This window comes from Streptomyces sp. MP131-18 (assembly GCF_001984575.1).
Lineage (GTDB): Bacteria > Actinomycetota > Actinomycetes > Streptomycetales > Streptomycetaceae > Streptomyces > Streptomyces johnsoniae.
The window spans coordinates 411,452-469,122 of sequence record NZ_LZNS01000001.1; the positions used below are offsets into that span (position 1 = coordinate 411,452).

Below are 57,671 nucleotides of genomic sequence, written 5' to 3' on the forward strand. Positions count from 1 at the left end.
GGAAGCCGGAAGCCGCGGCGCATGAGCTTATTAGTCTCTTCTGCGGGGCCGCGTGAACGATAGCGGCCCTCCGCCGGACGTTGCCGCGGCGCGCTGGAAAACCTTCGCCACGGAGCGCACGGTCCTGGCGGTGGCCCGGACGGTGACATCGACCACCCGCCTGCTCGAAGTCCTCCCCGACGTCTTCCGGGGTGACCCACGCGTCGAGGTGATCTTCGGCCATGATCGGTCGTCGGCGTTCAACGGCGGCGTCCGAGGGCTCCTGCGCGCGAGCGGTGTGCGCGTCGTTCCGTGGGAAAACGCTACGGACGTGGCCTGCCACCTCGTCATCTCCGCCAGCGAGAACGCCCGCTTCGACCGCCTCAAGGCCCCCGTCCTCGTCCTGCCGCACGGCGTCGGATTCCAGAAGTTCGTTCCTGACGCCCGCAGTTCCGAGCGGCGGCTCTCCGGGGTCGTGCCGCCTTCGTTGCTGAGCCCCGAACGCTCGTGGTACGCGGTCTCGCATCCTTCGCAGGCCGCCCAGCTCGGCGCCACACGACCGGAGTTGGCCAACCGGACGCTGCTGGTCGGCGATCCCTGCCACGACCGGCTGCTCGCCAGCCGGTCGCTGCGGGACCGGTACCGGCAGGCCCTGGGCCTTCCGGAGGGGCCCGTTCCGCGGCTGGTCCTGCTGACCTCGACGTGGGGCGGGCAGTCGCTGATCGGGAGCGCCCCCCAGTTGCCCCGCCGCCTGCTGGCCGAACTGCCGCTGGACGAGTACCGAGTGGCGGCGGTCCTGCATCCGAACGTGTGGTTCGGTCACAGCCCTTGGCAGCTTCGTACGATCCAGCGGGACGCCCTGGACGCGGGGCTCCTCCTCATCCCGCCCTTCGCCGGGTGGCAGGCCGCATTGACGGCCGCGGACGTGGTGGTCGGGGACCACGGCTCGCTGTCCCTCTACGCGGCGGCGGCCGGAAAGCCGTTGCTGCTGGCCGCCTTCGGCGAGGAGTCGGTGCCCGGCACGGCGATGACCGCGCTCGGGCAGGCCGCGCCCACGCTCGACCACGGCAAAGGGCTGCGCGAGCAGGTCGAGGAAGCGATCGAGCGGCACCGGCCGGAGCGTTACCAGGGCGTCGCCGAGCGGGCGTTCCACGGGCCGGGGAAGGCGCTGCCCCGGCTGCGTTCGGCCGTCTACGACCTCATGAAGCTGGCCGAGCCACCCCTCCCGGTCGCGTCCCCGCGCCCGTTCGCGCTGCCGGTGCCCGAGCAGGCGGAGAGTTCCGCGGAAGTGGTCATCACCCGCATGGCGCGGGAGAAGAGCGCCTGGTCCGTCGAGCTGCGCCGCTATCCCGCGGCGGCCGAGCCCGAACGGCCCGAGTCGGCACAGTGCTTCAGCCACCTGTCGAGCGAGGTGACGGGTCCGGAACGGTCCTGGGCGGAAAGCGCCTCCGTGGTCACCGACACGACGGTGCACGACTCGCCCGGGGAGGCCGAGCGGCGGATCGAGGACGTACTGCGGCACCATCCGGGCTGCCGTATCGCGGCCGTGGCACTGGGCGACGGCGTCCTGCTGGGCTGGCGCGACGGGCGGCGGGCCCAGGCCCACGCCGCAGGCGAACTGGGGACGGCCCGGCTGGTGTCGGCGGTCGGATACGCCTGCTTCCGAGCGGGCATCCCGCCGGAAGGCGTCTTTCTGCTGCGGGTCGGGAAACGCTCGGCCGACGTGACCCTGCGGCCCTGGCCGACGCCGTAACGGGACCGGGTCCGACCGGTTCGGACCCGGTCGGGTCGAACGGTGTTCAGTCCGGGGCGCCGAGAGCGTCGATGCGCTCGCGCAGGCCCTGTGCTCCAGGGCTGCGCCCGCCCTCCAGGATCTCCAGGGCGCGGCCGAGGTGAACGCGGACCGCCGCCGTGTCGCCCTCCGCCTCGGCGATCTCGGCGAGGCACTCGCGCGCGGGCAGCTCGTAGTGGGCCGCCTCCTCCGCCCTGAGGTCGTCGGCGCCGTCGGCAAGGGCGGCCTTCGCCTCCGCCGTCCGCCCCATGGCGCGGTGCGCCATGCCCATGGCCACCCGCACCCGGCCGGCCATCCGACGCCGATCGACGGCGCCGGTCTCCTCCTCGGTGAACAGGCGCAGCGCCGAGGCCAGGGTCGACAGCGCGCGTTCCGGCCGGCCGTCGGCGGTCTCCGCACAGCCGGTGAAGAAGTGGGCGAGCGCCACGCCGCGCCGGGAGCCCGCCGCCGCGCTCAGCTCCGCGGCCTGCTGGAAGAGCGCGATGGCCCGCGGCGGGTCATCGGCCTCCCACGCCCGGCCCTGGAACTCCCGCGCCGACGCCCGCAGCAGCAGATTGTCCGTGGTGTCGGCCTCCGCCACGGCGGTCTCCAACTCGGCCCGGGCACGACTCACTTCGCCCAGATCCAGCAGCGGACGCGACAGCAGGCACCGCAGCCGCGCCCGAGCCGCCGCGTTGCCCAGGTCCCCGTCGCGCGAAGCGGCCATGATGCCCAGCTCGGCGGACTCGATCCAGTCGCGGACCTCGCGGTGGTGAAGGTAGAGCGCGCTGAGGGCCTCGGCCATCTGCCATGCCTCGGCGAAAAATCCCCGCGCCACCGCGCCGCGCAGCACCGCCAGCGCGTTGGTGCGCTCGGCGCTCAGCCACGCCAGGGCCCGTCGTTTCCCGTCCTGGCCGCTGAACGGGTCATCGGCGCCCGTCGGTACGTGCTCGTGCGAGGAGATCCGCAACCGCACACCCATCAGGGCACGGTCCGCGCAGGCGATCCACCGCACGTAACGGTGCGTCACACGCCGCGCCAGGGCCGTCTGATCCGCCGTCGGCTCCTGGGCCGCGAGGCCGACCGCATGCAGCCGCACCAACTCGTGGAACCGGTAGCGGCCGTGAGCGTCCTCGGCGGCGGTGAGCATGCTGCCGTCGTAGAGGCTGTGCAGGAGCCGCCGCGCGGTGGCCGCGGGGATCTCCGCGATGACGCCCGCCAGTTCGGCGTCGAAGACGTCGCCGGGAAAGAGCGCGAGCCCCCGGTAGAGCCGTTGGCACTCCGGCGGTAAATTCTGGTAGGCCAGCGTCAGGGCAGCGGACATGGTCCGAGTCTCCCCCGCGGAGAAGCCCTCAAGCCGGCCGCGTTCGTCTGCCAGCTCACTCACCAGATCCGCCAGTGACTGGTCGGGGTGGAGCACGAGCTGGCCGGCGATGACGCCGAGTGCCAGGGGCAGCCCGCCACACCACGAGACCAGCAACTCGGCCGCCGCGCGCTCCTCGGCGATGAGCCGCTCGCCGCAGCGGGCCGTCAGCAGGCTGATCGCGTCGGGGGCGCGCAGCGGGTCCACCGGCATCGGCCGCGCGCCATGGATGATCAGCTCGGCCAGTCTCCCGTTGCTGACCGCCACGACCACACTGCCCGAAGCCTTGGGGATGAACGGCTCGACCTGCGCCGGCTCGGTCACCTCGTCCACGACCACGAGAACGCGGTCCCCGGCGGTGAGGGAGCGGAAGTCATTGGTCAGGTCCGGCAGGGCGGTCGGCAGGAAGGGCTCGCCGACACCGAGGGAACGCAGACACCCCCGCAGGGCGCCCGAGACGTCCACCCGTCCGGCTTCGTCCCGCCAGTCGGCCAGGTTCACATAAATCTGGCCCCCGGGGAACCGCCCCCGCGCCTCCTCCGCCATGCGGTACGCGAGCGCGCTCTTCCCCACCCCGTGCATCCCACTGAGCACAGCCACGGAAGGCGAGAGCTGTGCCGTTTCATCGAGCAGCCGACGCCAGTCGGCCAGCGTCCGGGACCGGTCGACCCACCACCGGGTGCTGGGCGGTACCTGAGCGGGCGGCCCGAGCGGCGAGCGAACCGCACCCGTGATGATGTCGCCGTGCACGACGCCGGCCTGGACGAGCGCTCCCGCATGGACACCCGACACTTCGTTACGGACGCCAGACGACCGCGGCTCGTCGATGCCGTCGCTCGGCTCGCTGCCCATCGCTACCCCCGTCGCCCACCGCGCCAGCCCGGGCCCGTGACCGTGCCCGTCCTGGTTCAACGTCCGCTTCCCCCTTCAGGTTATGCCCTCTCACCTCCCGTGTCCCCGGGGCCCGGAGCCGGCCGCGGCGAGGTCCTGGCGCTCTTCCAGGGCGACCGTGGCCCGCCTCCGTCCCCGCAGCGTTCCGGCCGTCGTCGCCGCGTTCAGCCGGCCGGGCGCGGGGCCGCCGCGCGCAGAGCCGCGTCCTCGGCGCGGATGCGCACGGTGAGGAGCGCCGTGTTGCACAGGGTGAACACCGTGGCGGTCACCCAGGCGCCGTGGACGAGGGGCAGTGCGATGCCTTCCGCCGCCACGGCGACGTAGTTGGGGTGGGGCAGCCAGCGGTAGGGGCCGGCCGCGACCAGCGGCAGGCCGGGGACCACGACGATGCGGGTGTTCCAGCGTGGGCCCAGCGTGTGGATGCACCACCAGCGCAGCGCCTGGGCGGCCAGCACGACGGCCAGCATGGGCCACCCGAGGGCGGGGACGAAGGGCCGGTCCGCGGCCCACGTCTCGACCAGGCAGCCGACGAGCAGCCCGGTGTGCGCGATCACCAGCAGCGGATAGTGCCGCCGTCCCGCCTCCACGCCGCCGCGTTCCCGGCTCCAGGCGGTGTTGCGGCGCGCGACGCGCAACTCCGCCAGCCGCTCCGCCCCGACCGCGGCTATCAGCAGCGAGTACCAGAACACCGCTCGCCTCCTCTCACCAGCGCAGCAGGACCAGTTCCGCCGAGAAGCCGGGGCCGAGCGCCGTCAGCAGGCCCCAGGTGCCGGCCGGGGGGCGGCGGTCCATGGTGTCCCGCAGCACGTGCAGCACCGAGGCGGAGGAGATGTTGCCGACCTCGTCGAGAGAGCGCCAGGTGACGTCCAGGGCGCCGTCCGGCAGGCCGAGGGTGTCCGCCATGACCTCCAGGACCTTGGGGCCGCCGGGGTGGCACACCCACGTGCCGATGTCGCTCCGCGTCAGCCCGTGGCCGGCGAGGAAGGAGTCGACATCCGCGGCGAGGTGGGTGCGCACGATGTCGGGGATTCCGGGGTCGAGCACGATGCGGAAGCCCTCGTCGGCGATGTCCCAGCCCATCGCGCGTTCGGTGTGCGGGTAGAGGCGGCTGCGGGTCGCCACGACCTCCGGGCCCTCGCCGGGGGCGGGCCGGCGTTCGCTGCCCCGTGCCACGACGGCGGCGGCGCCGTCGCCGAAGAGTGCGGTGCCCACCAGGTTGGCCGGGGAGGCGTCCGTGCGCTGGAAGGTGAGCGAGCACAACTCGACGGAGAGGAGCACCGCCACCTGGCCGGGCCAGCCGCGCAGGTAGTCGTCGAGCCGCCCGATCCCGGCCGCGCCCGCGGCGCAGCCCAGGCCGAACACGGGCAGACGTCTCACATCCGGCCGCAGCCCGAGCGGGCCGACCAGCCGGGCCTCCACGGAGGGGGCGGCCAGCCCGGTCGTGGAGACGAACATCAGCAGGTCGACCTCGTCGGGCGCCACGCCGGCCGCGTGCAGCCCACCGGAGACGGCCTCGGCCCCCATGCTCACGGCGGCGGAGACGAACGCGTCGTTGCTCGCCCGGAACCCGTCCAGGCCCGCGTAGGCGTCCAGCGGAAGCGCCGTGTGGCGGTGTCCGACCTTCGCGGACGCGTGCACCCGTTCGAGCAGGGCCCCGTCCGCGTCGGGCAGGCAGGAACGGGCGAGACGCGTGACTTCCGCCTGCGGGTGCCGGTGCGGACCGAGGACCTTGTGCACTGCGGCGATGCGGCTCATCACCCTCCTCGGACTCACGTACGCGGCACGGGTGCCCCTGTCCGCCCGCGCCAAACGGAGCCGGACGGCGCCCGCCACATCCGACGCGCCGGCGGGGGCACCGTGGGCACGCTCTTCGCGATCGATCTGGTCCACGTGCCCGCCGACCGCAGCCGAACCGGCCACCGTACGGGCACCCTTCCGGGCTGGGTTTCCGGGACCGGTGAGGCCCTGTACACCCTTCATCCCGTCTTCGTACGCTGCTCAGCGGTCCGATACGGTTCGATCAAGCCCCACCGAGCCGGAGGTCCGATGGACATGGACGTGGCGGAAGCGACCGAGGTCCGGCCCGTCCCGGAGTTGCTCGCCGAGAACGCCCTGCGGCACGGCGGGAAGCTCGCGTTCGCCGACGACCGGCGCGGGGTGAGCTGGGCCGAACTGGAGCGCCGGACCGCTCGGTTGGCGGCGCGGCTGGAGGTCGGACGCGGCGCCGCGGTCGTGTTCTGCCTGGACAACGGCGTGGAACTGGTCGAGGGCCTCCTCGCCACCGTCCGGGCCGCCGCGGTCGGAGTGCCGCTGAGCTCCCGCGGCACCGACGCCGAACTCGCGGCGCTGGTGGCCGATTGCGATCCGGCCGTGCTGGTCACCGACCGCCGGAACCTGCCGCGGATCGCCCGGTTGACCGCCGGCCGGTCGCCCCGTCTGGTGGTGACCGGAGCGGGCCCGGTCCCGGACAACGCCTCGCGCTTCGAGGACCTCGCCGCCGGAGGGGCGGCCGCGCCCCGTGACGACCTGGGGCTGGACGAACCGGCGTGGCTGCTCTACACGTCCGGCACCTCGGGGGCGCCCAGGGCCGCGGTGGCCAGCCAGCGTTCCGCCCTCTGGACTCCGGTCGCCTGCTACCTACCGCGGCTCGAACTCTCGGCGGCGGACCGCCTGCTGTGGCCTTTGCCGCTGGCGCACACCTACGCCCACTCGCTCTGTGTGCTGGGCACGACCGTGGCCGGGGCGAGCGCCCGGATCACCGCGGCACCGGACCCCGCGGAACTCGTGCGGCTGATCGATGAGTTCGCGCCGACCGTCCTGGGCGGCGTGCCGCTCACCTACCAGCAGTTGCTCGACGCCGGTCTGGGCGCGGTGCCCTCGCTTCGGGTGTGCGTCACCGCGGGCGCGCCCAGTGCCCCGGACCTGCGGGAGCAGGTCGAAGAACGGTTCGGCGCCCCGCTGCTCGACGGCTACGGGAGCACCGAGACCTGCGGCAAGATCGCCATGGAGGCAGTCGGCGGGCCGCGGATGCGCGGCAGCAGCGGGCCGCCGGTCCCCGGCACGGACGTCCGGCTGGTTGATCCGGAGACCGGTCGCGACGCCGCCGGTGCCGAGGGCGAGCTGTGGGTGCGCGGTCCCGGCGTCATGCTCGGTTACCACAACCGACCCGAGGCGACCGCCGATGCCCTGCGCGACGGCTGGTATCGCACGGGTGACCTGGGGCGGCTCGACGCGCAGGGCTGTCTGACCGTCACCGGCCGGGTGAACGACCGGATCGTGCGCGGCGGCGAGAACGTCGACCCCGCCGAGGTCGAACGCGTGCTGCTCGGCCTGCCCGGCGTACGTGACGCGGCCGTGGTCGCGCGGGCGCATCCCCTGCTCGGCGAGGTTCCGGTGGCGTTCGTGGTACCGGCGGAGCAGACGCTCGATCCGGCCGGCCTGTTGCGGGCCTGCGCCGCGCTGCTGTCCGCGCACAAGGTGCCGGAGGACGTCCTCTTCACGCCCGCCGTTCCGCGCACCGCCGCGGGAAAGCCGCGGCGGGCGGTACTGCGCGAGGCGCTGGCCGGGCGTCCGGCCGGGCCGACGCTCGAGCGGCTGGCCGACCGGACGCCCGGCGAGCGGCTGGCCGCGCTGACCGACCTGGTGTGCACGGAGACCGCGGCCATCCGTGGAACGGCCGCCGCTCCCGGCGACCGGGATGCCCGCACGGCGTTCGCCGATCTCGGCCTGACCTCCATGGACGCGATGGCCCTGTGGCACCGGATCAGCCTGCGCACCGGCCTGCGGCTGCCGGCGACGCTGGTCTGGGACCACCCGACCGCGGCGGCGGTCGCCGCCTACCTGGACACCCGGCTGCACGGCCGCGCACCCGCGCCGGCACCACCGCGGCGCGGGCCGGGAGCCGAGCCGGTGGCGATCGTGGCCGTCGGCTGCCGTTACCCGGGCGAGGTGCGCTCGCCCGAGGATCTCTGGCGGCTGGTGGCCGACGGCGTGGACGCCACCGGTGACTTCCCCGCGGATCGCGGCTGGGACGTCGACGCCCTGCACCATCCCGACCCGGACCGGATCGGCACCACGTACACGCGCCGCGGCGGTTTCCTCACCGACGCGGCGGACTTCGACCCGCTGTTCTTCGGCATCTCGCCGCGCGAGGCACTGGCCACGGACCCCCAGCACCGCCTGCTCCTGGAGGTCGCCTGGGAGACGCTGGAACGCGCGGGCATGCCCGCGGCTTCCGTGCGCGGCACCAGCACCGGGGTGTACGTCGGCCTGATGCACGCCAGTTACGGCAGTCGCTTGTCGCGCCACGAGCTGGAGTCGCACATCGGCATCGGCTCGTCGGGCAGTGTGGCGTCCGGCCGGATCTCCTACGTCCTCGGCCTGCGGGGCCCGGCCATGACCGTGGACACGGCGTGCTCGTCCTCACTTGTCGCCATGGACCTGGCCGCCGCGGCGCTGCGGGCGGGCGAGTGCACGCTCGCGCTCGCCGGCGGTGTGACCGTGATGTCGAGCCCGCGGCCGTTCATCGCGTTCAGCCGCCAGCGCGGGCTGTCGCCCGATGGCCGCTGCCGGTCGTTCGCGGCGGGCGCGGACGGCACCGCGTGGGCCGAGGGCGTCGGCCTGGTGCTGCTGGAGAAGCTGTCGGACGCCCGGCGCAACGGCCATCCGGTGCTGGCCGTGCTGCGCGGTTCCGCGGTGAACTCGGACGGCGCGTCGAACGGGCTGACCGCACCCAACGGCGAGGCGCAGCGCGACCTGATCCGGCTGGCGCTGGCCGACGCGGGTCTGCGGGCCGCCGATGTGGACGTGGTCGAGGGGCACGGCACGGGGACCGCGCTCGGCGATCCGATCGAGGCGGGCGCCCTGCTGGCCACCTACGGCCAGGGGCGCGGCCCGGACGACCCGGTGTGGCTGGGCTCGGTCAAGTCGAACCTCGGGCATGCGCAGGCCGCGGCCGGGGTGGCGGGCGTGATCAAGATGATCGAGGCGATGCGGCACGGCGAACTGCCCAGGTCGCTGTATGCGGAGCAGCCGTCGCCGCATGTGGACTGGTCCGGCGGCGCGGTGCAGCTGCTGGACCGGGCGCGTCCGTGGCCCGAACGTGATCGGCCGCGGCGGGCGGCGATCTCGTCGTTCGGCATCGGCGGCACCAATGCGCACGTGATCATCGAGCAGCCGTCGGACGTCGATGCGGACATCGATGCGGACGCGGATTCGGACGCCGGTCCCGGCCGGGGCCGGACCGAGGCGACGCACCGCGGGCCGGTCGGGCCGTGGCTGGTCAGCGGCAGCGACGAAGCCGGCCTGCGCGCCCACGCCGCGAAGCTGGCGGCCGAGCTGGCCGACGTGACCGGCGAGGACGCGCTGGACGTCGCATTCTCGCTGGCGACCACCAGGACACCACTGGCCCGCCGTGCGGCCGTGCTGGCCGACGGCGCCGACGGCCTGCTCGCGGGCTTGCGTGAGCTGGCCGACGGCGCCGACGGCCCGGCGCTGTACCGGGGCACCGCGCGCGGCAATCCGAAGGTGGCACTGCTGTGCGCGGGCCAGGGCACGCAACGGGCCGGGATGGGCCGCGAGCTGGCCGCGGCCTTTCCCGCGTTCGACGCGGCGTTCACCGAGCTGTGCGAGGAGTTCACGCCCTGGCTCGACCGGCCGTTGCTCACGGTGATCGACGACCCCGGGAGCGGTCTGCTGGACCGCACCGACTACGCGCAGCCCGCGCTGTTCGCCTTCGAGGTCGCCCTGCACGCGCTGCTCGCCGAGTGCGGCGTCCGACCGGACTACCTGGTCGGTCACTCGGTCGGTGAACTGGCCGCCGCCCACATCGCCGGCGTGTTCTCCCGCGCCGACGCGGTACGGCTCGTCGCCGCGCGCGGCCGTCTGATGGCGGCCCTGCCCGCCGGCGGTGCGATGATCGCGGTGCGCGCGCCGCTGGCCGACGTGGCGCACCGGCTCGACGAGGCGCGGGTCGCGGTGGCGGCGGTCAACGGGCCGGCGTCGATCGTGCTCTCCGGGGACGAGGCGGCGGTGACCGCGCTGGCCGCCCGGATCGGCGGCCCGGCCACCCGGCTCCGGGTGAGCCACGCGTTCCACTCGCCGCTGCTCGATCCGATGCTGGCCGAGTTCCGCGCGGTCGCCGAGTCGGTGACCTACCACCGGCCGTCCGTTCCGGTGGTGTCCACGGTGACCGGCCGTCCCGAGCCGGGGGCGCTCGCCACCGCCGGCTACTGGGTACGGCAGGTGCGCGAGACGGTCCGGTTCGCCGACGCGGTGGAGTGGCTGGCGAACGAGGGCGTGACGGCCTTCGTCGAGGCCGGCCCCGCCGCCGCGCTCAGCGTGTCGGCGGAGGGCTGCGTGGCGCCGGACGCGGACGCGGTGTTCACCGCGTGCGCCGACTCCGAAGCGGCGCTGGCGGCGCTGGCCGCACTGCACGTGCACGGCGTGCCGGTGGACTGGCGGCCGGTGTACGCCGGCCGCCGTGCCCGGCGCCGCCCGCTGCCCACCTATCCGTTCCGGCGGCAGCGCTACTGGCTTGACGCCGTACGGCACCGGGCCCCGGCCGGCCATCCGCTGGTGGGCGAGCCGCAGCCGGACGCCGACGGGCCCGGCGTCCGGCACACCGGCGTGCTGTCCACCGCTGACCAGCCCTGGCTCGCCGACCATGTGATCGGCGACCGGGTCCTCGTGCCCGCGACGGTGTTCGCCGAGCTGGCCTGTGCCGCGGCCGGGGCGTCCGGCGCCGTGCGGCTGGCCGAGCTGGCCTTCCGGGAGCCGCTCGTCCTCTCCGCGGCGGGTCCCGTGCAGGTTCAGGTGGTCACAGGTGCGCCGGACGCGGCGGGGAGCCGCCCGGTCGCCGTCTGGGCCCGCACGGCCGACGCCACGGGGCCGTGGACCCGGCACGCCACCGCGGCGATCTCCCCGGCCGCCGCGCCGCCCGCCGTTCCGGTGGGGGTGTGGCCGCCCGCGGGCGCGGCGGAGGTTCCGGTCGACTATGCGCGCCTCGCCGCCTACGGCCATCGTTACGGGCCGGCGTTCCGCGTGGTGACCGCCCTGTGGCGACAGGGCACGGACCTCTTCGCCGAGCTGGCACTTCCGCCCGGGGAAGCGGCGACCGCCGGTTCGTACGCCCTGCATCCGGCCCTGCTCGACGCCGCGCTGCACGCGGCGCTGCTGGCCGAGCGACCGGACGAGCCGCGGGCCCCGCTCGCCTGCACCGGCGTGACCGTGCACGCGACCGGTGCGACCGCCGCGCGGGCCCGTCTTGAGCGGCTCGGACCGGAGGAGCTCCGGGTCACCCTCACCGACCCGACCGGCCGGCCGCTCGCCGCGATCGAGTCGGTGGTCACCCGGGCGCTTCCGGCGGTGTCCGCCGCCCGTGCCGAGGTGTACCGGCCGACCTGGCGGCCCGCCACCGCGGCCGGCGACGCGGACCCCGAGCACGAACTGCTCGACGTGGCGCGCCTGGCCGCCCGCCTGCCAGGGGACACCGACCTGCCCGGGCGCGTCCTGGATCTCGTCACGGCCACGCTGGCACAGGTACGCGACTGGGTCTCCGACGCACGGCCCGGCCGCCTGGTGGTGCTCACCCACAACGCCACAGGAGACGACCCGGACCTGGCCGAGGCCGCGGTCGCCGGACTCGTGCGCAGCGCCCAGTCCGAGCACCCCGGCCGGATCGTGCTGGCCGACCGCCGCGGCGGTCCCGCCTCCCCGGCGGCGCTGGACGCGGCGCTGCGCACCGGCGAACCCCAGGTCGCCCTCGGCGACGGGGTCGTCCTGGTACCCCGGCTGACCGCCGCCGGCCCGCCGACCGCCGCGGCGCCCGCCCCGGACCCCGAGGGGACCGTGCTGATCACCGGCGGCACCGGCGCGCTCGGCGCGAGCCTCGCCCGGTACCTCGTGGCCGAACGCGGCGTGCGGCACCTGCTGCTGGCCGGCCGGAGCGGCCGGGTCCCGGCGTGGGCGGCGGACCTGCCGGCGAAGGTGCGCGCGGTGGCGTGCGACGTGAGCGAGCGGGCGGCCGTCGGCGCACTGGTCGCGGACTGCCGGCCGGCGCTGACCGCCGTGTTCCATCTCGCCGGGGTGGTGGACGACGGCGTGGTGGACGGCATGACCCCGCAGCGGGTGGCAGCCGTGCTGGGGGCGAAGGCGGCCGGCGCCTGGCACCTGCACGAGGCGACCAGGGATCTCGGGCTGTCCGCGTTCGTGCTGTACTCCTCCGCCGCCGGCGTGCTCGGCCGGCCGGGGCAGTCGAACTACGCGGCCGCGAACGGGTTTCTCGACGCGCTCGCCCGGCAACGGGTCGCGCACGGGCTGCCCGCGCAGGCTCTGGCCTGGGGTCCGTGGTCCACTGCGGACGGCGCGGGCATGGCGGGCCGGATCGCGCGCGGGCTCGGCGAGGACGGCGTGCTGCCGGTCACCGAGCAAGAGGGCATCGGCCTGCTCGACGCCGCGCTGCGCACGACGGAGCCGGTGCTCGTGCCGGTCCCGCTGGACCTCACCGCCCTCGGCGGCCCGTCCGCACCGCCGGTCCTCGCGGATCTGCTGCCGGGGCGGCCGGACCCGGACCAGCCCGTCACCGCGCCGCCGGCCGCCGAGCAGGCGCCGGGCGCCTGGCGCGAGCGACTCGCCGCCGTTCCGGCGCCGGAGCGCGAAACCGTGCTGGCCGGGCTGATCCGTGCGGAGCTGGCCGCGGTACTGGGCTTCGCGGACCCGTCCGCGTTCCCCGACGACCGCGAGTTCGGACAGCTCGGCTTCGATTCCCTGACCGCGGTGCAGGTCCGTAACCGGCTCAGCGCGTTCACGCGCGTGCGGCTGGCGCCGACGGTCGTTCTCGATCACCCGACGCTCCGGGCGCTGGCCGCGCACGTCCACGCCGCGCTGCTCGACGCCGGTGGCCTGCCGGAGACCGGGAACGAGGCGGAGACCGGGCCCCGAGCCGGGGGCCAGGCTCCCCCGCCGTCCTACGGGTTCAGCGCCGTCCACCACCGCGTCCTGCGCGAGCAGGGCCCGCTGGAGGCCATGGCGCTGCGCTACCTGGCGTCCTACGCCTTGCCGTCCTTCCCCGCGGCCGAGCGCGCCCGGTATGCCGTCGCACCGGTTCGGCTCGCCCACGGCGAGGGCACCGCGCTCGCGTACATCCCGGATTACCTCACGCCCTACCGCCGCGTCCCCAGCGGCCTGGCCGAGCAGTTCGACGGCGAACGCGAGCTGTTCCTGCTCGAACATCCCGGGTTCGGCGACCGCCGGGCGGTCCCGGACAGTGTGGCCACGCTGGTGCGCACGCATGCCGACGCGGTGCTCGCCCTGCCCACCGGCCGACCGGTCGTCCTCGTCGGCTACTGTGCCGGCGGCACCATCGCGCACGCCGTGGCCCGGCACCTCGCGCGGGCGGGCCGGCCGCCGGCCGGCGTGGTCCTGCTCGACTCCGACGCCGCCGTGCTGCGCCGCGACGACGCGCGGGCGCTGGCCCTGGTGGCCGCCGGTGCCGGCCTGCCCGACGACGTGGCCGACCAGTTCGACGACTCGTTGCTGATCACCGGCGGCGGTTACGCGCGGGTGCTGGAGGACTGGCGCCCCGAACCGTCACCGGTCCCGGCCCTCCTGCTCCGCGGCCGGCCGACGGCGGAGATGCGGCGGATCGACCCCGGCCGGGACTGGCAGCCGCACTGGCCGCTGCCGCACGACGCGGTCGACGTCCCCGGCGACCACTACTCCGTCGTCCACCGCGACGCCGAAACGACGGCCGCGGCGATCCGCGCCTGGCTGAGCGCGTGACGGCGAGTGGGCACCAGGCATGAGAACGAACGCATGAGAACAGGAGGTCCTGGATGACCCCGGAGTACGACCTGATCGTGGTGGGCGGCGGGCCGGCCGGCTCGACCGCCGCGACCGCCGTGGCCATGCGCGGCCACCGGGTGCTGCTCCTGGAACGGGAGACCTTCCCGAGATACCAGATCGGTGAGTCGCTGCTGCCCGCCACCGTGCACGGGCTGTGCCGCATCCTCGGCGTCGCCGACGAGGTCGCCCGGGCCGGCTTCACGCTCAAACGCGGCGGCACGATGCGCTGGGGGCGGGACCCGCGGCCGTGGCAGTTCTCCTTCTCCATGACGCCCCGGCTGTCCGAGCCCACGGCAACCGCCTTCCAGGTGGAACGTTCCCGGTTCGACGAGATCCTGCTGCGCAACGCCGGCCGCGTCGGCGTCGAGGTACGGGAGGGCAGCCCGGTGCGCCGTCTGGTCGCCGACGCTGAGCGGGTGCGCGGCGTCGAGTACACCGACCCCGGAGGAAACCGGCGCACGGCGCACGCCCGGTTCGTCTTCGACGCGTCCGGCAACACCAGCAGGCTCCAGGGCCAGGTCGGCGGGGCGCGCGTGTACTCCGAGTTCTTCCGCAATCTCGCCGTCTTCGGCTACTACGCGGGCGGGCGCCGGCTTCCCGCGCCGAACAGCGGCAACATCTTCTGCGCCGCTTTCGACGCCGGCTGGCTCTGGTACATCCCGCTGCGCGACGACCTGACCAGCGTCGGTGCCGTCATCGCGCCGGAACACGTCCCGGCGGTCCAGCGCGATCCGCGCGCCGCCTGGCAGGACATGATCCGGGCCTGCCCCGAGGTCGACCGGCTGGTGGCGGACGTGCCGGTCGCGACCGAGCCGCCGTACGACCGGGTGCGGGTGCGCAAGGACTACTCCTACTGGAAGAAGACGTTCTGGGCACCCGGCATCGCGCTGGTCGGCGACTCCGCATGCTTCGTCGATCCGGTGCTGTCCTCAGGCGTGCACCTGGCCACCTACGGCGCCCTGCTGGCCGCCCGCGCGGTGAATGCCGACCTGGACGGCAGCGTGCCCGAGGCGCGCGGCTTCGCCGAGTTCGAGGCGCGCTACCGCCGCGAGTACGGCGTGTTCTACGAGTTCCTCATGGCGTTCTACGACATGGAACGCAACGAGCACTCGTACTTCTGGTCGGCGAAGAAGGTCACCCACGTGGACACCGGCGAGGCGGCCGCGTTCGCCGAGCTGGCCGGCGGGCTGGTGTCCGGCGACGCGGCGGTGGTCGGCACCCGGCAGCTCGGCGCGCACTGGCGTGCCGCGGCGGCCGAACTGGACAGTGCGGTGGGCCGGCTGGCGACCGCGGACGACCGCATCAATCCGCTGCTTGCCGCCCGCGTCGTCGGCGAGACCTTCCGTACCGGCAACGAACTCCAGGAACAGGCGCTTTACGGCGGCCCGCTCGACGCCCCAGGACCGACCGCCCCGGGAGGACTCGCCGTCACCACGGATGGTCTGGCCTGGACCGTGCCATGAGACGAAGTGCCCGTGTTGTCCACCGGGGCGGGGCAATGCCCGGACGGCACGCCGGCCGGGCGCCCACGGCGAGGTGCGCGGGCCATGTCACAGGGCGGCGGGTTACGTCGTCTCAGGGGTGCAACCACTGACGACCCCAGAGGAGCAGGCCATGGACGCGCGACCGCACCGCTTCGCCGGCCCGACCGCCGGCAGGACCACCGAGCACTTCGTACCGGCGGGCAAGGTGCTCAAGGACTCGCCGCTGCCGACCGCGACGCAGGAGCTGGTGGCGCTGCGCGTGAGTCAGATCAACGGCTGCGCCGTCTGCGTCGACATGCACACCAGGGAAGCCGCCGCGGCGGGCGAGACCCCGGTGCGGCTGGACCTGGTCGCGGTATGGCGGGAGGCCACGGTCTTCACCGGGGCCGAGCGTGCCGCGCTGGAGCTCGCGGAGCAGGGGGCCCGGGTCGCGGACACGGCCAACGGGGTCAGCGAGGCGGCGTGGGCGTACGCCGCCGAGCACTACGACGAGCAGCAGCTCGCCGCCCTGATGATCCTGGTCTCTTTCATGAACACGGCAAACCGGCTGAGCATCATGACCCAGCAGCCGGCCGGCACCTACGGACCCGATCAGTTCCGCTGAACGGCACCGGCACCGGCACCGGCGGCACCTGGCCCGGGCGCGCGGGCGCAGCGGACTCAGGTACGCCGTCGGACCGCGGCATGCCGGGTCAGGGCGCGAGCAACGCGTCGAGGAACGTGTTGCCGAACACGCCGTGCGGGTCGAGCTCGTGCAGCAGCCGGGTGCCCTCCGCCCACTGCGCGGTCCCGAACGAGGCCGGTACGACCGAGTGGATCACCTCGCGGTCGGCCCACGCCGCGGTGTCGGTGTAGCCCCAGCCTTTGGACCACTCGACGCGGACCAGCGCGTGCCCGCCGTCGAATGCCGCCAGGCAGAAGCGTTCCAGCTCGCGGTAGAACTCGGGGGCGCCCGGGGTGCCCGGCAGGGTGAGGACGTCCACCCAGACCGCGCAGTCGAACTCCGGGTGGTCCTGATGCGGGCGGACCACCGACAGCAGCGGCGGACGCGCGCCGGGTACGGCGACGTCCACCGGCTGGTCGAGGCCGCCGACGCGGATCTCCACCTGCCCGTTCACGGGGAACCGTCCGTTCCTGGCCCACGCCGCCAGCCGCTCCCGGTAGAAGCCGGCGAACTCCGAGATCACGCGCTGCACGTCCGCGCGCCTGGTGAGGATGGCGTAGCCGTTAGCCGTCTCCCGCAGCGTGGTGGGCCGCAGGTAGAACATCAGGTGGTGGGAGGCTCCCCACAGGTCCTTCGACAGCGTCGCCGTCAGCCCGCTCGCCGCAACCGTGTACTGCAACGCGCCCAGTTCGGGCGCGAGATACCAGGCGGCGTCGGCGACCAGGCGCCCGGCGAGCCGGGACACGACCGTCGGCACCGAGTCGCTGAACGGGTAGTTGTACGGGCCGGTCACCGGCCGCGACGTCGCCGGACGCTGCGGGCTGAGGCTCCACACCTTCAGCCAGGGCCGGTCCGTGAAGGCGAACCAGATCGTCTCCACGCGCCCGGCCGTGGCGAGGAAGTCGGCGAACGTGCGCCCGCCGGCGGCGGCCTCGCTGCCGGGCGCGGCGAACAACTCGTCGGCCGGCACATCGACACGGCTGACGCAGCGCATCGCGCTCTCCTCCCCCGTTTGCAGCACGGCCTCGACCACGAAGCCGCGCCCGAGGTGGGCGGCGAGCACGTCGCACGCGGCGTCCGTACCGCGGGTGAACGTGCGCAGCACGTACCTGCCGCTCGCCGCGTCCCACACCACGGCCGTCAGCTCGAGTACGAGGTTGCTGAGACTGCCGTAGGTGTGGCCGGGCCGTGCGGCCTCGCCTTCGGCCGGAACGCTGGTGCCGTGGGCGTCGATGGCGAGCGTGCCGCCCAGCGTCAGCTCGCCCGGCGCCGGCGTGTTGGTCACCCCGAGGCCGTGGTCGGCGAGGAAGCCGAGCAGCGCTTCCAGCGTCACGCCCGTCTGTGCGCGGACCGCGCCGGGCACGCCAGCGGGAGGCGTCGCCAGCTCCGTCGCGGTCAGGTGGGTCGTGGTGTCGACCAGCAGCACCCGGGCGTCCACGTCGGTGCCTGAGGTGATCGTCAGCGGCGACCAGGTGTGGGCCTTGCCGCGCGCACGCAGCCGCCAGCCCGCCGTGCGGGCCCAGTTGGCGAGGTCGGCGATCTGCTGACCGTCGCTCGGTGCGCAGGTCCACAGGCCGGGGTGGGCGATTTCGCCTGCCCAGTTCAGATACGGGGAACGGTAGGGGTCCAGACCGCCGGGCAGCGAGGGCGCCGGGATCTCCGCGGCGGCCCGCGCGGTGGCGGCGTGGGCCGTGAGGCCCAGGGCTCCGGCGGCGGCGGCCGCTGTGCGCAGCACGCCGCGCCGGGAGGGTAATTCGGGTGATGTCGGCATACAACGGAAGGTAGACAGTCGGGCGGGCGGTGGGAAGAGAGCACCGCCGGTTCGGGCCATCGCCATGTGCGCCACCGGGGCGGCCGCGCCGACGGGCGTTCGCCCGCGCCACGCCGGATAGCCTGCCGGTGCCCCAGGAAAAAGGAGCTTGAGTCTCCAGCGGCTGGAGGGTCGACGGTTGACACCGTGAGCGACGACACCGAGCTGTTCACCATCGGCGAGCTGGCCCGCCGCACCGGCCTTTCGGTGCGCACGATCCGCTTCTGGTCCGACAGCGGCCTCGTTGCGCCGGCCGGCCGCTCGGCGGGCGGATACCGGCTCTTCGACGCCGGGGCCATCGCCCGTCTGGACCTGGTCCGCACCCTGCGCGAGCTGGGCCTGGACCTGGCCACGGTGCGACGGGTGCTGGCCAGGCAGGCAACGGTGCGCGACGTGGCGACGGCGCACCTGCACGCGCTGGATGCGGAGATCCGCATGCTTCAGGTGCGGCGCGCGGTGCTGCGGTGGGTCGCTCGAGGTGGCAGCACGACCGAGGAGATGAGACTCATGCACAAACTGGCCCAGATGTCCGCCGAGGAACGGCAGCGGGTCATCGACGAATTCGTCCGCGAGATCTTCGACGGCGTCGCCCCGGGCGCGCCCGGCGCCCACCTGGCCGAGGCGATGCGCGCCCTGCCGGCGGAGCTGCCCGCCGACCCGGCACCCGAACAGGTGGAAGCCTGGGTGGAGCTGGCCGAGCTGGTCAGCGACGCGGGGTTCAGGCAACGGGTGCGCGAGATGGCCGTGGCCGGCGCGCAAGAGGGGCAGGAGCCGCAGGGCCCGGACCCGGCGCGGGCCCTTGAGCACGCCGGCGGGGCGCTGCGGACGGGCGTTGCCCCGGAGTCGGCGGCGGGCGGGGAGATCCTGGAGCGCATCGTCGGCCCGGACCTGCCCGCGGCGGAACGCGCCGAGCTGGCCGACCGGTTGGCCACCTTCACCGATCGCCGGGTGGAGCGGTACTGGCAGTTGCTCGGCGTGCTCAACGGCCGGCCGCCGGCGCCGCCGCAGGTGCCGGCGTTCGAATGGCTGATCGCGGCGCTGCGCTCACCCGCCGGGGGTCCGTGACGGCGGAGAAGGGGGACCGCCGCTTCCTCAGGCGCCGACGGAGAAGCGGAGAACGGCCGTTCCGCCCGCTGCCCCCACGAGCTCGTACCTGAGCGATTTCCACGTGGCGCGGTAGCCGCACGGCCCACCCATAAGGGTCGTAGAGTGGCTGAATGCAGTCCAATCGTCCCGTCATGGCAGCGGCCGTCCTCCGTCGGCACGGCGGTCCCGACGCGCTTGAGCTGCGGGCAGACTGGCCGGTGCCACGCCTGGCCGAAGGCCAGGTCCTCGTGCAGGTCGGAGCGGCGGCGCTGAACAACACGGATCTGTGGACGCGCGAGGGCGCCTACGGCCTGTCCGGTGACCCGGACGCGAAGGCGGGCTGGCGCGGCCCGGTGGATTTTCCCCGCGTGCAGGGCGGCGACATCGCGGGGCAGGTCACCGCGACCGCCGCGGGCGTGCCGGAGGAATGGGTGGGCCGCAGGGTGCTGGTCGACCCCGCTCTCTACCGCGATGAAAGCGCGGATGCCCCGCCCGTCGGGCTGCTGGGCAGCGAGGCGGACGGGGGCTTCGCCGACTACGTCGCCGTCTCCGCCGACCGCGTGCACGACATGACCGCTTCCCCGCTTTCCGACGAGGAGCTCGCAGCCCTGCCGGTTGCCTACGGCACGGCCACGGGCATGCTCGAACGCGCGAGGATCACCGATGCCGACACCGTTCTCGTGACGGGTGCCTCCGGCGGTGTGGGCTTCGCGCTCGTCCAACTCGCCGCCGCGCGCGGCGCTCGGGTCATCGCCCTGACGAGCGGGTCCAAGGCCGCCGCGGTGGAGCGGGCGGGGGCGGTCGCGGCCCTCGGCCGCGACACCACGGCGGCCGAGTTGCAGGACCGCCTCCGGGCGCTGGCCCCTGACGGGCTGGACGCCGTCGCCGATGTCGCCGGCGGTCCCTGGCTCGACCGGGTGTTGCCCACCCTCCGCGACGGCGCCCGATGGGTCATCGCCGGGGCTGTGGCAGGACCGGTCGTCACCTTCGACCTGCGGCGCCTCTACCTGCACAACCTCAGCCTCATCGGGTCCTCCATGCACACCCGCGCCCACTTCGCCGCCCTGGCCGGACTCGCCCGCACCGGCGCCGTCCAGCCGTATGTCGCCGCCCGGTTCCCCCTTCGGGAACTTCACACCGCGCAGGACGAGTTCCGCAGCGGCAGGCACGTGGGGAAGATCGTCGTCATCCCCTGACCGTGGGGCCGTGCCAGGGCGCGGCCCGCTGCCGATACCCGAACCAGACGACGGTGGACGCCATTCCGGCCAGCAGCAGTGGCAGCAAGGCGAACGCATCGAGCAGGGAATCCCGCCCGACCACGCCCACGAGCACCGGAGCCATGGTGAACGTCACGTAGCCCGACGCGGTCAGCCGGGCGATCGCCCGCTCCCGTCCCCGGGAGCGGGAACGGCCGAGCAGTGAGTAGGCAATCGGAATCGCCGGCGACATCCCCACACCGATCATCAGCATCCCCACCGCGATCGACCAGGAACTGCCGTCGACGATCAGGGTGAGTACCCCCGCCAGCGCCAGGGTCTCGCCGGACAGCAGCGTTTTCCAGTCTCCCATTCTGCGCAGGGCCGGGCCGGAAACCGCTCTGCCGATCGTCGCCGCGAGATACAGCATGATGAGTCCCAAGGCGCCCTGACCTGCCCCCTGGAGCGGCAACTGCTGAATGAACAGAGCGGAGTAGCCCTCGAGAGTGGAGTCCAGCGCGAACCCCCCGCACACGACCGTGAACGCCACGACCGCAACCGGGACGGCCATACGGCGACCGGAGAGGCCGCCCCACTCCGGGTGCGTTTCCGCGGTGGTGACGCCGGAGGGGTCGGACTGCCGGGAGTCCGGCAGCCGGAGCGCGGCGAGGGCACCGGCCAGGCAGCCGCCCCCGGCGATCGACAGCGCCCACCCGAAGCCCTGCTGCCCCTCCACCAGGTAGGTGGCGAGGACACCGAAGGCCGCGGCGAAGCTGAACGCTGCATGCAGTCGCGGCAGCAGACGCCTCCCGGTACGGATCTCCTGCCGGCTTCCCGTTGCGTTCGCCGCCGCGTCGAAGAGCCCCAGGCCGATGCCCGTGCCGGTGGCGCCCACGGCGAACAGCGCGGTGGTGCCCAGCAAGGGCAGCGTCATATAGCCGAGCCCGCTCACCGCGGCCGCGGCGACGAGCACCGGCCGTACCGTGAGCCACGCGGCCAGGCGTCCCAGCGTCAAGGAGCCCACGATGCTCCCGGCGGCCATCAGGGCCAGCACCAGGCCGAGTTGGCTGACCGTCATGCCCAGCTCGGCCACGATGGCCGGGACCGAAACGGCCCACGCGCCGGTCTGGTACCCCATCGCCGCGAAAACGCACAGGAGGAGGCCGGCAGCGCGGCGGCGGTGAGTCTCCATGGTCACGGGGCGTCCTTCCCTCGGCCACCATGATCTCGTCCGGCTTCCGTTCGGCTCGGCCGCCTCCGTGCACGGTGGCGACGCGCCGCAACGGGGAGGCCGTCCCCGGGGGGCGCCGGCCTGCGTTCGTGCTCCGGCAGGTCAGCCGCCGGGCCCGACCGCGCGGGCGCTAGGGTCCTCCCCCATGACCGCTCTCCCCCCGTACCTCGCAGCGACAGCGGATGCCTACGGCGCCCTCGCCCATCGCTACGCCGATCTCGCCCGCCGTGGACTCGACCATTTTCCGCTGGACCGCGCGGTCCTCGCCGCGTTCGCCGAGCTCGCGCGGGCCGGCGAGGCCGGGCCCGTCGCCGAGCTGGGATGCGGCCCCGGATATACGACGGCGCACCTGCGGGACCTGGGACTGGACGTTTTCGGCCTCGACCTGTCGCCGGTGATGATCGACCTCGCCCGCGAGGCTCACCCCGGCCTGCGGTTCGAGGTCGGCTCGATGGATGCCCTGGACCTGGCCGACGGCACGCTGGGCGGCATCGTGTCCTGGTACTCGGTGATCCATGCTCCGCCGCAGGACATACCGCGCTACCTCGCCGAGTTCCGCCGGGTGCTGGCCCCGGGTGGCACCCTCCTGTGCGCCTTCTTCGAGTCCGAGGGCGGGCCGGTCGCCGCGTTCGACCACAAGGTGACGACGGCCTACCGGTGGCCGATTGACGATCTCGCCGGGCTGGCCCGCGAGGCCGGCTTCGTCGAAGTCGGCCGGATGCTGCGCGAGCCCCACGAGGACGAACGGTTCCGCCGGGGCCATCTGCTGATGCACGCGCGGTAGGCGCGGCGGCAGCGCCACCGCGCCCGGTCTCCGTGGCGGCGGCCTCAGCGGCGGGCGGAGGCCGCCGCCTCGTGCAGCACACCGACGAGCTCCCGGCCCAGTTCCTCGGTGGCGGCCACCACACCCGACCAGCGGCGGGTCAGGTCCGTGGTGAACTCCACCGGGCGGCCTTGGACGTCGAGGACCACGCCGCCGGCCCGGCCGACCAGCACCGTCGCGGCGGCGAGGTCGACCAGGCGGTGGGTGTCCGAACAGGCGTCGGCGAAGGCGTCCGTGGCTCCCTCCGCCACCAGCGCGGCTTCCAGGCACGTCGTGGACAGGATGCGGACGCGGGCGGCGCGGGAGGCCGCGGCCCACCAGGCGGCGGCAGGCCCGGGCTTTGCCGTGTGCGGGCGGAGCATGGACAGGGCGGCGCCCGCGAGTTCCCTGCGGCCCGAGGTGCGGTAGGCGGTGGGCGCCTCGCGATGCGCCCACCAGCCGCGGCCGGTGTCGAGCCAGCTGGTGTACGACTCCGTGAACTCGCCCGCCACCGCGACGGTCCCGGCGAACGCGGTCAGCGGAACTCCCGCCGCTCCGTTGGCCGAGCCGTCCAGCGGGTCGATGACCAGGGAGATCTCGCTGCCGCGATCGATCCACCCGCTCTCCTCCGACAGGACGTTGACCCGGTGGGGCACCAGCGCCCGCAGTACCGCGTCCTCCACCAGCCGGTCGATCCGCATGGTCGGCGTGCCGTCCGCCCCCTGTTCGACGGCTTCGGCGAGCGTCGCCCGGTCGTGGCGGGCGCGGGCGTCCGTGTAGGCAGCGCGTGCCGCGTCGGCGGCGGCGGTGAGCGCCGGGTGCGGCCCGGGGTGTGCCATGTCAGTACCCCCCGACGGCGCTGAGCAGCCGGGCGACGGACACCGGCGCGTCGCTGTCGTCCCTGGACTCCTCGGCGAGGAGGGACATGCGAACGGTCTGCTGGTCGCCGTCCGCGGTGACGAGGACGAGGTCCGCGCGCAGGCCGGGCACGAGGGCGCCGCGGTCGGCCAGCCCGGCCGTTCGGGCGGCGCCCGACGTGATGAGGCCCACCGCGCGGTGCAGCGGCACCACGCGCTGCCGTGCCAGGTGCAGGGCGGCGGCGAGCAGGGTGGTCGGCATGTAGTCGCTGGACAGGTTGTCGACGAGCCCGGCCGCGATCAGCTCGGTGGCGCTGACGTTGCCGCTGTGCGAACCGCCGCGCAGGACGTTGGGCGCCCCGGCGACGACCGGCATGGACGCCTCCTTCGCCGCCACGGCCGCCGCGACGGTGGTGGGGAATTCGGCGACGGCCGCTCCGGCCCGCCGCACCCGGGCGACCTCCTCGGCGTTCTCCACGTCGTGGGCCAGCAGCCGGATGCGGCCGGAGGTGGCCCGCTCACTGAGGAATTCCAGGGCCACCGCGCGTTGCGGAATCCCGTCGGCACGTTCGGCGATGCGCCTGCGCACCCACGCCTCGGCCGCCTCCGCGCTGATCTTCTCCTGGTCCTGGATCATGCGGCGGTAGGAGTCCAGGTCGCGGTACTGCCCCTGCCCTGGCGTGTGGTCCTCGTAGGAGACCAGCGGTGCGGCACCGTCCGGGGTGAGGTCGTCCAGCGCCCGCCGCAGCACGCCGAGCGCCTCGGCATCCCGGGCGTCGAGGCGGTGCAGCAGCCGGTGGTCGACGAGCGCGACCCCACCGGCGGCCCGTTCGAGCACCGCGCCGGCCAGCGCCAGGGACCGTTCGATGGTGCGGTCCTTGAGCACGTGGGTCTGGTAGCTGACGGCGTGGTGCATCGTGGTGACACCGGCCGCCCGTACCCGGCCCTCGAAGCTGGCCACGGCGAACTCCGGGGGGAACTCGACGGTCGGGCGCGGGCGTTGCTCCTTCTCCAGGGCGTCGCTGTGGGTGTCGACGATGCCCGGGATCAGCAGCGCCCCGCGCAGGTCGCGCGCCTCGGCGGGCACGGTGCCGCCGATCGCCTCGACCACCTCCACGAGGGTCCCGTCCTCGACGACGACGAGGGCGTCGTCGAGGACCCGGTCCGGCAGAACGGCCCTCGCGTGAGCGAAGATGTGACGGCTCATCGAGCCACCTCCAGTGGCAGGTTCGGGTCTCGCAGGATGTCGCCCGGCCGGCCCGTGGCCACCACCCGGCCGCGGCCGAGTACGACCACGCGCGTGGCCAGGCGTTCGATCGCGTCGAGGTCGTGGAACACGGACAGCACCGCGGTGCCCGTTTCCTCCAGCCGGGCGATCAGGTCGAGCACCGCGGCCCGGTTGGCCGGGTCCAGCGCGGAGACCGGCTCGTCGAGCAGCAGCAGCCGGGGAGGCGCGATGGTGCCCGCGGCGATGTTGACGCGCTGTTTCTGGCCGCCGGAGAGCACGGTGGCGTGCATGTCCCACAGCCGTTCGGCGATGTCGACCTGGCGCAGCGCGGCGGCGGCCGCGTCGCGGGCCGCCTCGCGGGCCATCCCGCGCGCGACACCGGCGGAGGAGACGATGTCGAGCACCGAGCGGCGGGGCTGCGGGCGCAGGAACTGCGAGACGTATCCGAACTCGCGGCCGCGCAGGCCGACGATCTCGGCGTCGGACAGCGTGGCCACGTCCACCAGGTGGCCGCCGGACGTGCGGAACCAGATGGCGCCGCCGCCCGACAGGTACGTGCGGTACACGCAGCGCAGCAGGGTGGACTTGCCCGCGCCCGAGGTGCCGGCGAGTGCCACGTGCTCGCCGGGGGCGACGTCGAGGTCCACGCCGTTCAGTGCGTCGACGACGCGGCCGTCGATGGTGTGCAGGGTGAAATCCTTGCGCAGGGCGCGGACCGACAGGACGCTGCCGGCGGGCACCCCGGCCGGTGGCGCGGGCGGCGGAGCGGTGTGCTGCGGGCTGGTCATCTCGTTCATCCTCGGGCCGCCGCGACGAGCTGCTGGCTGTAGGGGTGCTGCGGGTCTTCGAGCAGCTGGTCGGTGAGGCCGGACTCGACGATCCGCCCGTGCCGCATCACCACGACGCGGCGGGTGAGCATGTCGATGACGCCGAAGTCGTGGGAGACGACGACGGCGGCCACGCCGGTCTCCTCCAGGAGCGTGCGCAGCAGGTCGAGCACTCCGGCGGCGACGGAGGCGTCGAGGCCGGTCGTGGGTTCGTCGAGCAGCAGCACGGGCGGCTCGTTGGCGAGTGCCCTGGCGATCTGCACGCGCTGCCGCATGCCGCCGGAGAACGTCCGCGCCAGGTCGTCCATGCGCGACAGCGGCACTTCGACGCGGCGCAGCAGGTCGGCGGCGCGGTCCCGGATGCGCTGGTAGGACCGCCAGCCGGCGGCCGTCAGCGGGTCGGCTATGTTGCCGCCCGCCGTGACGTCCAGGTTGAGACCCGCGGCGGGGTCCTGGTAGACGACGGCGATCTGGTCCAGGCGCAGCTTGCGCCGCGCCGGCGGGTCGAGTTCGCGGATGTTGACGGCGCCGTGCCCGACGCCGCGCAGGGCGATGCGGCCTGCGGTGGCGGTCTCGTCACCGGCGATGCAGCGCATCACCGTGGACTTGCCGGAGCCGGACTCCCCGATGATGCCGAGGGCCTCGCCCGGCTCGACCTCGAAGCCGATGTCCCAGGCGGCGACCACGGCGCCGGTGGCGGGCGAGACAGCGGTGCCGAAATCGGGCCCTGTGCCGTCGAGCGACTCGGGTCCCTGGACGCCGTAGATGCGGCCGAGTCCTTCGGCTTTCAGGGCCCATCGGGGCGGGGCCACGGTGGTGCTGCTCATGCGGTGCCTCCCTGGGCGGTCCCTCCGGCGGCGGGCGCGGCGGGGGCGTCGCCGGTGCGCCGGCGACGGCAGAAGTCGGTGTCGGAGCAGACCCAGGCGCTGAAGGTGCCGTCGGGTCCGGGCTCCTGCACGATGTACGTGTCCTGGGAGCCGCACAGCCGGCAGGCCGCGCCCGGGGTCCGCTCGACCTCGAACGGCCTGTCGTCGAAGGTCAGGGGCACGACGCGGGTGTGCGGGGGCACGGCGAAGATCCGCTTCTCCCGGCCCGCGGACAGGACGGTGATCGCCTCGGAGTCGTTCATCTTGGGCACGTCCCAGCGGGGAATGGGGCTGGGGGTCATGATGTAGCGGCCCTCGACGAGCACGGGGTATCCGGCGGCCTCGGTGATCAGGCCGTTGTGCACGATGTCCTCGTAGAGGCGGACCCACATCTTGGAGTAGTCGGCCTCGGCGTGCATGCGCCGCTGCTCGTCCATGTCGCGGACGATTCCGGCGAGCGGTTCGGCGCCCGGCACCTGGAGCACCAGCACCTGCCCGTCGCGCAGTGGCTGTTCCGGGATGCGGTGGCGGGACTGGATGATGTCGGCGCTCCGGGTGTCGGTCTCCTCCGTGCAGCCCGCGTGGGCGGCGACGAGCCTGCGGAGGTTGGAGGCGTTGACGCCGGCGTCCTCCCCCTGGTCGATGACCTTGAGCCGGGAGTCTTCGCCGACGAGTGACAGGGTGGCCTGGAGCCCGCCGGAGCCCCAGCCGCGTGCCACGGGCATCTCCCGGGAGCCGAAGGGGACTTGATAGCCGGGGATGGCGATGCCGCTGAGCATGGCACGGCGTATCTCGCGTTTGGACAGTTCGTCGAAGATGCCGGGGCTGGGGGGCGGGCCGGCGAGTTCGGTGGTCAGCTGGGCGGTCATGCCGTGTCTCTTTCGGTGAGTCGCGTCCCGCGTGCGGCGGCGTGGGCGCGTTCGAGTACCGAGCGGTACTCGACGTGGTGCGGCAGCTTCAGGTGCTGCGTGTAGCCGGTGGAGTCCGGGCCGTCGAGTGTCAGAAGAACGTCGTGCTGCAGGTCGGTGGCGCCCTCGTGGTGCGCCAGCAGCAGGTCGAGCCCGGCCATGGAGATGGCCTTGCGCTCGTTGTGGCCGAAGCAGAGGCCGTATCCCACGTCGAGGCTGGTGGGCAGTTCACCGGCGCGGGGCAGACTGTGGAACGTCTGTACTTCGCTCACGCGGGTCTCCGCGACGGTCACCGGGCGGCCGGTGTGGGGGTGGCGGACCCTGAGGGGCAGGATGCCGTGGCGCAGTTCCCCCGGCACCTCGTGGCCGGCCGGCCGCCAGTCGGAGCCGTACCAGAGGTACAGCAGCGAGCCGGTGTCGGCGCGTGCCATCGTCTGGAGCCAGGCGGAGCGGGGCGCTCCCGGCCGTGCGGGGCGCCGGGTGATGTCGAACGGTTCCGGATCGCCGTCGCCGCGCGGCGGCGCCACGAGGCCCATATCGCGGAACGTCGCCAGGACGTGGGCGGGCGTGCGCACCGCCTCCTCGGGGACGGCGTGGTCCGGGTCCCGGTGCCGGTGGTCGTGGGCGTGGTCGTGGGCGTGCGGCCGGGTGTCTTCGGCGTGCGGGGAGCCGGCGTTCCGCGCCTTACCCTCGTCCTCGGGCATCAGGTCGAGCAGGCGCCCGACGTAGTCCAGGGTCCTGCCGAGCACCTGCCCGCCCGGCGGGTTGCGGAAGGCGGAGCTGATGCGCCGGACCACCTTCAGTTCCGTAGTGGAAACCGGCTCGCCGATGGCGAGGCGGGGCAGCGCGGTCCGGTGGGCACGCAGGAGCTGCGCCGCCTCCGGAGGGTCGCCGTGCGCCTGGCGCAGGGCGCGGGCGGCCAGTTCGGGCGCCCACAGGCCGGCTTCGCCCATGACGCGGTCGACCCCCAGGCCGAGCCGTTCGGTGATCTGGTCAAGTTCCAGCCAGGCAGTGCCGCCGACGGCGGCGTCCTGGTCCTTCGCCTGGGCGCTCACCGGCCCGCTCCGGCCCCGACCCGCACCGCCCGGACGCGCTCCACCGTCGAGCGGAAGTCCACGTAGTGCGGCAGTTTGAGGTGTTCGAGAAAGCCGGACGCCTCCGGGCCGTCCAGGGCGATCAGCACTTTCTGCTCCAGTCGGTCGGTGTGCGGGTCGCGGTGGACCAGCAGGTCGAGTCCGGCCATGGCCAGCGCCTTCGGTTCGTTCTCGCCGTAGCACAGCCCGTATCCGGCGTCGAAACGCGTTCCGTCGGGGCGGGGCCGGGCGGTGGGCCGTACCGTGCGGGCCTCGGTGACCCGCACGCCGGCCACCGTGACCGGCCGGCCGGTGTGCGGGTGCGCCACTCGCAACGGCAGCCGCCCGCGCCGCAGTTCGAGAGGGATCTCGTGGCCGCCGGGGCGGGGGGCGCGCGAGCACGAGTACCACAGGTGGGTGAGCGAGCCGGTTTCCGCCCGCGCCAGGGCGCTGAGCCGTGCCGATCGCGGGGTGCCGGGGCGGGCGGGGGCGCGGGTGATGTCGTACGGTTCCGGATCGTCGCCGGTCCGCCGGTCCGGCAGCAGTCCGGCCGCGCGCAGGCCGGCGTCGGCGTCGGGCCGGTCGCCCCGCGGCCGCCGCGCGGGGGCGGCGGCCGGCGCGCCGGGCGGGCCGGGGGCGCGGCGCGGGCGGGCTCGCTCCTCGGGGGTGAGGTCCAGAATCCGGGGCGTGTAGTCGGTGGTCCTGCCCAGCACCTGGCCACCCGGCGGGTTGCGGTGGGCGGGGCTCACCCGCCGCACGGCGCGCAGTTCCGCCGGGCCGACCGGGAGGCTGTAGCCGAACCGGGGCAGGGTGGAGCGGTGGGCGCGCAGCAGCTGTGCCGCCTCCAGCAGGTCGCCGTGCGCCTGGCGCACGGCGCGGGCGGCCAGTTCGGGCGCCCACAGGCCAGCTTCGCCCATGACGCGGTCGACCCCCAGGCCGAGCCGTTCGGTGATCTGGTCCAGTTCCAGCCAGGCGCTGCGGCCCCCGAACCTGGACTCCTGCACCAGCCGCTCCGCGGCCGCGATGGCCTCCTGGCCGCCGCGCACTCCGGAATATCCCATGTCAGGCCCCTCCGAGGAGGCGGACGCGGGCGGTGCGCGGCAGCCCGGCGACCGAGCCGTCGGCAGCCACGAGGAAGAGGTCGACCCCGCAGGGGAACGCGGCGTTGGCCTCGGCGAGAGCCGGCACCGAGGCGGCGGGCAGGCCCGCCACGACGAGGCGCCGTTCGGTGGGGACGCCCGGGCCGGTGACGGCCAGCGTCACCGCGCCGTCCGCTCCGCCCGCGGTGCCGTCGCTCAGCGTGTCGACCTGGGCGAACACCCGGGCGCCGGTCTCGGGGTCGAGGGGGCTGCCACGGTGCAGGAGGCCGATGTCCGCGGGGCCGAGCGGGCGCAGGGCGAGAAGGCAGCGGGCCCGCGCGGCCTCGGTCTGCGGGGCGCCGGTGGCCGCGTGCACGGCCAGGGCCCAGGCGACGCCCTCGGCGGAGCCGTCCGTCAGGACGTGCAGGGGGACCTCGAAGTCGATGAGTCCGCAGGCGGCGGCCGCGGCGGCCGGCGGGTGGGCCGGCAGGCGGAGCCGGCCGATACGCCCGGGCCTGGCGAGCACGTCGAGCAGGACGGTGAAGTCGCGCTGGGTCTCCCGCGGGCCGCGGCGCAGCGTGCGGACGCGGTCCCCGCGAGGCGGCGCGCCCGCGGGTGCGGGGGCAGCGACGGGCATGGTACGCACCGGTGACTCGGTCATGTGAGCTCCTCGAATGCGACGGTGGTCGCCTGGATGTCGGCCCACTCGGCGGCTTCCTCGGCCGCCTGGCGTTCGGCGACGGCGGCGCACAGGGCATCGATGTCGGTGAGGGCCGGCAGTCCCGCCGCCGCGACCGCGTCGAGCAGGGCGCCGGCGAGGGCCGCGATCCGGTCGTCGCCGGAGCGCATGCACCAGCCCGGCACCCCGTCCAGCTCGACGGAGCACTCGGTCACCAGCACTTCACCGAGGTAGAAACGGGTCTCCTCCACGGGCTCCCGCACTTGAAGGACGACCATGCCGACCTCGGGCGCCTGCACCACCGTGGGGCGGGGCACGCCGTCGGCGAGCAGCCGTTCTGCGAGGGTGACGATCTCCTCGTGTCCGGCGGCGGCGAGCAGCTCGCAGCGCCGTTCACGGGTCAGCGTGTCGGGCACGCCGTCTCCTTCCATGGTCGGTCGCCCGCCGGTCACTTCCACGGACCGTCGAGCTCGACGATCAGCCGGGTGCAGTCGGGGCGGCTCCAGGTGTTGCTGCACATGAGCGCCGTGCCCGTTCCCCTGTCCCGGCTGAGACTTTCGATCAGCCACACGGGCCGGTTGTGCGCCGTCTCCAGGCCGGCGGCCACCTCGGGTCCTGGCAGCGAGTAGCTGACCCGGCACCAGGCGCGGACCGGGTCCACCCGGCACACCTGCCGCAGGATGCTGTCCAGCGATTCGACGGCGTGGACGGCGGCGTCGAGTTCGGGGAGCAGGTCCGAGGGAATCCACTCCTGCGCCCAGCCGTTGAGCATGCCGTCGATGTAGGACTGTCTGACGAGCAGGTGGGCTTCGCTGCCCTCGGGGCGTTCCAGCCGGGCGGCCACGTCGGCCGGCAGGGCCATCCGGCGCACGTCGCGCACCACGGTGCGGGGCTCGCCGCCCGCTTCGCGCACGGTCTGGTGCAGCGAGGGGGCCTTGCGCTGGGAGAGGACGTAGTCGATGCGGCGGTTGACGAACGTGCCCGCGCCGCGGACCCGGCGGACCAGCAGCCGGCCCTCCAGTTCCTGCACCGCGGCTCTCGCCGCGGCCCGGCTGACGCCGAAGCGTGCGGCGATCTCGTGCTCGCTGGCGATCTGCGTGCCGGCCGACTGGTCGGCGATCTCGGCGGCGAGCACGTTGGCTATTTCTGCGTACCGGCTTCCTTTGGCCACACCACGCATCCTGAAGGCGGAATTTGTCCGGACAAGCGCCTCGGATGGAAACGGACTTCCATGCTCCGGTGAACTCCCGTGACACTTGTTGCGCGCGGGAACGGACGGAAATGCGGCACCCGCCGGCCCGGTGCGGGCCGGCGGGTGCGGTTGTGCGCGGCGGTCAACGTGCCTCGGCGGCGGAGACGGACGTCAGGCGAACACCTTGCGCACCCACAGCGCCAGGCCCTCGACGAACAGCACCACCGCGAGCACCATCAGCACGATGACGGTGACGACGTCGAACTGCTGCACACGGGCGGCGTTGAGCAGGTCGTAACCGATGCCGCCCGCGCCCACGATGCCGAGCAGCGTCGCGGAGCGGATGTTGACATCGAGCGTGTACAGCAGGTGGGCCAGCACCGTGGGCCAGGCGCGCGGCAGGACGGCGGTGAAGAAGATTTGGCCGCGGCCGGCGCCCGTGGCCAGTACCGCCCGTGCCGGGCCGGGATCGACCTCCTCCAGCGAGTCGGCGACGAGCTTGCCCAGCAGGCCGACGGAGCCGATGCCGAGCGCAAAGGCCCCGGCCACCGGGCCGAGCCCGGTGACGACGACGAAGACGATCGCGAGGACCAGCTCGGGCAGCCCCCGCACGAGCAGGATCAGGGAACGGAAGAACCGGGCGACGGCCGGCGAGGGAACCACGTTGCGCGCGGCCAGCGCGCCGAGCGGCAGGGCGAGCACCACACCGATGAGGGTGCCGGCGAGCGCGATCTGCACCGTGATCCACAGGTTCTCCAGCAGCATGTCCCCGATGCCGCCGGTCGACGGGGGCAGGAAGTCGCCGATGGTCGGCAGCAGGGACTCGGCGCCGCGGGCCAGCGCATCGGGGGAAATACCGGCGCGCACGCCGGAGGCCACCACGAGGGCGCACGTGAGGGCCGTCACCACCGCGCGCCGCACCCGTCCGGCGTCCCACGGCGGACTCGTCCTCCGGCGGGTGCCCGCCCCCTGCGGCCCGGCCGCGACGGGCTCGTGCCGCCCGGCGCCGGTGCGCGCCGCAAGACGCCGGCCGACGACGCGCCGCAGAACGCCCGCCCGCGGCGCCTCCGCGACCTCGCGCAGCAGGGAACGGCGGATCTTGCCCGAGACCGCCTCGGCCGCGAAGCACAGCAGCAGGACCACGAGTGCGATGCCCATGGCCTCCTGGTAGTCGAGCCGGGCGATGGCGTTGGACAGGGCGTAGCCGAGGCCGTTGACGCCGACGAAGCCGAGGACCACGGATACCCGCAGGTTGATGTCCAGCCGGTGCAGTGCGGTCGCCACCAGCGACGGCAGCGCCTGCGGCAGCACGGCGCCCGCGATCTGCTGGAGCCGTCCGGCGCCCGCGGCGCGCAGTGCGTCGCGCGGCCCCTCGTCGATTTCCTCGAAGGCGTCGGCGTAGAGCTTGCCGACCATGCCGACGGAGTGCAGGCCCATGGCGACGACGCCGGTCATGGCGCCGAGCCCGAAGACGCGGAAGGCGGCGATGGCGAAGACCGCGTCGGGTATGGCGCGGGCCAGCACGATCAGGGCCCGGGAGGCGGACCTCACCGACCCGCCGGGAGTCGTGTTGCGGGCCGCGAGCAGGCCGAGCGGCACGCTCAGCAGCACGGAGAGCGCCGTGGCGGCGATCACGATGGCGAGGGTCTGCCAGGTCAGGTCGAGGAGTTCGCCGACCGGCGGGAACTGCAACGGCAGCATCCGTTCCAGGAAATCCCTGGCGTTGCCCGCGCTGTCCACGACGGTGGCGAGGTTCAGCTGCAGTTCCGCGAAGGCCCACACGCCGCCGCCGACGCACAGCAGCAGGGCGAACGTCGCGCCGAGCCCGGCGGGCGTGGGGCGGGCGACGGTGCGCCGCCGCTCCTCGCGCGCGGGAAGCTTGGCAGAGCGCCGCCGGTCGGGGCGCGTCTGGACACTCACCCCGCTCCCCCGCCATGATGCGGCAGCGCGCCGGGGTCCTCGGGGTCCGCACCGACTTCCCGGTACAGGCGCATGACCTCCTCGCGGCCGATACCTGCCGTGGACACGTCCATGACGACCCTGCCGCGACGCAGGCCCACGATCCGGTCGGCGAACGACAGGGCGACGTCGACCTGATGCAGACTGCACAGCACGGTGAGACGGCCCTGCGTCGCGACGTCCCGAAGCAACCGCATCACCTGCCCGGAGGACTCCGGGTCGAGAGAGGCGACCGGTTCGTCCGCGAGCAGAATCCGCGGCTCCTGCATCAGGGCGCGGGCCACCGCCACCCGCTGCTGCTGGCCGCCGGAGAGGGTGTCCGCGCGCTGGAACGCCCAGTCCGCGAGCCCCACCCGGTCGAGACGGTCCATGGCGGCCTCCCGGACCGGCCTCGGGTAGGTGAACAGGCCGAGCCGCGGCCCGCGCAGCGAGCCCAGGGCCCCGGTGCAGACGTTCTCCAGCACGGTGAGTCTGTCCACCAGGTGGAACTGCTGGAACACGAAGCCGATCCGGCGGCGCAGTGCCCGCAGTTCCGCGGCTTTCGCCGTGGCCAGGTCGGTGCCCAGGACGGTGCCGCCGCCCGAGGTGGGGGCCTGGAGACCGTTCACATGCTTGAGCAGCGTGGACTTCCCCGAGCCGGAGAGACCGAGGAGGGCCACGATCTCACCGGCCCCGATCCGGAACGACACCTCGTCCAGGGCGGTGAGCGCGGCGGCGCCGCTGCCGAAGCGTTTGGTCAGTGCGTCGATCCGGACGGCGACCTCGTCCTCGTCGGTGCGTTCCCTTCCCGGGACCAGGGCGGCCGCCGTCATGAACCGGCCTCGCACTGCTCGTTCCGCGTCGTCGCGCAGACGTCACGCACGCTCGCGTAGTCGGCGTCCGAGACCGGAACGTAGCCCCAGTTACCCTCGATCAGGCAGTCCTCGCCCCCCGCACAATAGCCCTGGGCTTCCAGGTGGTCGGCGTTCGTCTTGTTCTGAAGGGCGTCGGTGAGCGTCTGCCGGAGCTCGTCGGTCAGGTCGTCGCTGATGGCGACGGGCGAGCCGGGGATCATGGCGGACTCCCAGAAGACCGTGAGGTCGTCCGCGCCGATCTGGCCGCTCTCGACGAGCTGGCGGGTGGCCATGTCCTCCGTCGCGAAACCCGCGTCGCACTGCCCGTCGGCCACGGACAGGACCGAGGCGTCGTGGCCCCCCGCCGTGATCGGCGCGTAGTCGTCCTCGCCCAGACCGGCCGCGATGAGGCCGGCGGCGGGGTAGAGATAGCCGGAGGTGGAGTTCTCGTCGACGAAGCAGACCTCGCCTCCGGCGAGGTCGTCCATGCTGTCGATGCCGGAGCCGGCCCGGGAGACGCCCACCGACCGGTAGCCGGGCTCGTCCCCCTGCTCCGCCACCGGCGCGGCAACGATCTCAAGACCGACGCCGCTGTCCTTGGCGACGATGTAGGAGAGGGGGCCGTAGAAGGCGATGTCGGCCTTGCCCGCGCGCTGGGCCTCGATGACGGCCGCGTAGTTGGTGGCCTGCTGCAACTCGACGTTCTTGCCCGTTTCCTCCTCCAGCATCCGGATGATCGGTTCGTAGCGCTGCGCGAGAGCGGTGGACTCCTCCGAGGGAATGGCGGCCAGGACCAGGGTGTCCGGGTCGCGACCGTCCGCGGAGCTGTCCTCCGCGGCGCTCGAGCCGCAGGCGGCCAGGACCAGGGGGAGCAGGGCGAGGACCGCTGCCCGGGGCAGGCGGGGGGTGCTGGGCATGGGTTAGTCCTTCCGCGCCAAAGCGCGCTGAGCATCGGTGTGGCTGCCAGCGTCAGGACGTCAGGTGTGTGCGGAGGCGCGGCAAGGTTAAGCAACGCTGAACGGCGCGGGAGACAATGCGTGACTTGACAGGACAACCCGCGCCGGCGGGCGTCCGTCGCGGCCCGCACCGGGAAGCTCGTGCGTCAACGAATCGAGCACCCGGGGTCGGGGGCGTCATTCGCCGGCGGGGCGCCGTCCGGGAGCACGTACAGCACCTCCAGGACGAGGGGAGTCGTCCCGAGGTTCCGCCCGATGTGGACGTTGTCCGCGCCGGAGGGCTCGACGATGAAATCACCCGCGTCGTAGATCCCGTCGACGGAGCAGTCCGCCGCGTTGTGCGTCAGCGTGCCGTTCGCGACCCAGCCGTACAGGGTGCCCTCGTGGTAGTGCCACCCCGTGCTGCCGCCGGGTGCCACCGTGATCTCCCGCAGAATGTAGTCCCTGCCGCCCGCGCTGTACTGCGCCAGCGTGGTGGCCGTCACCCCGGAACCGGGAGTGGCGTGCGCGGTCCCGGTAGTGCCGCCCAGGGCCAACAGCAGACTGACGCCGCCCGCGAGCGCGATGCGGATGGACTTCCGCGTCATCGGCCCTCCCACCATGCCCTTTTGTCGCGGTCTGCCCGATTTGCCGTGGCCCGCCCGACCGTTCACCGGTCTCCGCTCATGGCGGTGTCTACCACCATCCACCGGCCGCCACACGGCCGTCGGCCGAGAAGCTTCCCGCTCTCTCGGCGCGGCCCGCGGCGATCAGGCCGTCACCGGCAGGGCGCGCAGGCCGCGGATCACGAACTCGCCACGCCGTTCCGGCTCGTCGGCCAGCCGCAGACCGGGGAGGCGGGTGGCGAGTGCGGCGAGCGCCGCGGCGCGGCCGCGGGCGTCTTGTCCGTCCAGATGCGACCGGCCGAACGGCTGCGCAGCACCTCGGAGCAGGCGGCGTGCGACACCGCCACCGCAAGCCCCATGCCCGCGTGCCAGTGCACCGGCGCGCGCTCCCGCAACGCGGCGAAGACCGGGTACGGATCGGACAGCAGGACCGGGTCGCTCGGGTCGAACACCACATCGGGACGGTACCGCGCGACGCGGCCCCGCGACACCGCGTTCGCCGGACGCACCGGTGGCCGGGGGCATGGATTCGCGCGGGTGTCACGATCGCACGGCGACACCCTCCAGCACGGTGTCGGCGAGGGCGGTGGCGAACTCGTCCAGCGGCTGGGGCGGTTCCTCGTCCCAGAAGCACCGCAGGAACGCCCGCTGGAAGCAGGCCCCGAGCAGGAGGGCCGCGGCGGCCCTGGGGTCGGCGCCCGGCGCGATGCGGCCGGCGCCGCGCTCGGCCCGCAGATACGTCGCCAGTGAGGTCAGCAGGGTTTCGGGGCCGGTCTCCAGGGCGCGCAGCGCCTCGCGGTGGCGCTGGAGGAGGGCGGGTTCGGCGAAGAGCGAAGCGGCGATGGGGGTGGTGGACTCGTAGAAGTGGACGGCGTGGCGGGCGATATCGGTGAGGCAGTCCCGCACGTCACGGCCGCCCGGGTCGTCGGTGAGGTCGGCAAGGAGGGGAACGATCCGGGGCAGCCGGTCCTCCAGCACCCGGACGAAGATTTCCTCCTTGTTCTTGAAGTGCTTGTACAGGGCGGCCTCGGAGCATCCGGCGGCCCTGGCGATCTCCTTGGTCGTGGTGCGGGCGAGGCCGAGCGAGCGCATGAGCCGTTCGGCGGCCTCCACGATGCGGACCTGGGTGGGCTGCGGGGACGAGGACACGGGGCGGAGTCCTTCCGGCTTGACGGACGAGGCGGGGAACCCCCACCCTAGCGGTGAGTGAACACTTACCCACCAGGAGGAGCAGGGATGAAACTCGCCGTCTTCGGGGCCACCGGCGGCACCGGACAGGAGATCGTCCGGCAGGCGCTCGCCGACGGGCACGACGTCGTCGCGGCGGTGCGCGCCCCGGGCAGGCTCGCCGTTTCCCATCCCCGTCTCGACATCGCCCCGGTGCCGGACGTCACGGATGTCGCGCGGGTGCGCGAGGTGGTCGACGGCCGGGACGCGGTGCTCTCCGCCCTCGGCACCACCAACAAGAGCGCCGGCATCGTCGCACCGGCCGCCCGCGCGGTGGCCGAGGCGATGAGCACGGCCGGCGTGCGCCGCCTGCTCATCGTGAGCGCCGTACCGGTCGGGCCGATGGCGGCGGGGGAATCCCTGGCCTACCGGGCCGTGCTGCACCCGATCGTCAGCCGGGCGTTCCGGGCGGTGTACCGGGACCTGGCGGAGATGGAACGCATCGTCACCGCCAGCGGTCTGGACTGGACGGTGGTCCGGCCCCCGCGCCTGCTGGACAAGCCGCCGAGCCACCGCTACGAGCGCGTCATCGGCGCGAACGTGCCCGGCGGGCGGTCACTCGCCCGCGCCGATCTGGCACACGCGATGCTGGCGATGCTGGACGACGAGGAGACCGTGCGCCGCCCGGTGGGCGTGGCGACGGCCTCCTAGGCCCTGTCCGGCCGATCTTGCCGGGCCCGCGACGCCAGCTACGGCACCTCGCTGCGTTACCGAATCGCGCGAATACGGACAGGTATGAGCTGCGATCCGGCGCCTTGCGATGCACCGCATCTGACGCCGCGGGCTTATCCGACAAGATCGACAGGACAGGACCTAGCCGGCGCCGGGCGTGTGGGCTCGGACCGGTGAGGGCCTTCGTCGCGGTCGGCGTTACGGTGGGCCGGGAGGCTGGGATCATGCCCGGACGCGGGAAGCCCACACATCTGGCAAGAGGAAGACACCGAGGAAGACACTATGGCAGATCTGTACGACATCGAACTGCGCACGCTCGACGGCGAGGACATCTCGCTCGACGCGTTCCGGGACAAGGCGCTCCTGGTGGTCAACGTGGCGTCGCGCTGCGGGCTGACGCCGCAGTACGCGGGCCTCGAACGGCTGCATGAGCAGTACCGGCAGCGCGGCTTCACCGTCCTCGGCTTCCCGTGCAACCAGTTCGCCGGGCAGGAGCCCGGTTCGCCCGAGGAGATCCGCACTTTCTGCTCCGCGAACTACGGGGTGACCTTCCCGATGTTCGAGCCGATCGAGGTCAACGGACCGGGCAGGCACCCGCTGTACGCGCGGCTGACGCGCGCGGCGGACGCCTCGGGGGAATCGGGCGACGTCCAGTGGAACTTCGAGAAGTTCCTGGTGTCCCCGCAGGGAGAGGTCGTGGGCCGGTACCGGCCACGGACCGAGCCGGAGGCCGAGGACCTCGTGACAGCCGTCGAAGCACAGCTGCCGAGCTGACCCGGCCCTCGGAGACGCATTCACTCCCGGTCGGCTTCGCGGGAGGCCGGCGGTCTGCGGCCGACTCGGTGCGCGGGGCGCAGTTCCTTGAGGTGGTAGACGAGGGTCCAATGCCACTCGGGGCGGGTTTCGCGGCCGGTTTCCCGGTAGCCCAGGCTCTGGTAGAAGGCCATCGCCTCGGGCTGATTCGTCGCGGTGTCCAGCCACGCTTCCCGGTAGCCCAGGGCGCATGCCTCGGCTTCGAGAGCAGCCATCAACGCCCGGCCGATACCTCGTCGGCGAAGAGCTGGGTGCACTCGGACGCGAAGAATCCCGGCCCGGCCGGGGTGGTCGGGTTGAGGCCGGAATCCGCCCATGGCAGCCACATGTCCGGCCGCCTCCGCGACCAGGAAGCATCCGCCGGCTCCCACGAAATGCCGCTCAGGGTCGGCGACATCGGCGAACTCCTCGGGTGCCTCGGTCGCGGCGGGAAGTGGCAGGGGCACCGAAGGGTCGGCTGTCGCTCCGATGTTGGGGAGTGTGGCCATGGTCCACAGCACCGGCAGATCGTCCCGCCGGGCAGCTCTCACCGTCATCATGACCCCATAGCCTGGCACTGGAGTGCCGCCGGCGTCACTCGTTCACGGCGACGGTGCCGCCCGCCCGCCGGTCGGCGTTCGTCCCGGTGTCTCCGCCGATCGCGTGTGTGTCGGCCGTCATGTCCTGCGTGCCGATGACGGACAGCATTTCGAGCCGGGCGGCGCCCCGGGTGCCGGGCGGCGCCGTGAACCACAGCAGACGCTGGCGGCCGTCCTCGCTGAACAGGTTGTGGCAGTCGAGCTCGATCACCCCCAGGACGGGGTGGACGATGCGTTTGTGGTCGGTCCGGCGCAGAGCCACATCGTGGGTGTCCCAGAGGGCGGCGAACTCCTCGCTGTGGCGCCGCAGCGCGGTCACCATCCGGGACACCGCGGGGTCGCGGCCGCGGCGGGCCGCGACGGCCTGGAGGTCGGCGACGAAGACCCGCGAGTGGTGGGCGTGGTCCTCGGGAGGGTAGAGGCGGCGAGCGGCCGGGTCGGTGAACCAGCGGTGCACGAAGCTCGCCGCCGGGCCGCTCACCGCCGGGGGACGGCCGACGAGCGCGACGGCCAGGGGGTTCTGGACGAGGACTTCGTGCAGGTCGGTGATCACCTGGGCCGGGGTGGTGGTGAGCCGGTCGAGCAGGCCGAGCAGGGCCGGCTGGACGTGGGCGGTGGTGCCGTGGGCCGCCGGGGGCGTGGGGCGGTCGGCGAGAAGGAAGAGGTGATCGCGCTCGTCGCCGTTCAGGCGCAGGGCCCGGGCGAGGGCGGCCAGGGTCTGGGCGGAGGGCTGGGCGCCGCGGCCGCGCTCGAGCTCGGTGTAGTAGTCGGCCGACAGACCGGCCAGTTGGGCGACCTCCTCCCGGCGCAGGCCGGGCACCCGGCGGCGCGGGCCGGTGGGCAGGCCGACGTCGGCCGGCCGGACGCGGTCGCGGCGGGACTTGAGGAAGACGGCGAGCGCGGGAAGGTTCACCCGTCCATCGTCGCCCCTCGGCGGTGGCCGAGCCAGGGGATGGCAGCCCCCGGGTGGGCGCAGCCCTGGCTGTGAACGGAACGACGGCGGAACGTGAGTGGCGTCGGGTCGCGGCGTCGCCGCCACGGCCCGGCAGTCCGCGATTCACGACCCAGGAGTCACCGTGCCCCTCCCGAGCCCAGAAGAGAACCCCGACCGTTTCCGCGTGGCCCTGGTCACCGGCGGCTCCCGCGGCATCGGCCGCCAGGTCGTGAGCCGGCTGGCCGCCGACGGGTATGCCGTGGTGGTCGGGTACGCCGGCCGCCAGGACCTCGCCGGGGCTGCCGTCGAGGAGGTCGTCTCCGGCGGCGGCCGTGCCGTCGCCGTGCGGGCCGACGTCGCCGACGAGCAGGCCGTGGCCGCGCTGTTCGCCAGGGCCGAGGTGGAGTACGGCGGCGTGGACGTCGTCGTCCACGCCGCCGGGCAGATGCGCCTGGCGCCGATCGCCGACCTGGACCTGGCCGAGCTGGACGCGCTGCACCGCACCAACATCCGCGGCACCTTCGTCGTCGCCCGGCAGGCCGCGCGGGCGGTGCGCCCGGGCGGGTCGATCGTCACGTTCTCCACCTCCCAGGTGGGCCTGGCCTTCCCCGGCTACGGCGCCTACATCGCGAGCAAGGGCGCGGTGGAGGCGGTCACCATGGTCCTCGCCCGCGAACTGCGCGGCCGGGACGTCACGGTCAACGCCGTTGCCCCCGGCGCCACCGCCACCGACCTGTTCCTGGACGGCAAGGACGAGGAGACCGTGGCCCGCCTGGCCGCCATGGCCCCGCTGGAACGGCTGGGCACTCCCGCGGACATCGCCGGCGTCGTCGCCTTCCTCGCCTCACCGGCCGGCCACTGGGTCAACGGTCAGGTACTCCGCGCCAACGGCGGAGTCATCTGACGCGCCCTGGTCACCCGATTCCGTCCGGCACGTGCCCGCCGTGCCCGCCGTGGCCGCCGGTCGGCCGCATCGCCTCCGCGTCCGGGAACCCGGGCATCACCGCGAACACGGCCGAACTGGCAGGGGCGTGTGTCCGGGTGTTCAGGCAAGTGCCATCGCAGGGCCATGGTCGGTCCGCAGACTGCCGCCGACATGTGCGACGAGTGCAGGGAGAGTTGCGGTGGCACACATGCCTGAAGGACACGGGATGGGAAGACGGCGGCTCTTGCAGGCCGCGGTGGGGGTGCCCGCGGCCGGGGCCGCGGTCGCGGCGACAGGCGCGGGGCAGGCGCAGGCGCAGGCCGCGCCGGGTTCGTGGGAACCGGTCGGCCGGGCCGGGCGGTTCGACGAGGAGAGCCCTCGTTTCGCCCTCGCCGTACTGCCCGACACGCAGTACCTCTTCGACGCGGACAGCTCCGACCCGGCGCCGCTGCGGGCGACGTTCCGCTACCTCGTCGAGAGCCGGGCCGAGGCCAACGTCGCCTTCATGACGCACCTGGGCGACGTGACGGAGCACGGCACGGAGGAGGAGATCGAGCTGGCGGCCGGCACCTTCCGGGCCCTGCGCGGCAAGGTGCCCTACAGCGTTCTGGCCGGCAACCACGACATTCCCGGCGACACCGACGACCAGCGCGGCGACTCCGCCTACCTGGCGGCGTTCGGCCCGGAGCGCTTCGCGTCCATGGAGAGCTTCGGCGGTGCCTCGCCCGACGGCTACAACAGCTATCACGTGCTGCGCGCGGGTGGCCGCGAGTGGCTGGTCCTGGCGCTGGACTGGCGGCTGTCCGACGCCGGGGTCCGCTGGACCCGGGGCGTGCTCGAAGCGCACCCGCGCCTGCCCGCCATCCTCACCACGCACGATCTGGCGTGGGCCGACGAAGAGGGCCAGGCCCGGCTGTCCGACAACGGCACGCGGCTGTGGGAGGAGCTGATCCGGGGCAACGACCAGATCTTCCTCGCCCTGGGCGGGCATTACTGGCCGCCGGGGCGCACCGTGCTGACCAACGACGCGGGCCACGACGTCCACGTGCACATCACGAACTACCAGGACCGGTACTACGGTGGCGCCGGGATGATCCGGCTGTACTCCTTCGACCTGGCGCGCAAGGCGGTCGACGTCGAGACGTTCGCCCCCTGGTTCCTGGCGCGCGACCCGGAGGAGCGCGCCCCGCTGGCGGCCGAGACCGTGGAACTGACCGGTGACGTGGACCGGTTCAGCCTCGCCATCGACTTCGCCGAACGGTTCGCCGGGTTCGCGGCCGTCCCACCGGCCGCGCCGCGCCCGCCGCGCGAGGTCATGCCGCGCGGCACCGTCGCCTACTGGCGCTTCGACGCCGACGGGCTCGGCGGCGGCGCGGCGGACGGACCCCTGCCCGACGGGACCGTGATACGCGACCTCACCGGCCGGGGCAACGATCTGACCGCGCGGCGGCTGCACGACGGCGGCCAGGAGCTGCTGCTCAGGTCGGGCGAGCACCACGACGGCCAGCCCGCGCACGCCAGTCTGCGGTTCGACGGCGGCCAGGCCCCCGACCGCGGCGCGATCCTCGCCACGGCGGCGGACGCGCCGCTCAACAGCTGGAAGTTCACCCGGGGCTACACCATCGAAACGTTCATCAAGCTGCCCCGGCCCTTCGAGGGCGAGCACGCCTGGATGGGCATTCTGAGCTGGCAGGGCCGCAACGGCGACGCGGGCAAGACGACCGGCTGGTCCCCGGACGAGCCGACGTGCAGCCTGAACGTCACCGGCGAGCGCTTCCTCCAGTTCGTGGTCTATCCGCATGTGCAGGACGCCGACCCGACCTCCTGGAGCCACGCCCTGGAGACCGGGCGCTGGCACCACATCGCCATCGTCAACGACGGCCGCCGGACGGTCCTGTACGTCGAGGGGTCGAAGATCGCCCGCAACCCCACGCAGGCGTCCACGGGCATCGCCACGTTGGGCAAGCCGTTCACGATCGGCGGCACCCAGTCGAACGAACGGTTCGGCCAGGGCTTCTACGGCTGGATCGGCGATACGCGGATCGTCAGCCGGGAGCTGGGCCCCGAGGAGTTCCTCGCGCCGTACGCGTGAGGAACTCCCCCGGCCCTGCCGCCCGCGGGTGTCAGGGCCGGGCGGCGGCGCCCGGAGCGGCCGGTGCGTTCATCGGCTGGGGCGCCGGCGGCGCCACAGGATCAGAACCGCGCCCGCCGTGGCGGTGGCCGCCGCGAGGCCGAGGAGCCGCAGCGCCTGCGTGCCGGTGCCGGCCAGCGCGCCGCCGCCGTCCGTCCCCAGCTGCGTCCCCGGCCCGGTGCCGCCCGGCGCGGAGCCCGGACCCCAGCCGTCACCGGAGCCACCGGAGCCCCCGGAGCCAGCGCTGCCCGAACCGCCCGAGCTGCCCGAGCCGCCGGTCCCCCCGGGCCCGCCCGAGCCGCCGGAGCTGCCCGGACCGCCACCGGCGGTGCCGCCCGGGACACTGGAACCGCCGGAGTCCCCGGAACCGCCCGGACCGCCGGCACCACCCGAGTCGCCGGGGTCGCCCGGGCCTTCGGGGTCGCCCGACTCGTCGGCCGGAATTTCGACGCCCGCCTCCGTGACCCACTTGGTGCCGTCGTCGTACTCGGTGATGGTGAACGTGTCCAGCGTGTCGCCGATCTCCCCGGGTACCGCCCGCTCGTCGCCCTTGTGGGCGATGACCGACCGGTAGTTCAGGGTGTCACCGTCCACGGTGATCGCCTGATAGGTCGAGGTCTGCTGCGCGCGGGCGTCCTGCGTGGCGCCGTTCCGCGTCCACACGTTGTCGTCCTCGGGCTGGATGTCGTAGAACTTCGACCCCGCGTTCGCCACCACGAAGACGGGCCCCGTGGTGAGTCCCGGCGTATCGGTCTCGTCCGCCACCAGGTGCCCGCGGCCGTAGGTGTGATCGTGACCGGCCAGCACCAGATCGACGTCGTGCTCCTGGTAGAGCGGCAGCCACGCCTCGCGGATGTCGGGCTCGTCGCGGCCGACCGCGGTCGACAGGACCGGCTGGTGCTCAGTCACCACGCTCCACCGGTGCGGGTTCTCCGCGAGCACCCGGTCCAGCCAGGCCGCCTGCATCCGCACCCACACCCCGCGGGCCTCGCCGCAGTCGAAGTCCGCCAGGCCATCCGGCCGGACCAGCTCGCAGATATCGTCGCGGTTGGCGTTCAGCACGACGAACCGGACGCCCTGGTAGTCGCTGTAGTAGACGCTCTCGCGCATCGCCTCGGCGAGGTGCTCGCCGTACCGTTCGGCGTCCTCGCCCGCGTCGGCGGGCACCGGGCCGTTGGCCGGGAAGGCGAAGGAGGCGCGGCTGGTCTGGAGCAGTCCATTCCCCGCGTTGAACTCGTGGTTGCCGACCGCCACGATCGACTGCCGGCCGGCCAGGGCCACCGGATCGGCGGCGAACCAGTCGGACCACTGCGCCTCGTTGGCCGTGTCGACCAGGTCACCCACGTACACGGCGGCCCTGGCGTCGGGGTACGCCTCGTTCGCCTGGGCGGCGATGCGCGGCCATACGTCCGTCAGCCCCTGCTGGTTGTCGCCGTAGTAGAGGAACGTGAACGGGTCGGCCCCGGCCGCCGCCGTCGTGAACGTGTGCCACTCGCTCCAGGCGTCCGCGTCGCCGACCCGGTACTGGTGCTCCGTGCCGGGGTCGAGACCGGTGAGCGCGGCGGTCCAGCTGGTCGCCGTGTTGCCGCCGGTCTCCGTCTCCCACTCGGCCGTGGCCTCGACGGTGCGGATCTCCCCGTCCTGCCCCGCCCTGACCTGCGCGGCGCCCTCGGTGGCCAGGGAACGCCAGGTGACGCTCTGCTCGGTCGCCGGGTCCCCGGCCGGGGTCAGCACGACCCGTTCCGGCGTCTCGTCGGGCGCGGGCGGCTCGTGGTCGCTCAGCGCGACGTCGAAGATGTGCATGACGCCCCGGTCGCTGCCCTCGGGCAGCACCACCGCGTCGACCGTCTTCGACGGATCGAGCGCGGCGGGGGCCGTGGCGAGGACGACGGCTTCGGTGTTGTCGCGCGTGCCGTCGGCCACGTTGCGGCCGGGCACGGTCAGCACGGGCGTGTTCCCGAAGGAGTAGGAGCCGCCGGGCGTCCAGTCGGTGAACTGGACCGGGACCTCCTGGCTGCTGCCGTCGGTGTACTCGACGGTCGCCGTGCCCTGGGACGGACCGTTGGTCGCGAGGCCGAGGAACGACACGGAGGCGGCGCCCGCGTCGTCGAGGTCGACGCGCTGGCCGTGCGGCACCCAGTTGTCGGGCTCGCCAGGACCGGTGTCCGGCCAGGTGAACTCCGTCCCGATGGCTTCCGCACGCAGCGTGCCGCCGGGGGTCGCGCCGGCCTCGGCCAGGCTCTCCCGGGGCAGCGTGTGGGCGGAGGCGTCGAGGGAACCGGTGTCGCCCGCCCCCTCCGGTGTGGTGCCGATGTTGTTGTAGGCGTCGGTGCCCTCCGGGTAGGACGGCGGGGCGTCGCCGGCCCCGGTACCCCAGTCCCCGGGCGCGTTGCCCAGGGTGTACGTGACGGTGCCGCCCTCGCGCGCGAAGGACTCCGGCAGCCAGGTGGCCGTGGTGGCCGTTCCGTCGAGGGACATCGACTGGATGTAACGCTGCTGCTCGGCGCCCGGGGCGTCGAGCACGATGGACCGGTCGCTGCCCGCGCTGTCGATCTCGACGCGGCTGAACATCGGTGTGGACACGGCCAGTTCTGCCGTGCCGTAGACGGCCGGGTACAGGCCGATGCCGGCGAACACGTACCAGGAGGACAACGACCCGAGGTCGTCGTTGCCGGGCAGTCCGGTCGGCGAGGTGTCGAACATCTCGGTGACGGCGCGGTCCAGGACCTCGGTGGTCTGCCAGGGCCGGCCCAGCCAGTTGTATATCCACGGCGTCTGCATGGTGGGCTGGTTGCTCAGGTACGCGTACGGGGTGTCGTACACACCGGCGTCCAGCTCGGTGAAAAAGGTGTCGAGCTGCTCGGCCACCGCGTCGGTGCCACCGCGCGCCTCGATGAGCGAGGCCATGTTGTGCGGCACCAGCCAGCCGTACTGGTGGCCGGTGGCCTGCTCGAACTGCGCGCCGCGCTCCCCCAGGTCGAACGACCGGTCGAAGCCGTTGCGGTCGCGCGGCCGGATCTCGCCGCTCTCGAGGTCGAGGAGATTGCGCCAGTTCTGCGCCCGGGCCATGAACGCCGCCTGCGTCCCGGTGTCACCGAGCCGGCCGGCGAGCCGGGCGATGGAGAAGTCGTTGATCGCGTACTCGAGCGTCTGCGAGGTCGCCGAGTTGTTGTTGCGGCTCTCCACCCAGCCAAGGCCTGCGTACTGGTAGAGGAACTGCCGGTTGCTGCGGTCCGCGGGCAGGGACTGGGTGTCGGCCATCGAACGCAGCGCGGCCTGCCGGTCGTAGTCGGTGCTTCCGAACGCGTCGGTGGCGGACAGGACCGTCTGGAGTCCGTCGCCGCTCATCTTCTGCTGCGATACCCCGTTGTGCGGCCAGTTCGGCCAGCGCCCGGTCTGGGTGACGAGGTCGGTGATGGACTGGTTGATGTCCGAGCCGACCTCGGGGAACAGCAGCGCGATCAGCTGGGCGTGGCCCCGGTAGCCGTCCCAGCTGGCGTAGGTGGCGTACTGGTGACGGCCCTCCGCCACCTGACGGACCGTTCCGTCGTAGCCCAGGTACTGACCGTTGACGTCGTCGTAGGTGTTGGGGTGCAGCAGCGCGTGGTAGAGCGCGGTGTAGAAGCTGGTGCGCCGCTCCGCGCTGCCGCCGGTCACCTCCAGGGTGCCGAGCGCGTCGCGCCAGGTGTCCGCCGCGGCCTGCCGGATGGCGGCGGCGGAGCGGCCCGCGGTCTCGGTCGCGGCGTTCTCCGCCGCGTTCTCGACGCTGACGTAGGAGATGCCGACCCGGGCCGTCACGTCCGCGCCCCGCGGGAAGCTGACGAACGCGCCGGACCCGTGCGCGGTGGTCGAGGTGGCCTCGGTGGCGCCCGCGGTGACGTCGGAGCCGCTCCAGGTGCCCGAGGAGTCGAACTCCGTGTCGAACTCGGCGGAGAAGTGGATGCGGTAGGTGCCGCCGCGGCAGACCGTACTGGTCTCGGTCCAGCCGGAGACCGTGTTCCCCGACACGGTCACCGAGCTACCCGTGGAGCCGTTGTTGGAGCCGGCGACGTCGAAGATCAGGGTCGAGGAGGCCCGGTCCTGGGGGAAGTCGAAGGTCGCGACGCCGGTGCGGGTGGTCGCGGTCAGGTCCACGCCGACGCCGTTGTCCAGGCCGACGGAGTAGTAGCCGGGCTCGGCGGTCTCGTTGTCGTGCGAGAAGTCGAGGTAGTAGTCGCCGATGGCGTCGGCGGGCGAGGTGGGCAGCGCCCGGTTGCTGGTCAGTTCGCCGGTGTAGGGCAGGATCGGCACGTCGAACGCGCCGTTGCTGCCCGCGCAGCCGGTGCCGGACAGCCGCGTCAGGCCGAAGCCGCGCAGCTGGTCGGCGCCGTACTCGTAGCCGCCCCAGTTGTCCCCGCCGGACGTCTGGTGCGTGGTGGGGGTGAACTGCACCATGCCGAACGGAACGGTCGCGCCCGGCCACGTGTTGCCGTAGGCGCTGTTGCCCTTGTTCTGCGTGGTGTCGTGCTGCGTGCCGATGAACTGGTCCACGGCGTCGAACGCGCTCAGGTCCGCCGGGGCCCCCTGGGCGCTCGTGGCGGTGACGGCGGCCACGCCCGTGCCCGCCAGCAGGCTCGCCGTGACGACGAGGGCCGCGGACCTGCCCTTCCCTCGCCGGCGGGTGGCCCTCCGCGGGTCCACCGGGCGTTGCGCGTCGCCGCTTCCGCGGGCGTCCCGGAGCCGGAAGGATCTCCGGCGTATGCGTGTGTGGAGCATGGTGCCTCTTCGTTGCCGTGTGTTCCGCGGGCCGGTGACCGTGAGTTACGTGCACCGGAATCGTGGGTTCTGGGTGACGGTTTCTGGCGCGGAGGAACGCCTCCCGACCCGCCCGTGAACATCAGATGAGAGTTGGGGGCGGCAACGCCCGGCGGCCGACGGCCCGTTCACTGACCGTCGCGCCTCACGCCGTGAGCCCGGCGTCGCGGACGAGCAGCGCGGCCTGCACCCGGTTGGTGACGTCCAGCGCGGCGAGGATACGGCTGACGTGTGCCTTGACCGTGCTTTCCCGCATGCCGAGCCCGGCGGCGATGTCGGCGTTGGTCGCCCCGCGGGCGAGGAGGGCCAGTACGTCGCGTTCGCGCGGGGTGAGCTTGTCGAGGCAGGCGCGGGCGGCGGCTTCCTTGGGGTGGTTGGCGTGGTGGTAGCGGTCGATGAGGCGGCGTGCCGCGGCGGGGTGCAGCATGGCGGAGCCGGCGGCGACGAGGTGGACGGCGCGCAGGATCTCGGCGGGGTCGGTGTCCTTGAGGAGGAAGCCGTCGGCTCCGGCGGCCAGCGCGTTGTAGACGTACTCGTCGAGGTCGAAGGTCGTGAGGGTGATCACCCTCGGGGGGTGGGGCAGCGCGCGGAGGCGGGCCGTCGCGGTGATGCCGTCCATGCGGGGCATGCGGACGTCGACGAGGGCGACGTCGACCCGGCGGGCGGTGGCCTGTTCGAGGGCGTGCAGGCCGTCCGATGCCTGGGCCACGACCTCGATGTCCTCGTCGTCGTCGAGGAGATCGGCGAGGCCGAGGCGGACGAGCGCATCGTCGTCGACGATCATGGCGCGGATCATGGGCGGTTGCCGTTCTGCTCGGTGGGGACGGGGTGCGGGATGCGTGCGGCCAGCCGCCAGCGGCCGGCACCGCCGGGCCCGGCGGTCAGGTGCCCGCCGAGTGCGGTGACGCGCTCGCGCAGCCCCACCATTCCGTAGCCCGAGGGCACGGCCTCCTCGGCCGCGGCACCGGGCGTGTTGGTGACCTCGACGAGCGTGGCGGGCGGGCCGTAGTCGATGCGGATGTCCACCGGCGCGCCGGCCGCGTGTTTGCGCGCGTTCGTCAGCGCTTCCTGCACCAGGCGGAAGACGGCCAGGCGGTGGGCGGCGGGGGCGTGTTCCGGGCCGCCCTCGACCGTCATCCCGACGTGCTGCCCGGCGGTGCGCGCCTGGTCGACGAGCTCCTGGACATCGCGCAGGACGGGGGCGGCGGGCGTCGCGGCGGAAGCCGGGTCGGGCCCGCCGCGCAGGGCACCGAGGACGTCCCGCAGGTCGGCCAGTGCCTCGGTGGAGGCGGCGCGCAGCAGGGTGAGACGTTCGGCAACGGGGGCGGGCAGGTCGCTGTGCGTGGTGCCGAGCACGCCGGTGTGCAGGGCGATGAGGCTGAGGCGGTGGGCCAGGACGTCGTGCATTTCGGCGGCGATCGCGGAGCGTTCGGCGTCCCGTGCGGCGCGTTCGCGCAGCGCGCGTTCGATGCGCAGGTGCTCCACCCGTGCGTTCAGCGCCTCGACGAGGCGGCGCCGGTTGCCCATCCACAGCCCGCCCACGAGGGCGAGCAGCAGGAACAGGCTGGAGCCGTACTGCTGCGGGCGCCACAGGGGCACGTCCGGCTGGCACAGCGCGTTGCCCGCCAGCGCGGCGGCGGCGCAGGCGACGGCGACGCCGGTGCGCCGGTGCGCCGCGAGGTCGAACAGCACGACGAGCAGCAGCGGCAGCATGGCCCACCCCCACAGCCCGGTCGCCACGGTGACGAGGACCGGCGCCGTCAGCCAGTGCCCGCGGCGGAGCAGCAGCGCCGCGCCGCACAGCACCGCCACGCCGCTGTGCGGCGAGAGATACTGTCCCTCGGCGGTCGAGGCGCCGTTCTGGACGGCGGCGAGCGTCAGCAGCACCACCAGGGCGTAACGCCCGCATGTGACCCATTTCTGGCTTTCTTTCCGGCCCACCCGCAAATCCTAAGCACGGCGTCCCGTGCGCTCCTCCGTCCTTCTGCCGCTCCGGCCCCCTACTTTCGTCGGGGGACGCCGCCGCAGAAGGACGGATTCGCGGGCGCCGACGGCTTCTTAGCGTCGAGGCGTGGACGACTGGACTACCTCGCACGCCCCCGCCCCCGCCCCCGCGCCGCGCAAGGCCGAGGGACTGACGTTCCTGATCGAAGCGGCCCGCGATCTGCGCACCACCGGTGCGATCGCGCCCAGCGGCGACGCGCTGGCGCGGCTGCTGACCGAACCGGTGCGGGCCAGCCCTGGCGGCCCGCTGGACGTTCTCGAAGCCGGCGCCGGGACCGGAGCCGTGACGCGCACTCTCATACCGCAGCTTCCGGCGGGCAGCAGCCTGGACATCGTGGAGGCCAACCCGCGGTTCGCCGAACGGCTGCGTCACCTGGCGCTCACGCATCCGCGCCCGGCGGGCGGAACCGGAGGGCACGCGCGGGTCCGCGTGCACGCCGCGCGGGTGGAACACCTGGTGCCCGCCCGCCGGTACGACGTGATCGTGTCCGGTCTGCCGTTCGCGAATTTCCGCCCCGACGTCGTCGGAACGATCATGGACAGGTACCTGGAACTGCTGCGCCCCGGCGGCACGCTGACCTACTTCGCCTACTGCGGCACCCGCCCGGCCCGCGGCCTGCTGGCCTCGCGCGCCGAGGCGCGCAGGCACCGCGCCGCGGAGGAGGTGCTGGCCGCGTACCGGCGCCGGTACGCCACCGGCTGCTGGACGGTGTGGGCCAACCTGCCCCCGGCGAAGGTCTGGCACTTGCGGCGCCCGACGGGGCGGCGGCCGGGCGGGACGGCGGAGCGGAGCCGGCGGCCCGCCACGGCCGGGGCCGTGCGGTGACCGTTCCGTTCGACGCCCTCGGCCAGGTACCGCCCGCCGCCGCCTACGGGCTGCTCGCGGCGGTGGTCCTGGCCGAGTCGGTGCTGCTGGTGGGCGCCTTCGTCCCCACGCTGACGCTGCTGCTGACGGCGGGCGCGCTGGCGCGGTCCGGGCAGCTGAACCTGTTCCTGGTCGTCGCCGTCGCCGCCTGCGCCGTGGTGGCGGGCGACCTCCTCGGGCACCGCACGGGGCGGCTGCTCGGCACCCGGCTGCGCACCGGACGCCTGGGCCGGCGTGTTCCCGACGCGGCGTGGCGGCGTGCCGAGGCGCTGATGGCCCGGCGCGGCGGGCAGGCCGTCTTCCTCTCCCGGTTCGTGCCGGTGGTGCGCACCGTCACCCCGCACCTGGCCGGTGCGACGCGCCTGCCCTGCCGCCGCATGGCCCCTTACAGCGCGTCGGCCGCGCTGCTGTGGGCCGGGGCGGAGGCGGGCGCCGGTTATGCGGCGGCCCCCGCACTCGAACGCGCCCTGGCCGTCGGCGGTCCCCTGCTCGCCGCAACCGCCGTCGTGGTCACGGTGGTTGTTCTCATCCGGCTGAGGCTGCGCCGGCGCAACCGGACGTCGCCCCGTGTCTGCCGCGGCCGGCGGCCGGGACCACCGGCGCCGGCCCTTCTCCGTTCAGTCCTCGGGGCGGAGCAGCCCGCGCTGGTAGGCGCGGACCAGGGGGCGCGGCACCCGGTGGGTGCGGCCGTCGATGGTGATGGGCACCAGTTGCGGCGGTGTCGCCTTCCACTGGGCCCGCCGGTGACGGGTGTTGCTGCGGGACATCTTGCGCTTGGGCACGGCCATGGTGTGTCCGATCAATCGTGGGATGGGTGGGGAAGGGCGGCCGACCGGTTCAGTTGACGGGGTCGAGCCAGGTGTCGAAGACGGCGGGGAGCCGCTTCCAGAACGCGGGCCCGGCCGCGAACTCGGACGGGGTGAGCAGGCAGGAGTCCAGCAGACCGACGAGGTGATCGCGGTCGAGTCCTGGGCCGGTGAAGACCAGGTGCTGGCCCCGGTCGCCGTGCTGCGGATGCCAGTCAAGGGCCGCCGCGACCCGGCGTTCGGGCGGGGCCATGTCCCAGGCGCCCTCGGGGAGCGAGGCCAGCCACGGCCCGTGGCTCTCCACCCCCAGGGCGCCGCCCGCCGCGTCCCACGACAGCAGGACGTCGGGGCGGTCGGCGAGCCAGAAGCGCCCGCGGCTGCGCACCGCGGCGCAGGCGAGGTCCTCCAGGGCCAGGTACAGCCGCTCCGGGTGGAACGGGCGGCGCCGCCGCCACACGAGGGTGGTCACGCCCGACGCGGACGCCTCCTGGGGCAGCCGGGCGCAGGCCGGGTGGAGGGCGGCGGCGGCCGCCCCGGCGTCGAAGCCGCTGCGGGTGAGCCCGGGCAGAGCGGCGGAGCCGACGCCGATCCGGCGCGCGGTGGGATGCAGTTGGTGCAGCAGCGCCCGGCCCTCCGCGTCGGCTTCCGCGGAGTCGGCCACGGCGAGCACGGGCGGGTATTCCAGCTGCCGGGCGAAGGTGTCGGCGACCACCCGGTGGTCGTCGGCGGCCACCGCGAGGCCGGCGTCCGACAGGTCGTCGCCGTTGCTCAGGCAGGGCAGTACCAGGCCGGGGTCGACGGCGGTGAGCACGCCGGTCAGGCGCACCGCTCCCCCGCCCTCCCGCGCGTACGCGGCGATCAGGTCGGCGATGCCGCGGGGCTCGACGGCGTCCCACAGCTCGACGACCGCCACGCTGTGCGTGCCCCCGGCGGCGAGCGCGGCCAACTGCGGCGGCAGGTCCTCGCGCAGGGTGCAGCAGCCGCAGCCACCAGTGGCGGGAAGCCCGGCGGAGTCCAGCTCACCCACCGCGTCGTAGGTGAGGCGGCGGACCGGCCCGCCGTCCGCCGCGGAGGACAGGTCGTGGTGCACGGCGACGCTGCCGGGAACGGCCCGCAGCAGGTGGGCGACGGTGGTGGCGCGGGCCTCCGCATGGAGGCCCGCGACCAGCACGACGGGCATCGGCTGCGGACCGGTCATCGCCTGCCGCCCTCGGCGCCGCGGCCGGGCCTGCGCGTCCCGCCGAAGTCGACCGGACCGTTCTGGGGTTGCACACCGGGCTCCATGGACGGGCCCTCCTTCTGCGCTGGGCTTCCTGCGGGAACGGACGTGGCGGCGCGGCACCGGCCACAGGCGCTAGTATACGACAACGATTTTCGTTTTCGAAAACTACCCGTGGAGGCGCCGTTCCCATGTCCGCCCACTGCCAGCTCACCGGAGTACAGCCAAGCTTCGGCAACCGCATCTCACACTCCCACCGACGCACCCGGCGCCGGTTCGACCCCAACATCCAGCACAAGCGCTACTGGTTGCCCAGCGAGGGCCGCCGGGTCCGGCTCACCCTCAGTGCCAGGGCCGTCAAGACCGTCGACGCCATCGGTATCGAAGCCGCCGTCGCCCGCATCCGCGCCAGGGGGGAGAAGGTCTGATGGCCAAGAAGAGCAAGATCGCCAAGAACGAGGAGCGCAAGCGGATCGCGGCCCGCTACGCGGCCCGCAGGGCGGAGCTGAAGGAGACCATCCGCAGCCCGCGCAGCACCGATGCCGAACGTGTCGCCGCGCAGCGGGAGTTGCGCCGCCAGCCACGCGACGCGAGCCCCACCCGCGTCCGCAACCGCGACAGCATCGACGGCCGCCCCCGCGGCCACCTGCGCACCTTCGGCGTCTCCCGCATCAACCTGCGTCGCATGGCGCATGCCGGGGAGCTGCCCGGAGTCACCAAGTCCAGTTGGTGACCGCCGGCCGCGCCCGGCGCGCCACGGCGCGGCCGTTCGTCCCGGCGCCCCTCCCGCGCGGACGGGAAGGGGCGCCGCGGCCCGGCCGTTGAGCAGTTGCACACCAGTTGCAGTTATCCTCGGCACGCAGGCACGCAGGACGCGCCGGAAGGGACCGCAGCACGGATGACCGCCTCCACCCACTCCCCCGGCATCGGAGTCGTCCCGGCCCGGGTCGGTGCCGCCGAGGCGGACCGGGCCGGGTCGCTGCTCGCCCGCGACGGGGCGGTCGTGCTCACCGGACTCGAGGCGACCGCCGACGCACCGGTCGTCGCGGCCGCGCTGCTGCTGGGCAGCCGCCTGAGGGAGGTCTTCCCGCCGCGCCTGCGGCGCTCGCGCGACGGCGGGCCGGTGCGTCTGCACGCGGACGGTTTCGACGTGGTCGTCGACATCGGCGGCGTGCCGGCCAGGCGGCGCGACCCGGACGAGGATCACGTCCTCATCCAGGGCGTCGAGCCGGCCCTTTCGGGAGGGCAGTCCTTCGTGGCCGACGCCTACCGTTTCGTGGAGCGGTGCGCCGCGGCCGATCCGCAGCTGCACGCGTTCCTCACCACGGTGGACGTGGACCTCTACGGCGCGTGGGCCGGGCTGCGGGGGCTGCCCGCGACCCCGCGGGTCGGCAGGCACGTCGAGTTCACCCGCACGGGCCGCCGGATCGTCCGGCGCACGGAGGGAGCCGCGCCCCTGCACCGCGATCCCGACGCCGACCACGTCCTGGCGATGCTGGAACGCCTGGCGGAGAGCGCGCAGGCACTGGAACGGACGCTTCCCCGGTTCGAGATCGCCGCCGGCGACGTCCTCGCGCTCGACAACTACCGCTGCTGGCACGGCAGGGACGCGCACCGCGGCGAACGCACCGTCCGCATCCTGACGTTGCGCACCTCCGACGCCCGCTGAGCCACGCGGCCCGTGGTCCGCGGCGCGCCGCGGCAGGGACCCTTGCGCCCTTTAGTTGAAAATGATTATCGTTTGATTGCCGGCACGTTCTGCCCGTTCTTCACCAAGTGAGGTATCTACTGTGCGAGTTCCGAGACGCGCTCTGACCGTCACCGGCGGAATAGCCGCCGCCCTCGCGTGCGCTTCCCTGGCCACCGCGGCCGCCGCCGCTCCCACCGTGATCTCCCGCGGACACGTCGACGTGGTCGGCGTCGAGGTCGAGGGCGGCGCCTTCCAGGTGCATGTCCACGACGAGGCGGGCGGCGCGGAGCACGCGCCGGCCGACGTCGTACTCGAAGCGCTCCCCGGCGCCGCCTACACCGTGCCGGGCGGCTCCTGCCACGCCTTCCTCGGCAGCGCGGGCGACACCGTGCACCGGCTCCCGCAGGTCCAGGACGCGGACCTGCTGTGGGCCGGTCTTTCCGCCCACATCGACGCGGGCGTACTGGAGAACGACACGTTCACCCTCAGCCTCGACGGCGTTTCGGGACCGGGTGACTTCAGCGTCTACCAGGACGGCCTGTGCGCCACCGACACGCGCCTGTTCGACTCCGGTGACGGCATCGACGCGTCCGACACCACCGAACTCGACGCCCACAGCCACCTGCACGCCAACTGGGCCTTCACCGAGCCCGGCACGTACACCGTCTCCTTCACCGTCAGCGGCTCGCTGGCCGACGGCACCCCGCTGCCCTCCGTCACCGAGGACTACACCTTCTCCGTCCTCCCGTAGCCCCGCCCCTCCTCCCGAACCGTCACCGCACCGCCCCCGCGCACAGGCCGGCCCGCACCGCTTCCCAGGGGCCGCCCCCGGGCCGGGGGACGTCGCAGCCGCGGTGACACGCCCCCGGGCCCATGCTTCACGGGCCCGGGGGCCTTCCCCCGCGGCCGACCCGCGCCGAGCGGACGGGGAACGCGACGGGCCCGCCAGATGGAAAGCATTATCATTTCATCGTGCAGGGTCCGCGTGTCCCGCACGCCATCCGGCAGCACAAAGGAGTCCCGTCCCGTGGCCGCACCCTCGGCGCCGCCCATCGTTCCGCCGCCCGCCGAGCAGCCGTCCCTGCTCCGTGACACCGCCTTCCTCCGGCTGTGGTGCGGGACGACGGCCTCCGGACTTGCGACCTGGGCGCTGCCCTTCGTGCTCGGCCTCGCCGTCCTGGACCGCTCGCTCGGCGCCACCGGCCTGGGCATCCTGCTGGCCGCGCGAACGGCCGGGTTCCTCGCCGCCGTTCCCATCGGCGGCGTCCTTGCCGACCGCCACTCCCGCCGCGCCGTCGTCTTCTGGTCCGGCGCGGCCGCCGCGGCCGCCACGCCCCTGATCGCCACGGGACAGGGGCGTTCCATGCTGCTGATGGGGGCCGCGGCGGCCGTGGTCGGCGCCGGCCAGGGTGCCTGCCGCCCGGCCTACCAGGCACTCACCGCCGAAGTCGTCGACGCCGCACGCCGCAGGCAGGCCAACGCGGCGACCTCGCTGTCCGTCCGCGTCACCACGCTGCTCGCCCCCGGCCTCACGGCCGCACTCGCCACGATCCTGTCCACGCGGGCGCTGCTGCTGCTCACCGCGCTGCTGTGGCTCGTCTCCGCCACCGTCCCGCCCCGGGGACGCCACCGCACGCCGCCCGCCCCGGAACGCGAGTCGGTCCTCGCGGAGTTCGCGCAGGGCGTCCGCGAGGCACGCAGGCACCCCTGGTTCCTGGCCGGTCTTGCGGCGCTGACCACCGTCATCGCCACCGGCTACTCCGCGACCGGCGTCCTGCTGCCGCTCATCAGCCGCGACCGGTACGACACCGAGGCCGTCCTCACCGCGGCCATGACGGCCTACACGGCGGGCGCCCTGGCCGGGGCCGCCCTGCTCGCCCGCCGGTCCCCGCGCAACCAGGGCTGGGCCGCCCTGGCGGGCCTCGCCTGCTACGGCCTCGCCCCGCTGAGTCTGCTCCTCCCGGTCCCCGCCCTGGTGGTGGCGGGCGCCTACGCGCTGGCGGGCCTTGGCATCGAACTGTTCAACGTGCCCTGGTTCACGGCAATACAGCGCGAGGTCGACCCGCGCCTGCTCGCGCGCGTCTCCTCCCTCGACTTCCTGCTGTCCTACGGGCTCGCGCCGCTGGGCCTCGCCCTCATCGCCCCGGCTCTCGACGGTTTCGGACCGACAGGGGTGCTCGGCGCCTGCGCGGTGCTCTGCTTCCTCGCCCCCGCCGCCGCTGCCCTCGCCCCGACCGCGCGCCACTTCTCGCACGAGGCGCCGCGCCCGCCCGCGAACGGGGGCGGCCCCCGCCGCGGTTGAGCGGTGCGGTTCGGGTGATATGGTCCGTTCGCGTGTTCGGGCGGGCGTGCGGCCTTCGTCCGCCCACCGAGGAAAGGTCAGCCGCGTGTACGACGACCAGCAGCAGGCCCCCGAGGGTGGCCTGCCAGCCGGTGACCCGCTGGCCGGGGCCGTACGGATCACCTCCGAGGCCGAGATCACGGAGCTGCTGGGCACGCCCCACCCCGTGGTGATCGACAAGGTGCGGCCGGATATCGGGGAGTTCGAACGGCTGTGGCTGGCACACTCGCCGTTCTGCATGATCGCCACCTCGGCCGCGGACGGCAGCTGCGACGTCTCGCCCAAGGGCGATCCGCCCGGTTTTGCGCAGGTCCTCGACCCCACCACCGTCGTCATCCCCGACCGGCCGGGAAACCGGCGCGCGGACGGCTGGCGGAACGTACTGGCCAATCCCCGGGTGGGCACCGTCTTCATGGTGCCCGGGCTCGGCGAGGTCCTGCGGATCAACGGCACGGCCGAACTGGTCAGGGACGCCCCCTTCTTCGAGCGGCTCGCCCTGGACGGGGTGCACCCGCGGCTCGCCCTGGTCATCCGCACCCGGGAGGTCTACTTCCACTGCTCCCGCGCGCTGACCAGGGGCGGGGTCTGGCGCCCGGAAAGCTGGGCGCCTGAGGCGCTGCCGCCCCGCCCGCCCACGAGGCGCCGGGGCGAGGAGCGGCGGGCGGCCCCGGCACGGCCCACGGGGCAGGATAGGTTAGCCTCAGCTAAGTAACGACGTGCGACAAGGGCCGGGAACGACATGTCTGATGGGTGTGCGGCCGCCGTTCCGGGGACCCCTCCGTGGTGACCGCGGACGCCGGCCGGGCCGTCGCCGCGCGGCCCGCGGCCCGGTCGGTCCGCAGCCGTCCGGCACTGGCCGCCGGGCTGCTGGCCACCTGCCTCCTGCTGCTCCTGGCCTGTGCGGCGAGTCTGGCGTTCGGCGCCGAGAGCCTGCCGTCCGGCACGGTGCTCACCGCCCTGCTGGACTACGACGCCACCGACCGTGACCAGTTGATCGTGCGGCACCTGCGCGTGCCCCGCACGTTCGCCGGACTGCTCGTGGGCGTCGCCCTCGGCCTGGCGGGTGCGGTGATGCAGGGCATCGCCCGCAATCCGCTGGCCGACCCCGGCATCCTCGGGATCAACGCGGGCGCCGGTCTTTTCGTGGTGCTGGGCATCGGCTGGTTCGGTCTCACCTCCTTCTCCGGCTACGTGTGGTGCGGCTTCGTCGGAGCCCTGCTCGCCGCCGTGCTGGTGTACGGCATCAGTGCGCTGGGCCGCGAGGGCGCCACGCCGGTCAAGCTGGCGCTGGCCGGGGCCACGACGACGGCCGCGCTCGGCTCGGTGACCAGCGCGCTGGTGCTGAGCGATACCGACACCTTCGACCAGTACCGCTTCTGGCAGGTCGGCACCCTCTCCCGCAGCGCCGAGACCGTGGAGCAGGCCGCGCCGTTCATCGTGCTCGGCCTGCTGGCCGCGCTGGGCTGCGGCCGGTACCTCAATGCCCTGGC

Annotated in this window: 47 protein-coding genes and 1 pseudogene (1 of these 48 cut by a window edge); 20 read left to right on the plus strand and 28 right to left on the minus strand. The window is 73.9% G+C overall.

Translation table 11 applies throughout. The features are described from left to right. The first annotated feature begins 142 nt into the window (after positions 1-142). Positions 143-1,732: a hypothetical protein gene (locus STBA_RS01925; protein WP_253194486.1), complete on the plus strand. Its 1,590-nt coding sequence runs from the start codon at positions 143-145 to the stop codon at positions 1,730-1,732. A gap of 46 nt (positions 1,733-1,778) precedes the next feature. Here STBA_RS01925 and STBA_RS01930 read toward each other — a convergent pair whose 3' ends face one another. The 3 genes from STBA_RS01930 to STBA_RS01940 form a co-directional block, all read right to left on the minus strand. Then, on the minus strand, positions 1,779-3,965 hold the full coding sequence (locus STBA_RS01930; RefSeq protein WP_077057569.1) for a tetratricopeptide repeat protein: 2,187 nt from the start codon (positions 3,963-3,965) through the stop codon (positions 1,779-1,781). Between the two features lie 203 nt (positions 3,966-4,168). Then, positions 4,169-4,693, minus strand: coding sequence for an isoprenylcysteine carboxyl methyltransferase family protein (locus tag STBA_RS01935; protein WP_077057570.1), 525 nt, complete (start codon positions 4,691-4,693; stop codon positions 4,169-4,171). A 13-nt stretch (positions 4,694-4,706) separates the two neighbouring features. After that, entirely contained in the window at positions 4,707-5,759 is a 1,053-nt protein-coding gene (locus STBA_RS01940) for a 3-oxoacyl-[acyl-carrier-protein] synthase III C-terminal domain-containing protein (protein WP_077057571.1), read from the minus strand. Between the two features lie 291 nt (positions 5,760-6,050). Between STBA_RS01940 and STBA_RS01945 the strand changes: the two genes are divergently transcribed. The 3 genes from STBA_RS01945 to STBA_RS01955 all read left to right on the plus strand — a co-directional run bounded on the left by STBA_RS01945 (position 6,051) and on the right by STBA_RS01955 (position 15,935). Continuing rightward, on the plus strand, positions 6,051-13,784 hold the full coding sequence (locus STBA_RS01945; protein ID WP_253194487.1) for a type I polyketide synthase: 7,734 nt from the start codon (positions 6,051-6,053) through the stop codon (positions 13,782-13,784). 53 nt (positions 13,785-13,837) lie between these two features. After that, positions 13,838-15,310 (plus strand): tryptophan 7-halogenase, encoded by a 1,473-nt coding sequence (locus STBA_RS01950; protein ID WP_077057572.1) that lies wholly within the window; start codon positions 13,838-13,840, stop codon positions 15,308-15,310. 151 nt (positions 15,311-15,461) lie between these two features. Then, the gene (locus STBA_RS01955) at positions 15,462-15,935 is read left to right on the plus strand and encodes a carboxymuconolactone decarboxylase family protein (protein ID WP_077057573.1); all 474 of its coding nucleotides are present in this window, start codon (positions 15,462-15,464) and stop codon (positions 15,933-15,935) included. Between the two features lie 88 nt (positions 15,936-16,023). Here the strand turns inward: STBA_RS01955 and STBA_RS01960 are convergent, their stop codons facing one another. Then, positions 16,024-17,766, minus strand: a complete 1,743-nt coding sequence (locus STBA_RS01960) for a cholesterol oxidase substrate-binding domain-containing protein (RefSeq protein ID WP_077057574.1) — start codon at positions 17,764-17,766, stop codon at positions 16,024-16,026. A 186-nt stretch (positions 17,767-17,952) separates the two neighbouring features. On the opposite strand from STBA_RS01960, the gene STBA_RS01965 reads away from it, so the two are divergent. Both STBA_RS01965 and STBA_RS01970 read left to right on the plus strand, forming a co-directional pair. Continuing rightward, on the plus strand, positions 17,953-18,870 hold the full coding sequence (locus STBA_RS01965) for a MerR family transcriptional regulator (protein ID WP_077057575.1): 918 nt from the start codon (positions 17,953-17,955) through the stop codon (positions 18,868-18,870). A gap of 173 nt (positions 18,871-19,043) precedes the next feature. Next, entirely contained in the window at positions 19,044-20,087 is a 1,044-nt protein-coding gene (locus STBA_RS01970) for a zinc-binding dehydrogenase (protein ID WP_077057576.1), read from the plus strand. Here the strand turns inward: STBA_RS01970 and STBA_RS01975 are convergent. Beyond that, the gene (locus tag STBA_RS01975; RefSeq protein ID WP_077057577.1) at positions 20,077-21,279 is read right to left on the minus strand and encodes an MFS transporter; all 1,203 of its coding nucleotides are present in this window, start codon (positions 21,277-21,279) and stop codon (positions 20,077-20,079) included. The genes STBA_RS01970 and STBA_RS01975 overlap by 11 nt on opposite strands. 184 nt (positions 21,280-21,463) lie before the next feature. Here STBA_RS01975 and STBA_RS01980 point away from each other — a divergent pair, with 184 nt between their 5' ends. Further along, the gene (locus tag STBA_RS01980; protein ID WP_077057578.1) at positions 21,464-22,102 is read left to right on the plus strand and encodes a class I SAM-dependent methyltransferase; all 639 of its coding nucleotides are present in this window, start codon (positions 21,464-21,466) and stop codon (positions 22,100-22,102) included. Positions 22,103-22,146: 44 nt separating this feature from the next. Here the strand turns inward: STBA_RS01980 and STBA_RS01985 are convergent, their stop codons facing one another. From STBA_RS01985 to STBA_RS02060, 16 genes are all read right to left on the minus strand, one after another. Then, entirely contained in the window at positions 22,147-22,959 is an 813-nt protein-coding gene (locus STBA_RS01985) for an inositol monophosphatase family protein (protein ID WP_077057579.1), read from the minus strand. A 1-nt stretch (position 22,960) separates the two neighbouring features. After that, positions 22,961-24,184: an alpha-D-ribose 1-methylphosphonate 5-triphosphate diphosphatase gene (locus tag STBA_RS01990; protein ID WP_077057580.1), complete on the minus strand. Its 1,224-nt coding sequence runs from the start codon at positions 24,182-24,184 to the stop codon at positions 22,961-22,963. Next, complete coding sequence (locus STBA_RS01995; protein ID WP_079251655.1) at positions 24,181-24,993, minus strand: ATP-binding cassette domain-containing protein; 813 nt, start codon at positions 24,991-24,993, stop codon at positions 24,181-24,183. Before STBA_RS01995 ends, STBA_RS01990 begins: the two co-directional genes overlap by 4 nt. A gap of 5 nt (positions 24,994-24,998) precedes the next feature. Next, the gene (locus tag STBA_RS37000; RefSeq protein ID WP_077057581.1) at positions 24,999-25,859 is read right to left on the minus strand and encodes an ATP-binding cassette domain-containing protein; all 861 of its coding nucleotides are present in this window, start codon (positions 25,857-25,859) and stop codon (positions 24,999-25,001) included. Next, positions 25,856-26,767 (minus strand): alpha-D-ribose 1-methylphosphonate 5-phosphate C-P-lyase PhnJ, encoded by a 912-nt coding sequence (locus tag STBA_RS37005; RefSeq protein WP_077057582.1) that lies wholly within the window; start codon positions 26,765-26,767, stop codon positions 25,856-25,858. The genes STBA_RS37000 and STBA_RS37005 overlap by 4 nt, the downstream gene beginning before the upstream one ends. Further along, on the minus strand, positions 26,764-27,861 hold the full coding sequence (locus STBA_RS02010; RefSeq protein ID WP_077057583.1) for a carbon-phosphorus lyase complex subunit PhnI: 1,098 nt from the start codon (positions 27,859-27,861) through the stop codon (positions 26,764-26,766). Before STBA_RS02010 ends, STBA_RS37005 begins: the two co-directional genes overlap by 4 nt. After that, positions 27,858-28,940 carry a carbon-phosphorus lyase complex subunit PhnI gene (locus STBA_RS02015; protein WP_077057584.1) on the minus strand — a complete coding sequence of 361 codons (1,083 nt, stop codon included), beginning with the start codon at positions 28,938-28,940 and terminating at the stop codon, positions 27,858-27,860. The genes STBA_RS02010 and STBA_RS02015 overlap by 4 nt, the downstream gene beginning before the upstream one ends. 1 nt (position 28,941) lies before the next feature. Continuing rightward, entirely contained in the window at positions 28,942-29,619 is a 678-nt protein-coding gene (phnH, locus tag STBA_RS02020; RefSeq protein ID WP_077057585.1) for a phosphonate C-P lyase system protein PhnH, read from the minus strand. Beyond that, positions 29,616-30,053, minus strand: a complete 438-nt coding sequence (phnG, locus tag STBA_RS02025) for a phosphonate C-P lyase system protein PhnG (protein WP_079251656.1) — start codon at positions 30,051-30,053, stop codon at positions 29,616-29,618. Before phnG ends, phnH begins: the two co-directional genes overlap by 4 nt. Before the next feature lie 32 nt (positions 30,054-30,085). Beyond that, positions 30,086-30,808 (minus strand): GntR family transcriptional regulator, encoded by a 723-nt coding sequence (locus STBA_RS02030; RefSeq protein WP_216355902.1) that lies wholly within the window; start codon positions 30,806-30,808, stop codon positions 30,086-30,088. Positions 30,809-31,000: 192 nt separating this feature from the next. Beyond that, on the minus strand, positions 31,001-32,749 hold the full coding sequence (gene phnE, locus STBA_RS02035) for a phosphonate ABC transporter, permease protein PhnE (protein ID WP_079251657.1): 1,749 nt from the start codon (positions 32,747-32,749) through the stop codon (positions 31,001-31,003). Then, on the minus strand, positions 32,746-33,600 hold the full coding sequence (phnC, locus tag STBA_RS02040; RefSeq protein ID WP_077057588.1) for a phosphonate ABC transporter ATP-binding protein: 855 nt from the start codon (positions 33,598-33,600) through the stop codon (positions 32,746-32,748). Before phnC ends, phnE begins: the two co-directional genes overlap by 4 nt. Further along, a complete protein-coding gene (locus tag STBA_RS02045; protein ID WP_077057589.1) occupies positions 33,597-34,538 on the minus strand; it encodes a phosphate/phosphite/phosphonate ABC transporter substrate-binding protein in 942 nt (313 codons plus the stop codon). Before STBA_RS02045 ends, phnC begins: the two co-directional genes overlap by 4 nt. A 185-nt stretch (positions 34,539-34,723) precedes the next feature. Next, positions 34,724-35,164 (minus strand): cupin domain-containing protein, encoded by a 441-nt coding sequence (locus STBA_RS02050; protein ID WP_077057590.1) that lies wholly within the window; start codon positions 35,162-35,164, stop codon positions 34,724-34,726. A gap of 197 nt (positions 35,165-35,361) precedes the next feature. Then, on the minus strand, positions 35,362-35,637 hold the full coding sequence (locus tag STBA_RS38240) for a hypothetical protein (RefSeq protein WP_216355903.1): 276 nt from the start codon (positions 35,635-35,637) through the stop codon (positions 35,362-35,364). A gap of 85 nt (positions 35,638-35,722) precedes the next feature. Beyond that, positions 35,723-36,331, minus strand: a complete 609-nt coding sequence (locus tag STBA_RS02060; protein ID WP_077057591.1) for a TetR/AcrR family transcriptional regulator — start codon at positions 36,329-36,331, stop codon at positions 35,723-35,725. 87 nt (positions 36,332-36,418) lie between these two features. Here STBA_RS02060 and STBA_RS02065 point away from each other — a divergent pair, with 87 nt between their 5' ends. Beyond that, positions 36,419-37,060: an NAD(P)H-binding protein gene (locus STBA_RS02065; protein ID WP_077057592.1), complete on the plus strand. Its 642-nt coding sequence runs from the start codon at positions 36,419-36,421 to the stop codon at positions 37,058-37,060. Between the two features lie 303 nt (positions 37,061-37,363). Next, positions 37,364-37,855 carry a glutathione peroxidase gene (locus STBA_RS02070; protein WP_077057593.1) on the plus strand — a complete coding sequence of 164 codons (492 nt, stop codon included), beginning with the start codon at positions 37,364-37,366 and terminating at the stop codon, positions 37,853-37,855. A gap of 20 nt (positions 37,856-37,875) precedes the next feature. Here the strand turns inward: STBA_RS02070 and STBA_RS38590 are convergent, their stop codons facing one another. After that, complete coding sequence (locus STBA_RS38590) at positions 37,876-38,433, minus strand: GNAT family N-acetyltransferase (protein WP_077057594.1); 558 nt, start codon at positions 38,431-38,433, stop codon at positions 37,876-37,878. A gap of 34 nt (positions 38,434-38,467) precedes the next feature. Then, entirely contained in the window at positions 38,468-39,385 is a 918-nt protein-coding gene (locus STBA_RS02080; protein ID WP_077057595.1) for a helix-turn-helix transcriptional regulator, read from the minus strand. Positions 39,386-39,548: 163 nt separating this feature from the next. Here STBA_RS02080 and STBA_RS02085 point away from each other — a divergent pair, with 163 nt between their 5' ends. Together STBA_RS02085 and STBA_RS02090 are read left to right on the plus strand one after the other, a co-directional pair. Further along, positions 39,549-40,310: an SDR family oxidoreductase gene (locus STBA_RS02085; protein WP_077057596.1), complete on the plus strand. Its 762-nt coding sequence runs from the start codon at positions 39,549-39,551 to the stop codon at positions 40,308-40,310. Between the two features lie 247 nt (positions 40,311-40,557). Further along, positions 40,558-42,423, plus strand: coding sequence for a LamG-like jellyroll fold domain-containing protein (locus tag STBA_RS02090; protein WP_079251658.1), 1,866 nt, complete (start codon positions 40,558-40,560; stop codon positions 42,421-42,423). A gap of 69 nt (positions 42,424-42,492) precedes the next feature. On the opposite strand, the gene STBA_RS02095 is transcribed toward STBA_RS02090, so the two are convergent. From STBA_RS02095 to STBA_RS02105, 3 genes are all read right to left on the minus strand, one after another. After that, entirely contained in the window at positions 42,493-47,142 is a 4,650-nt protein-coding gene (locus STBA_RS02095) for a GH92 family glycosyl hydrolase (RefSeq protein WP_253194488.1), read from the minus strand. A 259-nt stretch (positions 47,143-47,401) separates the two neighbouring features. Then, positions 47,402-48,052: a response regulator transcription factor gene (locus STBA_RS02100; protein ID WP_077057598.1), complete on the minus strand. Its 651-nt coding sequence runs from the start codon at positions 48,050-48,052 to the stop codon at positions 47,402-47,404. Further along, positions 48,049-49,146: a histidine kinase gene (locus STBA_RS02105; RefSeq protein ID WP_077057599.1), complete on the minus strand. Its 1,098-nt coding sequence runs from the start codon at positions 49,144-49,146 to the stop codon at positions 48,049-48,051. The genes STBA_RS02100 and STBA_RS02105 overlap by 4 nt, the downstream gene beginning before the upstream one ends. 181 nt (positions 49,147-49,327) lie before the next feature. On the opposite strand from STBA_RS02105, the gene STBA_RS02110 reads away from it, so the two are divergent. Beyond that, the gene (locus STBA_RS02110) at positions 49,328-50,086 is read left to right on the plus strand and encodes a methyltransferase domain-containing protein (protein ID WP_079251660.1); all 759 of its coding nucleotides are present in this window, start codon (positions 49,328-49,330) and stop codon (positions 50,084-50,086) included. A gap of 89 nt (positions 50,087-50,175) precedes the next feature. After that, positions 50,176-50,505: pseudogene (locus STBA_RS38595) on the plus strand (VTT domain-containing protein); the annotation flags it as partial. Between the two features lie 237 nt (positions 50,506-50,742). On the opposite strand, the gene rpmF reads toward STBA_RS38595, so the two are convergent. Together rpmF and STBA_RS02125 are read right to left on the minus strand one after the other, a co-directional pair. Next, a complete protein-coding gene (gene rpmF / locus STBA_RS02120; protein WP_077063040.1) occupies positions 50,743-50,913 on the minus strand; it encodes a 50S ribosomal protein L32 in 171 nt (56 codons plus the stop codon). 49 nt (positions 50,914-50,962) lie between these two features. Next, positions 50,963-52,129 (minus strand): GTP-binding protein, encoded by a 1,167-nt coding sequence (locus tag STBA_RS02125; RefSeq protein WP_077057600.1) that lies wholly within the window; start codon positions 52,127-52,129, stop codon positions 50,963-50,965. Positions 52,130-52,341: 212 nt separating this feature from the next. Between STBA_RS02125 and rpmB the strand changes: the two genes are divergently transcribed. The 7 genes from rpmB to STBA_RS02160 all read left to right on the plus strand — a co-directional run. Further along, a complete protein-coding gene (rpmB, locus tag STBA_RS02130) occupies positions 52,342-52,578 on the plus strand; it encodes a 50S ribosomal protein L28 (RefSeq protein WP_077057601.1) in 237 nt (78 codons plus the stop codon). Beyond that, positions 52,578-52,883 (plus strand): 30S ribosomal protein S14, encoded by a 306-nt coding sequence (gene rpsN, locus STBA_RS02135; protein WP_077057602.1) that lies wholly within the window; start codon positions 52,578-52,580, stop codon positions 52,881-52,883. Before rpmB ends, rpsN begins: the two co-directional genes overlap by 1 nt. A gap of 165 nt (positions 52,884-53,048) precedes the next feature. Continuing rightward, entirely contained in the window at positions 53,049-53,819 is a 771-nt protein-coding gene (locus tag STBA_RS02140) for a TauD/TfdA family dioxygenase (RefSeq protein ID WP_077057603.1), read from the plus strand. Positions 53,820-53,940: 121 nt separating this feature from the next. Next, complete coding sequence (locus STBA_RS02145; RefSeq protein WP_107484962.1) at positions 53,941-54,591, plus strand: choice-of-anchor M domain-containing protein; 651 nt, start codon at positions 53,941-53,943, stop codon at positions 54,589-54,591. Positions 54,592-54,867: 276 nt separating this feature from the next. Beyond that, positions 54,868-56,142: an MFS transporter gene (locus STBA_RS02150; protein WP_077057605.1), complete on the plus strand. Its 1,275-nt coding sequence runs from the start codon at positions 54,868-54,870 to the stop codon at positions 56,140-56,142. A gap of 85 nt (positions 56,143-56,227) precedes the next feature. Further along, the gene (locus tag STBA_RS02155; protein ID WP_077057606.1) at positions 56,228-56,893 is read left to right on the plus strand and encodes an MSMEG_1061 family FMN-dependent PPOX-type flavoprotein; all 666 of its coding nucleotides are present in this window, start codon (positions 56,228-56,230) and stop codon (positions 56,891-56,893) included. 68 nt (positions 56,894-56,961) lie between these two features. Next, positions 56,962-57,671, plus strand: the 5' portion of a protein-coding gene (locus tag STBA_RS02160; RefSeq protein ID WP_171987617.1) for an iron chelate uptake ABC transporter family permease subunit. 346 nt of this gene lie beyond the right edge of the window; only the first 710 of its 1,056 coding nucleotides appear in the window; it begins with the start codon at positions 56,962-56,964; the stop codon falls past the right edge of the window.

Bases quoted from the DNA above. Each gene is read 5' to 3' on its own strand.
- STBA_RS02100 (WP_077057598.1), bottom strand. From the start codon at position 48,052: ATGATCCGCGCCATGATCGTCGACGACGATGCGCTCGTCCGCCTCGGC.
- STBA_RS01940 (WP_077057571.1), bottom strand. From the start codon at position 5,759: ATGAGCCGCATCGCCGCAGTGCACAAGGTCCTCGGTCCGCACCGGCAC.
- rpmB (WP_077057601.1), top strand. From the start codon at position 52,342: ATGTCCGCCCACTGCCAGCTCACCGGAGTACAGCCAAGCTTCGGCAAC.
- STBA_RS02050 (WP_077057590.1), bottom strand. From the start codon at position 35,164: ATGACGCGGAAGTCCATCCGCATCGCGCTCGCGGGCGGCGTCAGTCTG.
- phnC (WP_077057588.1), bottom strand. From the start codon at position 33,600: ATGACGGCGGCCGCCCTGGTCCCGGGAAGGGAACGCACCGACGAGGAC.
- STBA_RS01975 (WP_077057577.1), bottom strand. From the start codon at position 21,279: ATGGAGACTCACCGCCGCCGCGCTGCCGGCCTCCTCCTGTGCGTTTTC.
- STBA_RS02140 (WP_077057603.1), top strand. From the start codon at position 53,049: ATGACCGCCTCCACCCACTCCCCCGGCATCGGAGTCGTCCCGGCCCGG.
- STBA_RS01995 (WP_079251655.1), bottom strand. From the start codon at position 24,993: ATGACCAGCCCGCAGCACACCGCTCCGCCGCCCGCGCCACCGGCCGGG.
- STBA_RS01980 (WP_077057578.1), top strand. From the start codon at position 21,464: ATGACCGCTCTCCCCCCGTACCTCGCAGCGACAGCGGATGCCTACGGC.
- STBA_RS02125 (WP_077057600.1), bottom strand. From the start codon at position 52,129: ATGACCGGTCCGCAGCCGATGCCCGTCGTGCTGGTCGCGGGCCTCCAT.
- rpsN (WP_077057602.1), top strand. From the start codon at position 52,578: ATGGCCAAGAAGAGCAAGATCGCCAAGAACGAGGAGCGCAAGCGGATC.
- STBA_RS02015 (WP_077057584.1), bottom strand. From the start codon at position 28,940: ATGGGATATTCCGGAGTGCGCGGCGGCCAGGAGGCCATCGCGGCCGCG.
- STBA_RS37000 (WP_077057581.1), bottom strand. From the start codon at position 25,859: ATGAGCAGCACCACCGTGGCCCCGCCCCGATGGGCCCTGAAAGCCGAA.
- phnH (WP_077057585.1), bottom strand. From the start codon at position 29,619: ATGACCGAGTCACCGGTGCGTACCATGCCCGTCGCTGCCCCCGCACCC.
- STBA_RS37005 (WP_077057582.1), bottom strand. From the start codon at position 26,767: ATGACCGCCCAGCTGACCACCGAACTCGCCGGCCCGCCCCCCAGCCCC.
- rpmF (WP_077063040.1), bottom strand. From the start codon at position 50,913: ATGGCCGTGCCCAAGCGCAAGATGTCCCGCAGCAACACCCGTCACCGG.
- STBA_RS02065 (WP_077057592.1), top strand. From the start codon at position 36,419: ATGAAACTCGCCGTCTTCGGGGCCACCGGCGGCACCGGACAGGAGATC.
- STBA_RS01955 (WP_077057573.1), top strand. From the start codon at position 15,462: ATGGACGCGCGACCGCACCGCTTCGCCGGCCCGACCGCCGGCAGGACC.
- STBA_RS01970 (WP_077057576.1), top strand. From the start codon at position 19,044: ATGGCAGCGGCCGTCCTCCGTCGGCACGGCGGTCCCGACGCGCTTGAG.
- STBA_RS01960 (WP_077057574.1), bottom strand. From the start codon at position 17,766: ATGCCGACATCACCCGAATTACCCTCCCGGCGCGGCGTGCTGCGCACA.
- STBA_RS02045 (WP_077057589.1), bottom strand. From the start codon at position 34,538: ATGCCCAGCACCCCCCGCCTGCCCCGGGCAGCGGTCCTCGCCCTGCTC.
- STBA_RS01950 (WP_077057572.1), top strand. From the start codon at position 13,838: ATGACCCCGGAGTACGACCTGATCGTGGTGGGCGGCGGGCCGGCCGGC.
- STBA_RS01985 (WP_077057579.1), bottom strand. From the start codon at position 22,959: ATGGCACACCCCGGGCCGCACCCGGCGCTCACCGCCGCCGCCGACGCG.
- STBA_RS02090 (WP_079251658.1), top strand. From the start codon at position 40,558: ATGGGAAGACGGCGGCTCTTGCAGGCCGCGGTGGGGGTGCCCGCGGCC.
- STBA_RS38590 (WP_077057594.1), bottom strand. From the start codon at position 38,433: ATGATGACGGTGAGAGCTGCCCGGCGGGACGATCTGCCGGTGCTGTGG.
- STBA_RS02070 (WP_077057593.1), top strand. From the start codon at position 37,364: ATGGCAGATCTGTACGACATCGAACTGCGCACGCTCGACGGCGAGGAC.
- STBA_RS01945 (WP_253194487.1), top strand. From the start codon at position 6,051: ATGGACATGGACGTGGCGGAAGCGACCGAGGTCCGGCCCGTCCCGGAG.
- STBA_RS01930 (WP_077057569.1), bottom strand. From the start codon at position 3,965: ATGGGCAGCGAGCCGAGCGACGGCATCGACGAGCCGCGGTCGTCTGGC.
- STBA_RS01990 (WP_077057580.1), bottom strand. From the start codon at position 24,184: ATGAGCCGTCACATCTTCGCTCACGCGAGGGCCGTTCTGCCGGACCGG.